The organism is Streptomyces toyocaensis, from assembly GCF_000725125.1.
GTDB lineage: Bacteria > Actinomycetota > Actinomycetes > Streptomycetales > Streptomycetaceae > Streptomyces > Streptomyces toyocaensis.
In genome coordinates this window covers 57,672-115,342 of record NZ_JFCB01000004.1, presented here as the reverse complement: position 1 = coordinate 115,342, position 57,671 = coordinate 57,672, and the positions used below count along the sequence as shown (strand labels likewise).

The following is a 57,671-nucleotide window of genomic DNA, read 5'->3' as shown; positions in this document are numbered from 1 at the left end:
GGCCGCCGCGCGGCGGTGCCGAGCTGGGACGAGATCGTGTTCGGGACCCGGCGGAAGAAACAGGAGTAAGCCGTCCGAGCGGTCCGCTGACGCGGCCGGTGGACGGTGATGCGACGCCCGGGGGCGCCCGCCACACGGCGGACGCCCCCTCGCGGGTTCCCGCTCCCGGCCTACTGCGGGTGCGGGCCCACCGCGACCGGCCGCTCCGGGTCAGACGACCACTCCGACCAGGACCCGACGTACAGCGCCGCGGGGATGCCCGCGACGGCCAGTGCCAGCACCTCGTGCGCGCCGGAGACACCCGAGCCGCAGTAGACGCCGACCGGCGCCCTCTCCGACACGCCGAGGCCCTTGAAGCGGGCGCTCAGTTCCCCGGCCGGCAGGAAACGTCCGTCGGGGCCGACGTTCTCCGTGGTCGGCGCCGAGACCGCGCCCGGGATGTGCCCGCCGACCGGGTCGATCGGTTCCACCTCGCCGCGGTACCGCTCCCCCGCCCGGGCGTCCAGCAGCACCCCCGCACGCGCGAGCGCCGCCGCGCCGTCGGCGTCGAGCAGCCCGGCCTCGCCGGCCGTCGGCACGAAGTCTCCCGCCTCCGGCCGCGGCACCGCGGTCTCCAACGGCCCTTCCCACGAAGGCAACCCGCCGTCGAGGACCCGCACGTCAGGGTGACCCGTCCAGCGCAGCAGCCACCACGCGCGGGCGGCCCCCCAGCCCATTCCTCCGTCGTACACGACGACCGGCGTCGCCGCGGACACGCCCGCCCGCCGCATCGCGGCGCCGAACACCGCGAGGTCGGGCAGCGGATGGCGGCCCCGCGTGCCCGGTGCGGAGGCCAGTTCCTCGTCCAGGTCGACGAAGACGGCACCGGGAAGGTGGCCGGCCAGGTACGCGGCCCGGCCGTCGAACGGCGGCTCACCGGCGGCCCGGGACGTGCTGAGCTGCCAGCGGACGTCGAGCAGCACCGGCGGATTCGCGCCCGCCAGCTCGGTCGCGAGTTCGGATGCGGAGATGATGGCGTTCATGGTCACCATCCTCGCGCACGAGGTGGCCGAGTCGGCCGGCTGCGGCTACTCTGCTCGGCCGGGCAGGACCGGTCACGAGGCGTACGGGACCGGGCACATACGGTGCCGGCAGCGGCGCGGGAACGATCCGCCGAGCGGACGGTACACGCCCCCGCGAGACGACCACGGCCCGCGAGCAAGCGGCCGGGAAGAGAGTGACGATGACCGACGCAGGGGGGAGCACCCGTCCGAACGGCGAGGCGCCCGAACGGCACACACCCGGCACACCCTGCTGGGTGAGTCTGATGGTGCACCGCCTTGACCCGATCCAGGAGTTCTACGGGGCGCTGTTCGGCTGGGAGTTCCGTCCCGGCCCCGGGCAACTGGGCCCCTACGTGAGCGCCTTACGGGAGGGGTATCCGGTGGCCGGCATCGGTGTGCTCCCCCCGGACCGCCACCTCCCCATCGCCTGGACCCCCTACTTCGCCTCCGACGACGTGAACGCGACGGCCGCCGCGGTGCGTTCGTGCGGCGGCACGGTCGGGGTGGGCCCGCTCGACGCCGGCGGCGCCGGACGTCTGGCGATCGGCTCCGACCCGGGCGGCGCCGTCTTCGGCATCTGGCAGCCGGCCGCACACACCGGCCGCGCCGTCACCGGCGCACCCGGCACACCCGCCTGGTACGAGCTGACCACCTACGAGTCGACCCACGTGGCCAAGTTCTACGAGACCGTGTTCGGTCACGACGAGGAGCGCACGGTCTCCGCCGACCACGACCACGTCACCCTCCACCTGGCCGGCCGCCCCGTCGCCGCCGTCCACGGCCTGGGCCACGCCCTCCCCCGGGACCGGGGCCCGCACTGGACGACGTTCTTCGCCGTCGTCGCCGCCGACGAGGCGGTGAGCCGGGTCGAACGCCTGGGCGGCCGGCTGCTCGAACCGCCGCACGACGGCGACCAGGGCCGCGTCGCCGTGGTGGCGGACCCGGAGGGCGCGCGGTTCGCGGTGGTGGAGGTCGCGGGGTGAGGCGGGGCGCCCGGGTCGGGGCGCTTCACCGGGGGTGCGTACAGTACCCCCGGTCGTCGAGGGGAGAAGAGGTTGGACGCGGTCGAGTTCCCTCTGAGCGCCCGGGTGCGGGCGGCCAGGCGACGGCTCGTGGCGACGAGCGTGGCGGGCGCCGTGGTCGCGGGAGGCGCTGTGGCGTCCGTGGCCGCCGACGCCGCCGACTGGGTGCCGGTGCCGCGGGCGGTGCAGGCGGGTCTGGTGCTGGTGACGCTGTTCGTGCTGCCCGTCGCATGGGTGGGAGTGCACGCCGTGTGGGCGCTGCGCGGGCGGGCCGAGCTGTTCGCGGTCGCCGGCGAGCACCCACGGCGGCGTCCGACCGACAGGCAGTTGGCGGACCACCTGCGCGACGAGCATCCGCTCACGCCCCTGTGGTGGATGGTTTCCGTGCTCGGCGGTCTCGGCACGCTCTGCCTCGGGTTCGCTCTCCCGTTCGCCGTGGCGGACGGCGCCGTACTCGCCGGTGTGCTCCTCGGGGCCGGGCTCGCGGTGTCCCTGGTCGCCCTGGCCGTGTCCGTGCCCGGGATCCGCCGCTCCGGGCGCCGGGGCGCGGAGGACCGCAGGCGGCGTACCGAGCTGTGGATCCTGCCCACCGCCGTCGAGCACCGGCTCTCGGTCCCTCTCCTCGGTACCGGCGACGGAGGGCACCTCGGTGCCTGAGACACATGGCCCCGGGCCGGAATAGCCGTGGGTAGGAACGGTGTTGCGCCGTCATGACGATGAACGTGCCGCGGCCCGAGGTGCTGCGCTACACCGCCTTCTCCAGCTCCCCCGACGGCGGGAACCCCGCCGGCGTCGTGCTGGACGCCACCGGGCTCGACGACGACGGGATGCTGGCCGTCGCCGCCGAGCTCGGGTACTCGGAGTCCGCGTTCCTGACCGCGCCCCCGGAGGGACTCGGCGGCCGGGAGGGGCGGGCGTACCGCATCCGGTACTTCAGTCCCAGGGCCGAGGTGCCGTTCTGCGGGCACGCCACCGTCGCGACCGCCGTCGCGCTGGCCGAGCGGATCGGCCCCGGGGAACTGGTGTTCGCGACACGGGCCGGCACCGTGCCGGTGGAGGTGACCGAGGAGGGCGGGACGGTCCGGGCCACGCTCACCAGTGTCGAGCCCCGCATCGAGGAGATCGCCGAGGCCGACCTCGCGGAGGCGCTCGCCGCGCTCGGCTGGCCGGCCGCCGACCTCGATCCGGCCTTCCCCCCGCGGATCGCTTTCGCCGGCGCCCGCCACCTCGTGCTCGCGGCGGCGACGCGCGCCCGCCTCGCCGACCTGGCGTACGACTTCGCGCGTCTGGAAACGCTGATGCACCGACTGGACCTGACCACGGTCCAGTTGGTGTGGCGGGAGTCGGCCACCGTCTTCCACGTCCGTGACCCCTTCCCCGTCGGCGGCGTGGTCGAGGACCCGGCGACCGGCGCGGCGGCCGCCGCGTTCGGTGCGTACGTCCGTGAAGTCGGCCTGGTCCCCGAGGACGCCGTCCTCACCCTGCACCAGGGCGAGGACCTGGGCCGCCCCGGCGAACTCACGGTGACACTGCGCGCGGGCGACCCGCGCGTCCGGGTCGGCGGCGCGGGCGCCCGCATCGGCTGACCGCGCCCGTCAGGAGGACGACACCGGCAGGACGTCCGGGGACAGTGCCGCCGCTCGGGCCGTCGCGGCCGTCATGCGGCGGCGGTGGTGGCGGCGGCACAGGACCTCGTAGCCGATCTCGTCCGCGGAGCCCGTGACGTCGCCGACGACCACCTGGGCGCCCTCGACGACCATGACCCCGCCGACCGTGCGGGCGTTGTGCGTGGCGCGGGCACCGCACCAGCACAGCGCCTCGACCTGGAGCACCTCGACGCGGTCGGCGAGTTCGACCAGGCGCTGGGAGCCGGGGAAGAGCTTGGAGCGGAAGTCGGTGGTGATCCCGAAGGCGTAGACGTCGAGTTCCAGGTCGTCCACCACGCGCGCGAGCTGGTCGATCTGCTCCGGTGCGAGGAACTGCGCCTCGTCCGCGATCACGTAGTCGGCCCGGCGTCCCTGCGACAGGTGGTCGACGAGGTACGCGTACAGGTCCGCGCCGTCACCGACCTCCACCGCGTCCGTGACGAGACCGAGGCGGGAGGACAGCTTGCCCTCGCCGGCCCGGTCGTTGCGGGTGAAGATCATGCCGACCAGGCCGCGCGCCGAGCGGTTGTGCTCGATCTGGAGAGCCAGTGTCGACTTCCCGCAGTCCATCGTTCCGGAGAAGAACACCAGCTCGGGCATGGGAGGTCAAGCACCTTTCGGCAAGGGTGTGCGTGCGGGGACTCAGGAGCGTACTTCGAGCAGGGGGACGAGCTGCTCGGCAGGGGTCATCGACCCGTGGTTGCCGACCATCGCCGACTCCCTGGGCTCCCGCTCCGAGGCGATCAGCAGGACGTCGTCCCGCGCGGCGGCGACCACGTCGCCGATGCGGTGGTACACGCGGTCGTCGATCGCGGGGCCGAACCAGCCGGCGTTGATCGCCTCGTCGCGCGAGGCCACCCAGAACTGCTCGCCGAGCACCTCGCGCCAGCAGGTCAGTACGTCGTTCGCCGCGCCGGGGACCGCGTACACGTGCCGGGCGCGGCCCTCCCCGCCGAGGAGAGCGACGCCCGCCTTCAGCTCCCAGTCCTCGTCGACGTCGATGCGGTGCTGCTCGTCGAAGGGGACGTCGATCATCCCGTGGTCGGCGGTGACGTACAGGGCACTGCGCGGCGGCAGCTGCTCGGCGAGGCGCTGCACGAGCCGGTCGACGTGGGCGAGCTGACCGCGCCAGGTGTCGGAGTCGACGCCGAAGCGGTGGCCCGCGCCGTCGACCTCGGCGTAGTACGTGTAGACGAGGGCGCGGTCGGCGCCGGCCAGCTGTGCGGCGGCGAGGTCCATGCGGTCCTCGCCGGAGAGCCTGCCGTGGAAGGCGCCGCCGCTGAGCGCGACCTTGGTCAGCGGGGTGTTCGCGAAGGTCGGTGAGGACACCTGGGCGGCGTGCACGCCCGCGCGGTGGGCGAGCTCGAAGACGGTGGGGTACGGCTGCCACGCGGCGGGCGGGGTCCAGGGCTGCCAGCGAAGCTGGTTCATCAGCTCGCCGGTGTCCGGGTCGCGCACGGTGTAGCCGGGCAGGCCGTGGGCGCCGGGCGGCAGGCCGGTGCCGACGGAGGCGAGGGAGGTCGCGGTGGTCGCCGGGTAGCCCGCGGTGATCGGGCGGCCGGTGCCGCCGCGCGAGCTGCCGAGCAGCGACGTCATGAAGGGGGCGTCCTCCGGGTGCGCGCGCAGTTGCTCCCAGCCGAGGCCGTCGATCAGGAATACGCAGTTCCGGTCGGCGGGGGTCAGCTCGCCGATGCCGGCGGTCATGCCGGGAACGCCCAGGCCTGCGGCGAGCGTGGGCAGCAGGTCGGCGAGCGACCCGGTGCCGTACTCGGGCACGGGGGCGGAGTCGAGGGAGAGCGGTTCCGGATGGTCCCAGACCGCGGAATCGAGGGGGGCGGGCGCGGAGCGCCCTCGGTCATGGGAGGCGGGGGGAGACGGGTGGGCCATCAGCGGGTGGGGTCCGCGGTCGCCTCGGACAGGGCCTGCGCGAAGGTGAGCGCCTGGCGCACCGTCTCCGGCCCGTCACCGGCCTCGCTGACGCGCAGGCTCAGGTCGTCGGCCGTCGAGCTGCCCGTGTAGCCGTGGTCGGCCTCGCAGTTGGGGTCGCCGCAGGCGGCCGGCTCCAGGTCGATGCGGGAGACGGCGCCCCAGCCGATGGTGAGCACGATCTCGCGCGGCAGCGTGCCGGGGGTGTACGACTCCGGGTTGGCGACCACGCGGCTGACCACGATCGACGAGATCCGGCTCAGCTTGACCGACTCCGTGGAGGTGGTGGCGTAGGGCGTCGGGGAGGTGGTGTCCGCGGCCTGCTCGTCGGTGTGGCTGACGATGAAGCGGTTGCCGGTGAGCACGAGCACGGTGACGTGCCGCCGCACCTCGTTCTGGTCGAACGTCGTCTCCTGGTGGACCAGGTACGACCGGATGGGCTCGCCGCCCACGGCGGCCTCCACCGCCTCGGCCACGAGGGCCGGGTAGTAGCCGCTGCGCTCGATCGCCGCCCGCAGCCCCTGGGTCGTCGTACTGGTCTTGGCCATGACGCCCATCCTACGGGGGACCACTGACTGCGAGGCACCGCTCACCGCGGTCCGCTCTCCCCGGCGGGCTCAGTACGCCGGGAGGGTGCGCGGACCGAGGTCGTCACGGGCGGGCGGCGGGGCCAGGCGTACCGAGGCGCCGAGGACGCTCACGCCGTGAGGGGCGACGACGACCGGCTCCAGGGTGACCGCGACGACCTCCGGATGATCGTGGACCAGCCGCGAGACCCTCAGCATCAGCTCCTCCAGCGCGGGGGTGTCGACCGGTGCCGAACCCCGCCAGCCGAACAGGAGCGGGGCCGTCCGGATCGATCGCACCAGAGAGGTCGCGTCCCGGTCGGTGACCGGGATCAGCCGGTGCGCCATGTCCCCGAGCAGTTGTGAGGGAGGCCCGGCGAGACCGAAGGACAGCACCGCTCCGGCGGCGGGGTCGATGACCGCGCGGACGAGGGTGTCGACGCCGCGCGGTGCCATGCGCTGCACCACGGGGCGCAGCTCGGCCGGGGCACCGAACAGCTCCGTCAACTCGGCGTACGCCCGGCGGAGCTGGTCCTCGTCGGCCAGGTCCAGACGGACGCCGCCCAGGTCGGCGCGGTGCCTGAGGTGCGGGGCGGTCGCCTTGAGGGCCACGGGGTAGCCGAGGCTGCGCGCCGCCCCGGCCGCGGCGTCGGGGGTGGGTGCGGGCAGGGCGCGGTGCACCTGGATGCCGTACGTGCCCAGCAGGTCACAGGTCTCCTCACCGGCGAGGGTGAGGCCCTGTCCGCGTGTGAGCAGTCCGTCGATGAGCGCGGCGGCGCCCCTGACGTCGATGTCGTCGTACTCGGGCACCTTGCCGGGCTCGGCGGCCTCCCGCCGCCACTGGGCGTACGCGACGGCCTGGGCGAGGGCCCGGACGGCACGCTCGGAAGCGGGGTAGGCGGGGATGAGGTGGGCCCCCTCGGGAGGTACGACGGGAGCCGCGGGGCCGCCCGCGGCAGCCGACGACGGTGCGGCGCCGGACGGCCGGGATGCCGTGCCCCGCGGTGCGCCCGTTTCCCGCGGCGCGCTGTCCGGCCGTGCGTCCGGTGCACGCGCGGGCGCGTTGTCCAGCCGTACGTCCGGTTCCTGCACCGTCCCGTCCACCGCCGTCCGGGACTCCGCTCCCGCGTGTCCCCGCGGTGCGTCGCGCTCCCCCGCCGGGCCGTTGCCCGTCCGCGGCGCGGGGGCGCCCGCCGGCTGGGGTGCCGTACTGGTCGCCGCCGACAGGGCCTCCGCGAGGCCGCCGAGTTCGACGTGGACCACGAGGACCGGCTTGGCCGGAGCGGCGGCGGCGGCCGAGCGCAGCGCCTGGGCCAGGGCCGCGTCACCGACCGACCCCTCCCCCACCGCCGGTATCGCGGTCACGACGACCGCGTCGCTGGTGTCGTCGGCCAGCGCATGGGCGAGCGCGGCGTGGAAGTCCGCCGCCGACGCCGCCGTGGTGAGGTCCAGCGGGGGGTGCGGACGGAGCCCCTCGGCCAGGCAGGCCTCATAGGTGAGCAGGCCCAGGGACTCGGAGTTGCCGAGGATCGCCACGCGGGGCCCGGCCGGCAGGGGCTGGCGGGCGAGCAGCAGGCCCGCGTCGACCAGTTCGGTGATGGTGTCCACGCGGATCACCCCGGCCTGGCGCAGCAGCGCGGACACGGTTTCGTGGGGCAGCCGGGTCGCCCGGACGGCGTGCCCCCGGGGCCCCGCGCCGTGGCGGGCGCCCTGGACCACGACGAGCGGCTTGGCCGCCGCGGTCCGGCGGGCGAGGCGGGTGAACTTGCGGGGGTTGCCGATGGACTCCAGGTACATCAGGGCGACGTCGGTGTCGGGATCCTCGTACCAGTACTGGAGGACGTCGTTGCCCGAGACGTCGGCCCGGTTGCCCGACGAGACGAAGGTGGACACGCCGGTGACGCCGGTGACGCCGCCGCCGCGCCGGTGCAGGCGCGACAGCAGGGCGACGCCGATCGCGCCGGACTGGGCGAACAGGCCGATCCGTCCCGGCCGGGGAGGCTCGGGGGCGAGCGAGGCGTTCAGCCGTACGTCCGGGGACGTGTTGATGACGCCGAACGCGTTCGGGCCGATGATCCGCATGCCGTACGAGCGCGCCTGCCGTACGAGGGCACGCTGGCGCTCGCGGCCGTCGGGCCCGGACTCGGCGTAACCGGCCGAGACCACGACGAGCCCCTGCACGCCGTGCTCGCCGCACTCGGCGACGATCTCGGGGACATGCTCGGCGGGCACCGCGACGACCGCCAGGTCGACGGGGCCGTCGACGGCCCGGACGGACCGGTACGCGGCGACCCCGTCGAGCTCCTTCCGGTCCTCCGCGAAGGCCTTGTTCACCGCGTAGAGCCGCCCGGTGAAGCCGGCGTCCCTGATGTTGTCGAGGATGCTGCGCCCCACACCGCCGGGTGCGCGCCCGGCGCCGACGACGGCGACCGAGCCGGGGGCGAGCAGCCGCTGCACCGAGCGCGCCTCGGCGCGCTGTTCGCGCGCGTACTGCACGGCCATGGAGCGGTCGGTGGGCTCGAGATCGAACTCCAGGCGTACGACGCCGTCCTCGAAGCTGCGCTTCTGGGTGTACCCGGCGTCGGTGAACACTTTGATCATCTTGGTGTTGGCGGGCAGCACCTCGGCGGCGAACCGGCGGATGCCGCGCTCCCGGGCGACGGCACCGATGTGTTCGAGCAGCGCGGAGGCGACGCCCCGGCCCTGGTGGGCGTCCTGCACGAGGAAGGCGACCTCGGCCTCGTCGGCCGGTGAAGCCGCGGGCGTTCCGTCGGGACCGATCCGGTCGTAGCGTACGGTGGCGATGAACTCGCCGCCGACCGTGGCCGCGAGTCCCACCCGGTCCACGAAGTCGTGGTGTGTGAAGCGGTGGACGTCCTTCGCGGACAGGCGGGGGTAGGGCGCGAAGAAGCGGTAGTACTTCGACTCGTCCGACACCTGCTCGTAGAAGCTGACCAGGCGCTCGGCGTCATCGACGGTGATGGGGCGGATGCGCGCGGTGCCACCGTCGCGCAGCACCACGTCGGCCTCCCAGTGGGCGGGATACTCGTGCCTGTCCGACGCGATCTGCATGAGCCCCAGAGTACGGCTCGCGTACGGCAACGGCGCGAGGCAGTGTGTGGTGGACGGCAGCCGGACCGAGGCCGCGGTCCGGCTGTCACCGGGAGCGGGCACGCATGCCGCTCCCGGCACGCTTCACGATGTGGGAAACTGGTCTAGACAACCCTGAACACCGAAGGGCAGCAACACATGGCTGAGCGCCGCGTCAACGTCGGCTGGGCCGAGGGTCTCCACGCCCGCCCCGCCTCCATCTTCGTCCGAGCCGCCACGGCCGCAGGCGTCCCGGTGACGATCGCCAGGGCCGGGGGCGACCCCGTCAACGCGGCCTCCATGCTCGCCGTCCTGGGCCTGGGCGCCCAGGGCGGCGAGGAGATCGTCCTCGCCTCCGACGCCGAGGGGGCCGACGCCGCCCTGGACCGGCTGGCGAAGCTGGTCTCCGAGGGGCTCGAGGAGCTTCCCGAGACCGTCTGAAAGGAAACAGAAGGCGCGGGGCGCTGAATCAACAGACGCCTCCACAATCTCCGAAAGGCCCGTCCGGACCACCGGGCGGGCCTTTCCCTTTTCCCGCTCCGCCCTTTTCAGGGCAGCAGAAAAGACCCCGAGTTGTGCACCTCTTTTGTATACGTCACCCGTGTTAAGGGCGCAGACTCGGCATGTTTACGGGATGTTGCGCGTTCCTCACACGGCCCGCGCGGCCGGCGCGCCCGGCGGCGCCGGAGCCGAAACGCAGCCGGTGCCCGGCGCTCGCACGCTCGGCGTGCAGCGCCGCGACGGCCCGCGCCCGGTCGCCGTCGCCGCGCGCCACCGCGTCCACGATCACGCCGTGCTCCGACCAGTGCTCGACCGGGTCGGGCGGTCCCTCGGTGACGTACATCCAGGCGATCTTGTGCCGCAGCTGGGTCAGCGTCACCCTCAGCGCCGGACTGCCACAGGCCTGGGCGAGCGTCTCGTGGAACCAGCCGCTCAGGGAGCGCAGGTCGTCGCTGTTGCCCTGGCGGGCGCGCTCCTGGCCCAGCCGGACCAGGCCGCGCAGCACCTTCAGGTGGGCGTCGGTACGGCGCTGGGCCGCGCGGAAGGCACCGAGCGGTTCGAGGAGCACGCGCATCTCCAGCAGGTCGGCGGCCTCCTGCTCGGACGGTTCGGCGACGCACGCGCCAGCGTGCCGCCGCGTCACCACGAAGCCCTCGGCCTCCAGCGTGCGCAGCGCCTCGCGGACGGGCACGCGGGAGACTCCGTAACGGCGGGCGAGGAGTTCCTCGGTGAGCCGGCTGCCGCGCTCGTGGACACCCGCGACGATGTCGTCCCGGATCGCCGTGCACACCGAGTGCGCGGGAATACGCATGACCGACCTCCGGCTTAATCCCCGTGAAACGCCGACGATTGACGTCCGTTCCGTGACTCTATTGCAATCGACGGCAATTTCCGACGGCGGGCCGGAATCCATGCATATTTTTTGGACGAGCGGCGCCCCCGGAACGCCGAAAGCCCCGGCTCGGGAGCCGGGGCTTCGTCTGGCGCGGGTGCGCGCGTCTCAGAGGCTGACGCCGTGCGCGCGGAGGTAGGCGACGGGGTCGAGGTCGGAGCCGTAGTCGGCGCCCGTGCGGGCCTCGAAGTGCAGGTGCGCGCCGGTGACGTTGCCGGTGGCGCCGGAGAGGCCGATCCGCTGGCCCGCGGTGACCTGCTGCCCCACCGAGACGGCGATGGACGACAGGTGCCCGTACTGGGTGTACGTGCCGTCGTTCATCCTGATGACGACCTGGTTGCCGTACGCGCCGCCCCAGCCGGCCTCGACGACGGTGCCGATGCCGACCGACTGGACGGGGGTGCCGCTCGCGGCGTGGAAGTCGACACCGGTGTGGCTGCCGGACGACCAGACGGCGCCGCCGCTCTTGTAACCGGTCGAGACGTACGAGCCGGGGATCGGCGAGACGAAGGTGTTGAGGCGCTCGCGCTCGGCCTCACGCGCGGCGCGTTCCTTCTCCGCGCGGGCCTTCTCGGCCTCCTCCGCCGCCTTCTCCCGCGCCGCCTCCTCGGCGGCCTTCCGCGCGGCGGCCTCGGCCGCCTCGCGTGCGGCCTCGTGCTGGGCGGCCGCCTGGGCGTCGATCCGGTCGGCGACCGCGTCGCCCAGGGTGACCACGGGGGTGAGGCCGGTCTGCGCGGTGGCGGGCCCGGCGGCGAGCGCGGGAGCCGCGAGGGAGCCGACGACGCCGGTGCCGGCGAGGGCCGCGACGCCCGCCGCGCGGGCGGTGCCGCGCTGCACGCGGCTGGGACGGCGGTGCTTCCCGGTGGCGCGGGTGAACGCCATGTACAGGTTGGTCCTTTCCTTCCCTCTCGCCTACCGGGTTAGCTGACGGGTTCGGAGCAGGAAGGTCTCCTACGGACCCCCTCGCGACACGCGCGGGCGTCCGATTCACCCCAGGGACTGGATGGGTCCCCGGCTCCCCTGGCTCGCGCCGTACGGGGACTCGGCGATGGCTGTCCGCTGCCGCGGGTGCGGCGCACTGCCCGACGAACAGCCCGGATGAAGCTAAGCGGGACCGCCCGCAATCCCCAAACGAATCGCGCGTTTTGTAGCGCATCCCACAGGGCAGACAGGCAACCTCCGCCCCAATTCGGGCATAAGCGGGCCCTGGTGACGTTCGTGTCGCCAGGGCCCGTGCGCGTGTGCCCGCCGGCGTCGCGCTACTCGGCCGTCACGACGGTGACTTCGCCGATCCCGAGGGCCTCGACCGGTGCCTTGATCTGCGCCGCGTCACCGACCAGGACGGTCACCAGACGGTCGACCGGGAAGGCGCTCACCACCGCCGCGGTGGCCTCCACGGTGCCGGTCGCGGCCAACTGCCGGTAGAGGTCGGCCTGGTAGTGGTCCGGCAGGTGCTGCTCCACCTGGTCGGCCAGGGTGCTCGCGACGGCCGCGGCGGTCTCGTACTTGAGCGGCGCCACGCCCACCAGGTTCTGCACGGCGACGTCGCGTTCGGCGTCGGTGAGCCCTTCCGCGGCGAGCGTGCGCAGCACCTTCCACAGGTCGTCCAGGGCGGGGCCGGTGTGGGGCGTGTCGACGGAGCCGCTGATGGCCAGCATCGCCGCGCCCGAGCCGTCCGGGGCGGACCTGAGGACCTGCCCGAACGACCGCACGCCGTAGGTGTAGCCCTTCTCCTCGCGCAGGACGCGGTCCAGGCGGGAGGTGAGGGTGCCGCCCAGGCAGTACGTGCCGAGCACCTGCGCGGGCCAGACACGGTCGTGCCGGTCGGGGCCGACCCGCCCGATCAGCAGCTGCGTCTGGACGGCGCCGGGGCGGTCCACGATCACGACCCGGCCGGTGTCGTCGGCGACCACCGGCGGAGCCGGCCGCGGCCGGCCCGGGGAGCCGGTCCAGGCGCCCAGGGTGTCGCCGAGCAGCGCGTCCAGGTCGACACCGGTGAGGTCGCCGACGACGACCACGGTCGCCGTGGCGGGGCGGACGTGCTTCTCGTAGAAGGCGCGCACCGCCGGGGAGTCGATGCCGGCGACCGTCTCCTCGGTGCCCTGGCGCGGCCGCGACATGCGCGAACTCGCAGGGAAGAGCTCCTTGGACAGTTCCTTGGCCGCGCGGCGCGAGGGGTTGGCCAGCTCGTGCGGGATCTCGTCCAGGCGGTTGCGGACGAGGCGCTCGACCTCGCTGTCGGCGAACGCCGGTGCCCTGAGGGCGTCGGCGATCAGCCCGAGCCCCTTGGGCAGCCGCGAGGCCGGCACCTCCAGGCTGAGGCGGACACCGGGGTGGTCGGCGTGGGCGTCCAGGGTGGCGCCGCAGCGTTCCAGTTCGGCGGCGAACTCCTCGGCGGAGTGCTTGTCGGTGCCCTCGGAGAAGGCGCGCGCCATGATCGTGGCGACACCGTCGAGTCCCTCCGGCTCGGCTTCCAGGGGTGCGTCGAGGAGCACCTCGACGGCGACGACCTGCTGGCCGGGGCGGTGGCAGCGCAGGACGGTCAGGCCGTTGTCGAGGGCACCGCGCTCGGGGGCCGGGAAGGCCCAGGGCTTGGCCTCGCCCGCCTGCGGCCGGGGGTGGAAGTCCATCGTGGCGAGCTCGGTCACTTCGCCGCCTCCTCGTTGTTCTCGTCGCTGCCGGCGGCTGCGGCGGCTTCCTCGGTGTCCTCGGTGTCCGGGGCGACGGGCTCGTAGACGAGCACCGCGCGGTTGTCGGGGCGCAGGCGGCTCTTGGCGACCTCCTGCACCTCCTCCGCCGTCACCTCGAGGACGCGCTGGACGGCGGTCAGGGCGAGCTGCGGGTCACCGAACAGGACGGCGTACCGGCAGAGTTCGTCGGCGCGGCCCGCGACCGTGCCGAGCCGGTCGAGCCACTCGCGCTCCAGCTGGGCCTGGGCGCGTTCCATCTCCTCGGCCGTGGGGCCCCGCTCGGCGAACCGGGCCAGTTCCTCGTCGATGGCGGCCTCGATGACCGGCACCTCCACGTCTCCGGACGTCTTCACGTCCAGCCAGCCCAGGGAGGGGGCTCCGGCGAGCCGCAGCAGGCCGAACCCGGCGGCCACGGCCGTGCGGTCGCGGCGCACCAGCCGGTTGTAGAGCCGCGAGGACTCGCCGCCGCCGAGGATCGTGAGCGCCAGGTCCACGGCGTCGCACGCACGCGTGCCGTCCTCCGGCAGCCGGTAGGCGGCCATCAGCGCACGGGCGGGGACCTCCTCCTCCACGATCTCGCGCAGCTGCTCGCCGATGACGTCGGGCAGGGCGCCGTCGCGCGGTGCGGGCTTGCCGTCGTGGGACGGGATGGAGCCGAAGTACTTCTCGATCCAGGCGAGCGTCCGCTCCGGGTCGATGTCGCCGACGACCGAGAGCACGGCGTTGTTCGGCGCGTAGTACGTGCGGAAGAACTGGCGCGCGTCCTCCAGGGTGGCCGCGTCCAGGTCCGCCATCGAGCCGATGGGCGTGTGGTGGTACGGGTGGCCCTCCGGGTAGGAGAGGGCGGTGAGCTTCTCGAAGGCGGTGCCGTAGGGGACGTTGTCGTAGCGCTGGCGGCGCTCGTTCTTGACGACGTCCCGCTGGTTCTCCATGGACTCCTCGTCCAGGGCGGTCAGCAGGGAGCCCATGCGGTCGGCCTCCAGCCAGAGCGCGAGTTCCAGCTGGTGGGCGGGCATGGTCTCGAAGTAGTTGGTGCGCTCGAAGCTGGTGGTGCCGTTGAGGGAGCCGCCGGCGCCCTGGACCAGCTCGAAGTGACCGTTGCCCTTCACCTGGGCGGAGCCCTGGAACATCAGGTGCTCGAAGAGGTGAGCCAGACCGGTGCGTCCCTTGACTTCGTGACGTGAGCCGACGTCGTACCAGAGGCACACCGCGGCGACCGGGGTCAGGTGGTCCTCGGAGAGCACCACGCGCAGGCCGTTGGCCAGGCGGTGCTCGGTCGCTGTCAGGCCGCCGGAGCCTGCCTGGGCTGTGGCCGTGTGACCCATGGGCATGTACGTCCCTTCACTGCGGAGACGGTCGTCTGAAACCGCCGTTTCTGCCGGTCCTGCCACTGTATGCAAGCGTGCGGACGGCGGGCGAAGTTCCCGCCCGGGGGCGGCTACGCCGAGAGCGAGAACCCGCTGGGGCGGGTGGTACCGGTGTGGTGGACGTGCCCGGACGCGGACGCCGTGACCACGGGCGCCGTGACCGCGTGCGGCACGGGCCGCTCGCGCGGCGTACCCTGCTCGCGCCGCCGCACCCGCCGAACCGACCGGTCGGAGCCGGGTCCTGGTCCCGCCTGTCAGTGCAACAGTCCACAATGGTCCGCGTCAGATCCCGTCCCACGCTTCAGCAAGGAGCCGGCAGCGATGGCCCGCCGCAGCACGAAGACCCCGCCGCCCGACGACTCGTACGAGGAGAAGATCCTCGACATCGACGTCGTCGACGAGATGCAGGGCTCCTTCCTCGAGTACGCGTACTCGGTCATCTACTCCCGCGCCCTGCCGGACGCGCGCGACGGGCTGAAGCCGGTGCACCGCCGCATCGTCTACCAGATGAACGAGATGGGCCTGCGGCCCGAGCGCGGCTACGTGAAGTGCGCCCGCGTCGTCGGTGAGGTGATGGGCAAGCTGCACCCCCACGGCGACGCGTCGATCTACGACGCCCTGGTGCGCATGGCCCAGTCGTTCTCGATGCGTGTCCCCCTGGTCGACGGCCACGGCAACTTCGGCTCGCTGGGCAACGACGACCCGCCCGCCGCCATGCGGTACACCGAGTGCCGGATGGCCGAGGCCACCAGCCTGATGACCGAGTCCATCGACGAGGACACGGTCGACTTCGCGCCCAACTACGACGGTCAGGAGCAGGAGCCGGTCGCCCTGCCCGCCGCCTTCCCGAACCTCCTGGTGAACGGTGCGTCGGGCATCGCCGTCGGTATGGCCACCAACATGCCGCCGCACAACCTGCGCGAGGTCGTCGCGGCCGCGCGCCATCTGATCAGGTACCCGAACGCCGACCTCGACGCCCTGATGAAGCACGTCCCGGGCCCCGACCTGCCCACCGGCGGCCGGATCGTCGGCCTCTCCGGCATCCGCGACGCGTACGAGACGGGCCGCGGCACGTTCAAGATCCGTGCGACGGTCACGGTGGAGGACGTGACGGCGCGCCGCAAGGGCCTGGTCGTCACCGAGCTGCCCTTCACGGTCGGCCCCGAGAAGGTGATCGCCAAGATCAAGGACCTGGTCGGCTCGAAGAAGGTCCAGGGCATCGCCGACGTCAAGGACCTCACCGACCGTGCGCACGGGCTGCGCCTGGTCATCGAGATCAAGAACGGCTTCGTGCCGGAAGCGGTACTGGAGCAGCTGTACAAGCTGACGCCGATGGAGGAGTCCTTCGGCATCAACAACGTGGCCCTGGTGGACGGCCAGCCGCTCACCCTCGGCCTCAAGGAGCTCCTCGAGGTCTACCTCGACCACCGGTTCAACGTCGTGCGCCGGCGTTCGGAGTTCCGCCGCGGCAAGAAGCGTGACCGTCTGCACCTGGTCGAGGGCCTGCTCACGGCGCTGGTGGACATCGACGAGGTCATCCGCCTCATCCGCTCCAGCGAGAACTCGGCGCAGGCCAAGCAGCGCCTGGTGGAGCGCTTCTCCCTCAGCGACGTCCAGACCCAGTACATCCTGGACACGCCGCTGCGCCGCCTCACCAAGTACGACCGCATCGAGCTGGAGGCCGAGAAGGAGCGGCTGAACGCGGAGATCGAGGAGCTGACCCGGATCCTCGACTCGGACGCGGAGCTGCGCAAGCTGGTGTCCGCGGAACTGGCCGCCGTGGCGAAGAAGTTCGGCAACGACCGTCGTACGCTCCTGCTGGAGTCGGCCGGTGCGTCCGCCGCCGCCGTACCGCTGCAGGTGGCGGACGACCCGTGCCGTGTCCTGCTGTCGTCCACGGGTCTGCTGGCCCGCACGGCGAACGACGAGCCGTTCGGCGACACCTCCCGCGCCAAGCGGGTCAAGCACGACGTGATCGTCTCGTCGGTACCGGCGACGGCCCGCGGCGAGATCGGCGTCGTCACCTCGTCCGGCCGCCTGCTCCGGCTGAACGTCGTGGACCTGCCGCAGCTGCCCGAGGAGATGCCGACGCCGAACCTCTCGGGCGGCGCCCCCCTGGCCGAGTTCGTGTCCCTGGAGGACGACGAGCAGGTGGTGTGCCTGACCACGCTCGACGAGGCGTCGCCCGGCCTGGCGATCGGCACGGAACAGGGCGTCGTCAAGCGCGTGGTGCCCGACTACCCCTCCAACAGGGAGGAGCTGGAGGTCATCACGCTCAAGGAGGGCGACCGGATCGTCGGCGCGGTGGAACTGCGTACGGGCGAGGAGGACCTGGTCTTCATCAGCGACGACGCCCAGTTGCTGCGCTATCCGGCGGCGCAGGTCCGCCCGCAGGGCCGCCCGGCGGGTGGTATGGCGGGCATCAAGCTCGCCGAGGGCGCGAAGGTCATCAGCTTCACCGCGGTCGATCCGGCGGTGGACGCGGTGGTGTTCACGGTCGCGGGCTCGCGCGGCACGCTGGACGACTCCGTCCAGACGACGGCCAAGCTCACCCCGTTCGACCAGTACCCGCGCAAGGGCCGGGCCACCGGCGGCGTGCGCTGCCAGCGGTTCCTGAAGGGCGAGGACTGCCTGTCGCTGGCCTGGGCGGGCCCGGTGCCGGCGCGTGCCGCCCAGAAGAACGGCACCGCGGTGGCGCTCCCGGACCCCGACCCGCGCCGCGACGGCTCGGGGGTGTCCCTGCAGAAGACGGTGTCGGTGGTGGCGGGTCCGGTGTCCTGAGAGCACTCGGCCGGGCGGGCCCGGTGTCCTGAGAGCACTCGGCCGGGCGGGTCCGGTGTCCTGAGAGCACTCGGCCGGGCGGGCCCGGTGTCCTGAGGGCGCTCGGGCCGGCCTAGGCCGCCGGGTCCTCCGCCGTCCGGCGGACATAGCGCAGAACGCCCCACATGCCCTGCTCGTCGGCGTGTGGGACGTCGTCGCCCAGGCACGCCTCCAGCTCCGTGTGGAGGGCGGCGGTGTCGATGTCCGCCCCGATGAGGACGAGCTGCGTGAGCCGCTCCGCCCCGGCCGGCCAGGGCTCGGGGTGGAACCGCAGGAAGCGCCCCACGGCATGCACGGCATACCGGTTGCCGGTGTCGTACGGCCCGAAGTCGACGTAGCCCTTGATCCGGTACAGCCCCGCGGGCCGGCTGTCCAGGAACCGGATCAGCCGCCGGGGATCCAGCGGACGCCCGCGGACGAAGGAGAGGCTGTCGTACCCGGCGTGCAGATGCCCGTCGTGCCCGCGGTCGTCACGGTGCAGGTCGTCGAACGACAACTGCCCGACGCGCTCCTCGCTCGGCCGGCAGTCGAAGAGGAACTCGGGGTCGACACGGCCGTGCGTGGCGGGCACCACGGCGGCGCGGTCGACGAGGGACCGGACGAGTCCCGTCACCCGCGCGGCGTCCGGCACCCGGTCGACCTTGTTGACGACCACCAGGTCGGCGAGTGCGAGGTGCCGGTCGATCTCGGGGTGCCTGGCCCGGGTGTCGTCGAACTCGGCTGCGTCCACGACCTCGACGAGTCCGCCGTAGACGATGTCCGGGTGCTCACTGGCGAGCACCATGCGCACGAGTTCCTGCGGTTCGGCCAGGCCGCTGGCCTCGATGACGATGACGTCGATCCCGGCGGACGGCCGGGCGAGCCGCTCCAGGTACTCGTCGAGTTCGCTGCTGTCGACGGCACAGCACAGACACCCGTTGCCGAGCGACACGGTCGAGTCCCCAAGGGCTCCGGCCACGGCCATGGCGTCGATCTCGACGGCCCCGAAGTCGTTGACGACGGCCCCGATACGACTGCCACCGCTGCGGTGGAGGAGATGGTTGAGCAGGGTGGTCTTCCCCGAACCCAGAAACCCGGCCAGAACGACCACCGGAACGTGCCGACCGCTGTTCCGCTCCACGACGCGCCCTCTCCCACTCGTGTACGCCGCCATGCGCCCCGGCGTACCTCCGACGACTCCACCGGCGCCCCAGGATACGAGCGACTCCGACCGGCGCGAAGTGCACGATTCCTACCAGCGTGTGCGGGGCAGACGTTGGGCATGGCGCCGGTGTGTGCGACCCTCCTTTCCTCCGTGCGCCTTCCTCTCCGCCTTCCCGCCGATCAGAGCCGCTCGGCACCCTGGAAGGCGGCAAGCGCCGCCCACCGCTCGCCGGTCCCTCCCACCACCCACGCCACCCGACGACCGGCGGACGGCGGCCCGATCGGGGGTAATTGACATGGCCACAAGGAATGCCGCAGCAGGAAGGTTTCTTCCCCTTGCCGCGGCGGGGATGGGTTTTCTCGCGGGCGCCGTCACCGCGCTGGCGGCCCATCAGCGCAGCGGCTGCGCACTCGGCGAGCGACTCGAACGCCTGGAGCGCGCTGCGGGCGACGCCCAGCGCACGGCGGCTCTCGCCCACCAGCACCGGCTGCACTGGGAACTGCTGAGCAAGGCTATGGACGATGAGAACTCCGCGTTGATGGAGGTGCTCGACGCGTACGATCCGACGGTTCCTCCGAAGAAACAAAGGCAATTCCTCTACGCGAACGCGATGTACACCAGCATGGTGTTCAACTACCGCATCGGCAACCTCAGTCGGGAGCAATTCTACGGGTCGGTGCGCGGCATGTTCCAGAATCCGATCTGCCGTGAATACTGGCACGCGACGGAGCACCACAGGTCGACCCTCGACAGCGCGAGCGAGGAAGCGCGGCTCGGATTCCTCGTCGACCGCCTCCTGCGGCAGCTCGAGGAGTCGGACAGCGACGAATGGTGGGTGGTCGGCGAACTGCCGCCCGACGGGCCACCCCCCGGCACCATGCCTCCCGAGGCCTGAGGTGCCTGCCGGCACGCGCCGGCGGGCGGGACGCCCGCACTTTTTCGGGTCAAATATCGGCAAAGCCGTGGCAGGCGTGCGCGAAGGAGACTCTCCCGTCCGGGCGCGCGGCAGGTCGCGCACCCACACGCCACCTCCGGAACCTCCGACCTCGTTGCCAGGACCCGCAGAAAACGCTAAAAATAGTCCGCACCTGACGCGTAGTCACACGTTCGTTCCTGGTGCAGCAGCTGTGCTGCACCACCAGATCCGGTCCAGGCACTGTTTCCAAGGGGTGCAGCCTGGAAACCGGAAGGACAGCACGTGAGTCACATTGTCCGTCGGATCGGGCCCTCTCCACGGGCCCGAGGATGTCAGACCGGTCAGAATTGCCCGGACATCTTCGAACTCTCCGACGGTAATTTCGCCGTTATCGGCACCGAGGCCACCACACGCCTCGATCCCGAACTTCCCCCGGACGCGGCGCGAGCCGACTACGAAAACATCGTCGTGATCAGCCGCGAGACACTGATCCGGGCCAAGGCGGACATCCCAGACGCCTGACGACCGGGAAAGGCCTGCGTCCGCCACGAACGGGCGCAGGCCCTTCCGGCCGGACGGAGCGGACACGGATGGGTCAGCGAGCCACCTGGAGGCAAGTCAGGTTAGGCTCACCTCTGTGAGTACGTGCTCAGCTCTCTCCCGCGAGCTCGACGAGCCGGTCGCCGGGACCGCGGCCACCGCGAGGACCTGGCTGCTGCTGGAGCAGCCCGGGCCGTGGGGTGCCAAGGCGCTCACGTCGAGTCACCTCGATCCCGCGCTGGGCCGGACCCTGGAGTCCGCCGCGCAGGGCACCGGGGTGCGGATCGCGCTCATTCGCCGCCCCGGGCGTCACGCGGACCGCCGGGTGCCCGCCACCCGCCGGATGTACGTGGCCCACACCGTTCCGGGAAACGTGTGGCTGCACACCGCCACCGTCACGGACCCCGAACGGCTGCTCGATCTCGACTTCGCCGCGCTCGGCCGCGGCGAACCCGAAAGCTTCGCGGCGACGCTCGGCGGCGTGCCCCACCAGGGCGACCCGCTGGCCCTCGTCTGCACCAACGGCAAGCGGGACCGCTGCTGCGCGCTGCTCGGGCGGCCCCTGGCGGCCGAGCTCGCCGCCTCGGAGGTCGAGGGCGTCTGGGAGGTCACCCACCTCGGCGGTCACCGCTTCTCGCCCACGGTGCTCGTCCTGCCGTACGGCTACGCGTACGGCAGGGCCGAGGCGCATGCCGTCAAAGGCGTGCTGCAGGGCGCGCGGGAGGGCCGGATCGTGGTCGAGGGGTGCCGGGGCGCCTCCGCCTGGGAGCGGCCAGGCCAGGCGGCCGAGCTGGCCGTCCGGCGCGCGGTGGGCGAGTACGCCGCGGAGGCGCTGAGCGTCGTACGGACGGACGGCGCAGGGCCCCGCTGGGAAGTGACCGTCGCCCACGCGGACGGGCGGCGCTGGCTGGTGGAGGTCGCCCAGGGGGCGTCCCTGCCACCCCGTCCGGAGAGCTGCGGATCGGTCCTGGGCTCGCCCGCGCGGATGGACGTGGTGGACGTCCGCGAGGTGACCGTGGCGGCGCTGGCGAGCTGACCGCCGCGGCAGGCGAGCTGACCGGCGGGACACGGCAGGGGTGCCCGGGAGATCCCCGCCACACCCCCGCGGCAGCCGGCACCCCGCCACGTACCGTCTTGGGCATGAGTTCCGTTCCCCCCGCACGCCGTCTGCGCCTCGGCCTGCCGCGGCGGGTGTTCTCGCAGGTCCTGCTGATGCAGCTGGCGATCGCCGCGGGGGTCGCGGTGCTCGCCACCGGCCTGTTCCTCGCACCGCTCGGCGACCAGCTGGACGACCAGGCGATGCGCCGGGCGCTCGCGATCGCGCAGACCACCGCCCAGCAGCAGCGGATCGCGGACGACCTGCGGAGCACGGCACCGACGCCGGACGGACCGGTGCAACGGGAGGCGGAACGCATCCGGACGGCCACCGGCGCCGAGTACGTCGTGGTGCTGGACGAGCGGGGCGTGCGCTGGTCGCACACCGACCCGCGACGGATCGGGGGTCTGGTGTCGACCGACCCCGGCGAGGCGCTCGCCGGGCACGAGGTCATGGAGATCGACGAGGGCACCCTGGGCCGCTCCGCGCGGGGCAAGGTGCCACTGCGGGACGACGAGGGCGAGATCGTCGGCGCGGTCTCGGTCGGCATCGCCTACGACAGCGTCCGTGCGCGGCTGATCCACGCAATCCCGGGCCTGTTCGCCTACGCCGGCGGTGCCCTGGCCGTGGGCGCGTTCGCGGCCTGGCTCATCTCCCGGCGGGTGCAGCGGCAGACCCGCGACCTGGCCTTCTCCGACATCGCGGCCCTGCTCGCGGAGCGCGAGGCCATGCTGCACGGCATCCGGGAGGGGGTCGTCGCCCTGGACCGCGGCGGCCGCGTCCGCCTGCTGAACGACGAGGCGCAGCGCCTGCTGGGGATCGGCGAGGAGGCCGTCGGCCGCTCCCCCGACGAGGCGCTCGGCGCGGGACGCACCTCCGACGTGCTGGCCGGCCGGGTGACCGGCACCGACCTGCTCACCGTCCGCGGCCGGCGGGTCCTGGTCGCCAACCGCATGCCGACCGACGACGGCGGCGCCGTGGCCACCCTGCGCGACCGCACGGAGGTGGACCGGCTCGGCCGGGAGCTGGACTCCACCCGCGGGCTGATCGACGCGCTGCGCGCCCAGGACCACGAGCACGCCAACCGCATGCACACGCTGCTCGGCCTGCTGGAGCTGGAGATGTACGACGACGCCCTGGAGTTCGTGGGCGAGGTCGTCGGCGACCACCGGGCCACGTCGGAGCAGGTCACCGAGAAGATCCACGACCCGCTTCTCGCCGCCCTGCTGGTGGGCAAGGCGACGGTCGCGGCGGAGCGCCAGGTGGCCCTCCGGATCTCGGACCGGACCCGGCTGCCGGACCGGCTCGTCGACCCCCGGGGACTCGTCACCGTCGTCGGCAACCTGGTGGACAACGCCCTGGACGCCGCCGCCGGGACGCCGCACGCACGCGTGGAGGTCGAACTGCGCGCCGAGGGGCGTACGGCGGTCCTTATGGTGCGGGACACGGGGCCCGGGGTCCCATCCGACCGGCGCGAGGTGATCTTCGCCGAGGGCTGGTCGACCAAGGAGCCCCCGGCCCACCGTGAACGGGGCATCGGACTGTCCTTGGTGCGCAGGCTCGCCGAGCGGCAGGGCGGCAGGGCGAGCGTGGGGGAGGCGCGGGGCGGAGGCGCGGAGTTCACCGTGGTCCTGCCCGAGGCCCTGACCGAACCGGGCGCGGGACCCGCGCTCACCGGGGCCCCCGCCCCGCGGACCGCCGAGGAGGAGTCACGATGATCGAGGTCCTGGTGGTGGACGACGACGTGCGGGTCGCGCGGGTCAACGCCGCCTACGTGGACAAGGTGCCGGGCTTCCGTGTCGCCGGCACGGCACACGGCGCGGCCGGGGCACTCGCCGCCCTGGCGGCAGTGCCCCGGCCGGACCTCGTCCTCCTGGACCACTACCTGCCCGACGGGACGGGGCTCGAGGTCGTCCGGGAGATGCGCCGGCTCGGCCACCAGACCGACGTGATCATGGTGACGGCGGCCCGTGACGTGTCCACCGTGCAGGCGGCGATGCGCCAGGGCGCGCTGCAGTACCTGGTCAAGCCGTTCGCCTTCGCCGGGCTGCGGGCCAAACTGGAGGCGTACGCGGAACTGCGCCGTACCCTCGACGGCGGCGGCGAGGCGGAGCAGGCGGAGGTGGACCGCATCTTCGGCGCGCTGTCGGCGCCGGCCGAACCCTCGCTGCCCAAGGGGCACTCCCCCACCACCGCGGAACTGGTCCGGCAGTCCCTGATGAACGCCGAGGGCCCGCTGTCGGCCCAGGAGATCGCCCGGCGCACCGGGGTGAGCCGCCAGACCGCCCAGCGCTATCTGAAGCTCCTGGAGCGCACCGGACGGGCCACGCTGACCCTCAGGTACGGCGACGCGGGCCGCCCGGAACACCGTTACGTGTGGGCGACCCGCGCCTGAGGACACGGCCCATGGGGGCGGGGGAAAGAACCGTGCCTTCCTTCCTTACGGATGCCGGCGCCGTACGTCTCCGCCGGCGCCCCGACCGTCCCTAGACCGCCCCCGCGCCCGTCAGTGAACGCACCTCGGTCTCCGCGTGCCGGGCCTCGTCGGGGACCTCGGCCGACGTGACCGTGCCGAGCCAGCCGGCGAGGAAGCCCAGCGGGATGGAGACCAGCCCAGGATTCTGCAGCGGGAAAAGCTGGAAGTCGGCGCCGGGGAAGAGCGCGTCGGGGCCGCCCGACACCACGGGGGACAGCAGGACCAGCGCCACGGCCGGGACCAGCCCTCCGTACACGGACCACACCGCTCCGCGCGTGGTGAAGCGGCGCCAGAACAGCGAGTAGAGCAGCACGGGGAGGTTCGCGGACGCGGCCACGGCGAAGGCGAGGCCCACGAGGAACGCGACGTTGAGGTCACGGGCCAGCAGGCCGAGGGCGATCGCGAGCAGGCCGATGCCGACCGCGGCGACCCGGGCCACGGCCACCTCGCTGCGCGGTGTGCCGCGCCGGCGTCGCAGGGAGGCGTACAGATCGTGCGCGACGGACGCCGAGGAGGCCAGCGTGATCCCGGCGACCACGGCGAGGATCGTGGCGAAGGCGACCGCGGCGACGATCGCGAACAGCACCGTCCCGCCCGTGGTGCCGGCGCCGCCGCCCAGGTCGAGGGCGAGCAGGGGCACCGCCGTGTTCCCCGACGCGTGCGAGGCGCGCACGGCGTCCGGTCCGATGACGGCGGCGGCCCCGAAGCCGAGCACGATCGTCATCAGGTAGAAGCCGCCGATGAGCCCGATCGCCCAGACCACCGAGCGCCGCGCCGCCCGCGCGGTGGGGACCGTGTAGAAGCGGGACAGGATGTGCGGCAGCCCAGCCGTGCCGAGGACCAGGGCGAGCCCGAGGCTGATGATGTCCAGCCGCGCGGTCCAGTCCCCGCCGTAGGCCAGCCCGGGCGCCAGGAACGCGTCCCCGTGCCCGCTGCGCCCGGCCGCGGTGTGCAGCAGCCGGTTGATGTCGCCGTGGAACCGCAACAGGACCAGGACGGTCAGCGCGACGGTGCCGCCGAGCAGCAGGACCGCCTTGACGATCTGGATCCACGTGGTGGCACGCATCCCGCCCAGCGACACGTAGATCACCATGAGGACGCCGACGCCGACGACGGTCCACGCCTGCGCGGCCTCGCCGGTGCCGCCGAGCAGCAGCGCGACCAGGCTGCCCGCGCCCACCATCTGCGCCACGAGGTACAGAACGGACACGGTGACCGAGGAGGTTCCCGCCGCGATGCGCACGGGCCGTTCCCGCATGCGTGCCGCGACCACGTCGGCGAGCGTGAACCGCCCGCAGTTGCGCACCAGTTCGGCGACCAGGAACAGGACCACCAGCCAGGCCACCAGGAAGCCCACCGAGTAGAGCATCCCGTCGTAGCCGACGAGCGCGATGAGTCCGGAGATGCCGAGGAAGGAGGCGGCCGACATGTAGTCGCCCGCGATGGCAAAACCATTCTCCATCGGTGAGAAGAGCCGGCCACCCGCGTAGAACTCCTCGGCCGAACCCTGCCGGTGGCGGCTCACCCAGGTGGTGATGCCCAGTGTGACGGCGACGAACACACTGAACAGCAGCAGGGCCGAGGTCTGGTGATCGTCCGTCACGAGGCACCGCCTCTGCCCCGCGCCAGCTCCTGGGTGTCCCAGCGCAGCTGAAGCGCCGCCCGGTCCCTGCGCAAGCGCGCGTGACGCACATAGGCCCAGGTGAGCACGAAGGTGGTGAGGAACTGGCCGAGTCCGGCGAGCATGCCCAGGTTCACGGCGCCCGCGACGGGCCGTGCCATCAGCCCCGGCGCGGTCGTCGCGGTCACGACGTACGCCAGGTACCAGGCGAAGAAGATCACGACCCCTGGGACGACGAACCGCCGGTACCGGCCGCGCACCTCCTGGAAGGCCGCGCTGCGCTGTATCTCGAGGTACACGTCGGCGGCCGCCGCGGTGTCCTGTTCGCATCGTGCCGAGGGCGCTCCCGCCGCTCGGGGCGACTCGCCCCAGCCCGAGGCCAGGGCGTCGTACCAGGGATCGTCGTAGCTCACGTCCCCCGCATTGCTTGGCTGCATGCCCAAGGATGGACAGAACGGGAAGATCCCCGACTCTTCTTCCCGTTCCTGTTCACCCCATCAGGTGACTGGACCGTGCACGGCCCGCGTGCGACGGCTACGCGTCGATGCGGGACCGGTCCAGTGTCGCCGCGGAGCTGGAGATGAACTCCTTGCGCGGGGCGACGTCGTTGCCCATGAGGAGGTCGAAGACCTGCTCCGCGGCCTCCAGGTCGGTGAGGTTGATCCGGCGCAGGGTGCGGTGGCGCGGGTCCATGGTGGTCTCGGCCAGCTGGTCGGCGTCCATCTCGCCGAGGCCCTTGTAGCGCTGGATCGAGTCCTTGTACCTCACGCCCTTGCTCTGGAACTCCATGAGCTTGTCGCGCAGCTCCCGGTCCGAGTACGTGTACACGTACTTGTCCTGGCCCTTCTTGGGCTGGATCAGCTCGATGCGGTGCAGCGGCGGCACGGCGGCGAACACCCGGCCGGCCTCGACCATGGGCCGCATGTAGCGGTGGAAGAGGGTCAGCAGCAGCGTGCGGATGTGGGAGCCGTCGACATCGGCGTCGGTCATCATGATGATCTTGCCGTAGCGAGCGGTGTCGATGTCGAAGGTCCGCCCCGACCCGGCCCCTATGACCTGGATGATCGCGCCGCACTCGGCGTTCTTCAGCATGTCCGTCACGGACGACTTCTGAACGTTGAGGATCTTCCCGCGGATCGGCAGCAGGGCCTGGAACTCGGAGTTCCGGGCGAGCTTGGCGGTGCCGAGCGCGGAGTCGCCCTCCACGATGAACAGCTCGCTGCGGTCGACGTCGTCGCTGCGGCAGTCGGCGAGCTTGGCGGGCAGCGAGGAGGACTCCAGCGCCGTCTTGCGGCGCTGGGCGTCCTTGTGCTGGCGGGCCGCGATGCGGGTGCGGGCCGCGGCGACGGCCTTCTCCATGACGACGCGGGCCTGCTGTGCGGCGTCACGCTTGGTGGAGGTCAGGAACGCCTTGAGCTCCCTGGAGATCACGGTGTTCACGATGCGGCGGGCCGCCGAGGTGCCGAGGACCTCCTTGGTCTGCCCCTCGAACTGGGGCTCGGCCAGGCGGACCGTGACCACCGCGGTGAGGCCCTCGAGGGCGTCGTCCTTGACGATGTCGTCCTCGGCCACGCGCAGCATCTTCTTCGCGCGCAGCACCTCGTTCATCGTCTTGGCGACGGCCTGTTCGAAGCCGGCGACGTGGGTGCCGCCCTTGGGCGTGGCGATGATGTTGACGAACGACCTGAGCGTGGTGTCGTAGCCGGTCCCCCAGCGCATCGCGACGTCGACGCCGAGTTCGCGCGTGACCTCGGTGGGCGTCATCTGGCCGTGCTCGTCGAGGACGGGGACGGTCTCCTTGAAAGTGCCCTGCCCGGTGAAGCGGAGGGTGTCGCAGACCGGCCTGTCGGTGGCCAGGAACTCACAGAACTCGCTGATGCCTCCGTCGAAGCGGAAGGATTCCTCGCCCTTGCTGCCGCCCTCGCCGAGCCCGTACTCGTCACGGACGACGATGGTCAGGCCGGGCACGAGGAACGCGGTCTGCCGGGCGCGCTGGTGCAGCGTCTCGAGGGCGAGCTTGGCGTCCTTGAGGAAGATCTGGCGGTCGGCCCAGTAGCGGACGCGGGTGCCGCTGCGGGTCTTGGGGATCTTCTTGGTCCTGCGCAGTCCGCTTCCGGCCTCGAACTTCGCGTCCGGGCCCAGGGCCGCGAAGGCGCCGGGCACACCGCGCCGGAAACTGATCGCGTGGGTGTGCCCGCCGCGGTCGACCTCGACGTCGAGCCGCGCGGAGAGGGCGTTGACGACGGAGGCGCCGACGCCGTGCAGACCGCCGGAGGCGGCGTACGAGCCGCCGCCGAACTTCCCGCCGGCGTGCAGCTTGGTCATGACGACCTCGACACCGGAGAGGCCGGTCTTGGGCTCGACGTCGACCGGGATGCCCCGGCCGTTGTCCCGGACCTCCACCGAGCCGTCGTCGTGGAGGAGCACCTCGATGTGGTCGCAGTAGCCCCCGAGGGCCTCGTCGACGGAGTTGTCGATGATTTCCCAGAGGCAGTGCATCAGTCCACGGCTGTCGGTGGATCCGATGTACATACCGGGGCGCTTCCGCACGGCCTCGAGCCCCTCGAGGACGAGCAGGTGCCGCGCGGTGTAGTTGGACCCGTCCCGGTCTGCTCCTGCCAGCAGCGCTGTGGACGGCACGGACGTCTCGGCGGTCACGCGGTTCGCTCCTCGCTGAATTTCAGATGGGGCCCTCATGGGTAAGGGCGCGGCGTCAGTCACCGGTGAGAGGGTACCGAGGCCTGGTAGAGCCGTTGTAACGCCACCCTCGTCCCTGCCCACCCTAGTCGAGTGTCGTATGCGTGTTCGATCCCTCGATGGAGTGAAGCACACATCACGTTCCCTTCCAGGCATGAACCATTTAGGCTCCGGGCACGTCCTCATGAACAACCGGCAACCCAGCCGGGAGGGCCGACCACCGATACGAACGCGAATCCGTACGACACAGAGACACGCACTACGGCACATTCGCCGCCAACCGGCAACAGCCACCCACTTCGGAAGAATTTTTTCGAAGAGAAGCCACGAGCGGGAACGTTTTGGGGCTGGTTGGATGTTGACCCTGGTACGACAGCTCGTCGAGCTAGAGAAGAGGCGACGTGACTACTGTTCTGACCCCCGCGAGCCCGCTGACGGCCGCCGATCGCTGCGACCGCTGCGGCGCCCAGGCATACCTGCGCGTCGTCCTGCTGAGCGGCGGAGAACTGCTCTTCTGCGCCCACCACGGGCGCAAGTTCGAGCCGGAACTCAAGAAGATCGCCGCCGAGATACAGGACGAGACGGAGCGACTCACCGCTCCCGCGCCCGCCCCCGAAGAAGAGCGCTGACGCCTCGCGTCCGACGACGAGCAGCCCGGCACAGGCCGGCGGACGGGCGACCGCCTCCTCCGCGGAGGCGGTCGCCCGTCTTCTCGTACTCACTTCCGCCTGAAATCCGCCCAGGGCCCCGCAGGCGCCCTGCTGGGTTCCCTCAGGCCTGGGACCACCCGAGCGTCCGCAGGACGTCGGAGATCCGCGTGTAGACCCCTGGACTGCCCGCCCAGCCGCAGCCGGCCCCCCAGGAGACGAGACCTATCAGCCGTCCCTGGGCCACCAGCGGCCCGCCGCTGTCCCCCTGGCAGGCGTCGCGCCCTCCTGCCACCTCCCCCGCGCACAGCATCGTCCGGGCGCGGTAGGTGCCCTCGGAACCGCCCGGATACGCGCGCTCGCAGAGCGCGTCCGGCTGCACCCGCACACGGGCGGCGTGCAGGCTGCCGGCGTAGGAGCCGGACCCCGTGGTGTCCCCCCAGCCGTAGACCGTGGCGGCGGTGCCCGCCCGGTAGGCGGCGTCTCCCGCCGCGGCCATGCCTATGACCGCGCCCGCGGGCAGCGGCTCGGCCAGACTGAGCACGGCGAAGTCGCCGGAGTTGGTGGCACCGTCGTAGCCCGGGTTCACGAAGGTCTCGCGCACGGCGATCTCCTGGCCACGGTCCGAGAGCAGTTCCGTGCGCCCCGCGATCACCCTCAGGTCGGGCACCCGCTCCGGCGAGGCCCCCAGCACCTCCTTGTCCATGCAGTGGGCAGCGGTGAGCACGGTGGTCCGGCCGACCGCCACACCCCCGCAGAACTGTCCCGCTCGCGTACCTCCGAACCGGTCACGGCTGGACAGCGCCACCGTCCACGGACTCTGCGAGACCTCGACGGGGAAGCCGCCGACGACGACGCTGTCGGCGGCCGCCGGAACGGTCGTGGCCAGCGGTATGACGCTCACCGCGGCCGCGAGGGCCAGCGGCCGGGCCAGGGCCCGGGCAAGACGACGTCGCATGCACACTCCTCACACTGGGGTGCTCCTGAAGCACCCAGAGTGATCGACCTCGTCCGGGCCCGCACCCGCGCGGCAGCGCGAAGGCCCGGTTCCCGAGGACGGGAACCGGGCCTTCGCGGACGCGGCGCACGACCGCGTCGTGGCCGGGCGGCCTAGTCGAGGTAGTCGCGCAGCACCTGGGAGCGCGACGGGTGACGCAGCTTCGACATCGTCTTGGACTCGATCTGGCGGATGCGCTCGCGCGTCACGCCGTAGACCTTGCCGATCTCGTCGAGGGTCTTCGGCTGACCGTCGGTGAGACCGAAGCGCATGGAGACGACGCCCGCCTCGCGCTCGGACAGGGTGTCCAGGACGGAGTGCAGCTGCTCCTGCAGGAGCGTGAAGCTGACGGCGTCGGCCGGCACGACGGCCTCGGAGTCCTCGATGAGGTCACCGAACTCGCTGTCGCCGTCCTCGCCCAGCGGGGTGTGCAGGGAGATGGGCTCGCGGCCGTACTTCTGGACCTCGATGACCTTCTCCGGGGTCATGTCGAGCTCCTTGGCCAGCTCCTCCGGGGTGGGCTCGCGGCCCAGGTCCTGGAGCATCTGGCGCTGCACGCGCGCGAGCTTGTTGATGACCTCGACCATGTGCACCGGGATACGGATGGTGCGGGCCTGGTCGGCCATCGCGCGGGTGATGGCCTGGCGGATCCACCAGGTGGCATACGTCGAGAACTTGTAGCCCTTGGTGTAGTCGAACTTCTCCACCGCGCGGATCAGACCGAGGTTGCCCTCCTGGATGAGGTCCAGGAAGAGCATGCCACGGCCGGTGTAGCGCTTGGCCAGGGAGACCACCAGACGGAGGTTGGCCTCCAGCAGGTGGTTCTTGGCGCGGCGCCCGTCCTCGGCGATGATCTCCAGCTCGCGCTTGAGCTTCGGGGCCAGCTTGTCGGCGTTCGCCAGCTTGTCCTCGGCGAACAGACCCGCCTCGATGCGCTTGGCGAGCTCGACCTCCTGCTCGGCGTTGAGCAGGGGGACCTTGCCGATCTGCTTGAGGTAGTCCTTGACCGGGTCGGCGGTGGCGCCGGCGGCGGCGACCTGCTGGGCCGGCGCGTCGTCCTCGTCCTCGTCGGAGAGCACGAAACCGGCGCTTTCCGCGCCCTCCGGCTCGTCCGCCTTGGTCTCCTCGAGGACCTCCTCGTCGACCAGCTCGGCGTCGTCCTTCTTGCCCGCGGTCTTCTTGGCGGTCGCCTTCTTGGCCGTGGCCTTCTTCGCGGTCGCCTTCTTGGCGGTGGTCTTCTTGGCAGCCGCGTTCCTGGCGGGTGCCTCCTCCTCGACGGCGGGGTCGGTGGCGGGCGCCGCCGGCGTGGCGGAAGCGGTGGCCTTCCGGGCGGTCGCCGTCTTGGCCGCGACCGTCTTGGTCGCGGTGCGCTTGGCGGGACTCTTCGCTGCGACGCTCTTTCGGGTGCGCTTGGGCTCTGCGGCACTGACCATCAGCGTCACACCCTCTTCCTCGAGGATCTGGTTGAGGCTGCGCAGTACGTTCTTCCACTGAGTGGCCGGAATCTGGTCAGCTTCGAAGGCCCGACGCACGTCGTCGCCGGCGATCTGCCCCTCAGCCTTTCCCCGCTCAATGAGCGCCATGACAGAGACGGACTCGGCGATCTCCGGCGGGAGCGTACGGGATGTGCTGGCCGACACGAACAACCTCTCGGAACGTTGGAAAACGGCTTCCGGCCCCGTCCACAGGGGACAGGAGCCGACCGCCGGCCTGGGGATGGGCCGACGGTGCGGGCGGGGGCCGGGGAAGATGCACAGCGCCATGCTCGGCGTCCGTATTCCCTCCGCGGCTGTCACCTCTTAGGTCATCGCGTTCTCCTCGGGAGCGTTACGCCCAATTCGCGTGGCCCGAGTCACACCCCGTAAGCGAACAGAAGCGGTCGTAGGGGTAAAAATCTGGTCACCCGGGGGCGAGGAGGTCGTCTCCCCGGGGATTCTTCTACCCTCTTTGCCGCGTCGGACCCCGCGGGATCGTGGACGATCCCGCGGGGTCCGACGGGGGGACGGTCACCGGTGGGACGCTGCCACAGGAGGGGGATGGCATGCCGCACCGTGCCGTCCGCGGAACGCGGTCAGTGCTCGCGCGGCGCGGGCACCACGCGTTCCACCTCGGGATGGACCGTGAGGAGTTGCCGCATGGCGGCCTCGGCCGCCGCGCCGTCGCCGCCGGCGAGGGCGTCGACGATCCGGGCGTGGTGGGTCAGCGAGTGCTCGTTCGGCCGCTCACAGCCGGTGACCGGGCCGCCCGAGACCTGCAGCGCGGCGGACACGATCCCCGAGAGGTGCTCCAGCATCCGGTTGCCCGCCACCTGGATGAGCAGGGAGTGGAACTCGGAGTCCGCCCGCGCGAACGTCAGCGCGTCACCCTGCCCCAGGGCGTGGCCCATGATCTCCACCATGTCGGACAGGCGCTGCTGGACGTCCTCCCGGCCGTGGCCGGCCGCCAGGCGGGCGGCGAGCGGCTCGATCGTCCAGCGCAGCTCGCTGAGCTCGCGGCGCTGGTCGTCCCGTTGCGGCCCGAAGGCCCGCCACTCGATGATGTCCGGATCGAGGAGGTTCCAGTCGCTGACGGGGCGCACGCGCGTGCCCACGTTCGGCCGGGCACTGACCAGGCCCTTGGCCTCCAGGACACGGAGCGACTCGCGGACGACGGTGCGGGAGACCTCGAAGCGCTGGCCGATCTCCTCCGGGACCAGCGGACGGTCGGCGCCCAGGTCCCCGGAGACGATCATCTGTCCCAACTGCTGGACGAGCTGGCCGTGCAGTCCGCGCCCACGGCTGCTCGCGGCACGCCGGCTCACGCGGCCCAGCTCGGGATCCGTGCCGTCCCAGGCAGGGGCGCCGACACGGTCTGCGGCGGGCGTCTCCGCATAGGGGTAGCGGTCGAGTTCGCCCGGGTTCGCGAGGCCGGAGTCTGCGGAGCGGGCGGCGGTCATCATGGTGTGCGCAAGGGTACTCACGCATCCTTTGTCGGCGTCGCCGCCAACTCCCTTGAGGTCTTTGGTGAAAAGCACACGAAAGGGTGATCGCTCACCCCGTCGCAATTGACGCCTTATCGGAAAGAAGTGTGCATACAACGGGGAGTTGTGGGCACGGGTGGGCCGATGTGTTCACGGACGGTCATCATCGGACCCTGCTCCGCAGACCGGTGAGCAGGTACGCGCAGAGCAGCGCCCCCAGCGACAACGCCAGCGCCCCGCCCACGGGTTGGGCGAGCAGGCGCAGCACCACGTCCAGGTGGTGCTCGCCACCGAAGGGCCACCGGAGCGGCAGTCTCCCCGCGAAGGGCTCCGGGGTGCGCACGGACGGCCCCTCCACCGCCTTCCGCACGAGCGGTACGACGAGGAGGGGCACGGCGACGACCGCGGCCAGCCCGGCGGTCGTGGACCGGAAGACGCCCGCGGCGAGGACGCCGGCGCAGGCGCATCCCGCCACCAGTCCGAGCCAGGCCGCACTCAGCGGGAGCCAGTCGGCGGGAACCCGGACGACCTCCCGGCCGTAGACGAGGTAGAGCAACTCGGCATCGCATCCGACGGTCAGGACGGCCAGGACCAGTGCGGTGGCCGAGGCGACGAGGAGTTTGGCGGTGAGCAGCCCCAACCGCCGGGGCACCGTGCCACGGTCCGCCGCCAGCGCGGGGTGGCGGAACTCGTCACCGAAGGCCAGCGCGCCGAGCAGTCCCGCTCCCAGCGCCGCGGGCGGCAGCGGCAACTCCTCGGGCCAGGCGGCCAGCAGACGCGGCTGCGGGGTGTGCCCCACACGTGCCAGCAGTACGGCGGTGAGCGCGGACACGACGAGCACCGCGGCCCCGACGAGGAACCCCGTCGCGACGCCCGTGGCGCGGCGGATCTCGTAGCGGACGGGGCGCAGGGGCCTGGGCGCGGGGCGGACGGAGATGGGCGGTGGCAGATCGGCCCCGGCGGTGGAGGCGCGGTCGGCGCCGGGCGTCCGGCCGGCCCGGCGTGAGCGCCGTACGGGCTGCGGCGGGGCACCCCCGGCGTCGGCCGCCTCCGGCCTGTTCCCGTCATGCTGCACGAGCGCGAGGGACGCCTCGGCGGCCGGAGCACCAGGGCGGCGGGCCGGGGCGGCACGGCGCGAGGTGCCCACCGTGGATCCCGGTGTGCCCGCGGCCCCTTCGTCCGTCCCGGCGCCGGGCCCCATGTCCCCTACCTCGTCAGCGAGTTGGTGGACGACGATGCCGTTGCGGAACGCCGTCTCGCCGATGTCCGCGCAGGTACTGCCGTAGACGCAGAGGCGGTTGCCGGCCTCCCGCACGACTTCCACGGACCGCTGTGCGGATCGGGCCTCCTGCGCGAGCAGCGCGGAGAGGCGGGCGGCGTGCGGACTGCGGACGGCCACCCGTGGGCGCAGCCGGGTGCGCGAGAAGTCCGCGACGTCCTGGTCGGCGACGAGCCTTCCGCGCTCCAGCGTGACGACGTGGTCCGCGATCCGCGCCGCCTCCTTCGCCTCCGCGGTGGCCCACAGAACCGTGCCGCCCTGGGCCGCGTGCGCCCGGAGCATGCCGTGCAGCCAGTCCTTGTCCGCGGCGGAGAGCCCCCGAGCGGGGTCGTCGAGCACGAGTGTGTGCGGGTCCGGCAGCAGCGCGCAGGCCAGGCCCAGCCGGCGATCCATGGCGCGCGACAGCGTGGCGAGGCGTTCGTCGCGCAGACCCACGAGCCCGACCGCTTCGAGAACTTCGTCCGCACGGCGGCCCGGCACGCCGGAGGCGGCGCACAGCATGCGCAGGTGCCCACGGACGGAGCGGGCGGGGTGGCCCGGTACGTCGCCCAGCAATACGCCGACCTCGCGGGCGGGATGAGGGATGCGATGCAAAGGCCGGCCTCTGAAGTGGGTCACGCCACGGCCGCGTTGGAGTTCGAGCATCAGCCCGAGGGCCGTCGTCTTGCCGGCGCCCGGTGCGCCGAGCAACGCGGTGACGCGGCCCGCGTGCGCCTCGAACGAGACGTCGTCGACGGCGGGCGGCAGCTCTTTGCGGGGGTGGCTGGTCAGTCCGATGGCCTGGATCACGCGATGCAACATAGCGCGCCAAAACGGGTTTTTCGGGCACCGCACGGCCTACTGCCGCAAGGTACGGTCGGCCTGTCGGGTCCGCCGGCCGGTCCGGCGCCCGCGCCTCAGACCTCGGGGCGCAGCATCGGGGGGTTGAGCAGGGTGGCTCCGCCGGCCCGGAAGAGCTGGGCCGGGCGGCCGCCCTGCCGGGTGGTCGTGCCTCCGGTGGGGACCAGGAAGCCCGGCGTACCCGTCACCTTGCGGTGGAAGTTGCGCGGGTCGAGTGCCACGCCCCAGACCGCCTCGTAGACCCGGCGCAGCTCACCGACGGTGAACTCGGACGGACAGAAGGCCGTCGCCAGCGACGAGTATTCGATCTTGGAGCGGGCGCGCTCCACCCCGTCCGAGAGGATCTGCGCGTGATCGAAGGCGAGCGGTGCCACCGGCTCGCCCTCCCTGCCGTAACCGCCCTGCTGGAGCAGTTCCTCGACGGGCGCCCAGCGCGCGTTGCTGGCGTCGCCGCCGGCCCGGGGAGCCGGCAGGTCGGGGGCGAGCGCGAGGTGGGCGACGCTGACGACACGCATGCGGGGATCACGCTTGGGATCACCGTAGGTGGCGAGCTGTTCCAGGTGGGCGCCGTTGTCCTGGGCGGGGACGGCCGGGTCGTGCACCCGCAGTCCCGTTTCCTCGGCCAGTTCCCGTGCCGCGGCCTGTGCCAGGTCCTCGTCGGCCCGGACGAAGCCACCGGGGAGCGCCCAGCGCCCCTGGAACGGCGGCTCACCCCTGCGTACCGCCAACGCACACAGAGCATGGCGGCGCACGGTCAGCACGACCAGGTCCACGGTGACGGCGAAGGGTGGAAAGGCTGACGGGTCGTAGGGCATGCGGCGATCATAGTCGTCTGCCTGACGATAAACACCTCCTTCGCCGGTCGTATCGGTGGCTGATCCACTTCGGTCCGGTGCCTGCGCCGCCGAACTCCTCGCGTGATCCGGCGACGCCCGTCGCCCCAGGTCACACCCCGGCTGCGCCCCTCGGCCGTCTCCGCGGCACGACAGGACCGGGCCGGCCGAGCCGCCCGGCGAAGGGCGCGCCCGCCGCCTGGGTCCTCACTCGTCACGGCCGCCGCCCGGACGACCGGTCCGCCCGCCCGGACCCTCGCCCCCGGCGCGAGGATCCCGGGAACCCGACGGCAGGTGGTCGCCTCCCCCCGGCACACCGCGCCGACCCCCGGGGCCCGGACCCGTCGCACCGGGAAGCGCGGCGCCGGAACGCGTCCCACGCGTTCCCCCGCCACCGGTTCCGGTGCCGTGACGTGTGCTCCTCGCCGACGCCGGCGGATACGGCAGCCGCCCTCCCGGCCGGCTTCCCTCCGCGCGCACCCCTCGAGGAGAACCGCTGCCGCTCCCGGCCGCGCGGTGGCGTCGGCGGCGGGGCAAGGGGGGCGCCACCGGCCTGGGCAGCGCCGGACCGGTGCACGAGGGTTCGCCGCGGCCCCCCTTCGGCGGTTCCGTGGCCAAGGCCGGCGCGTCGCCGGACTCCGCGTGTCCGCGGTCGTCGCGTTCCGCCCGCAGGCAGCGGCGGACCGACTCGGGGTCGAGGCCCTCGTTGCACGCCTGATGCAGCAGACGGGCGAAGAGGTAGTCGGGGTCGGCGGCCAGGGCCAGGGCAAGGGCTTCCCGTGCTTCCAGCTCGTCACCGGTGGACCAGGCGACCCACCCGGCGAGAGTGAGGGGCGCCGCGGCGTGTTCGCCGTACGGTCCGACACAGCGGCGCGCCAGGGCCCGCCACAGGCGGAGGGCCGGGCCCGCGTCGTCGCCCTCCATCCACTCGGCGGCGCGGTCGCGGGTCGTGCGGTCCTGCAGACCGAGGATCAGGGCGGCTGCCTCGTCGCACTCGAGCAGGTCGTCGTCACGCAGATCAGCCGGGAGCATGCCGGACGCGGGCGCGGCGCCCGCGAGGCGGCCCATGATCCGCTCCGCCAGCCCCAGTGTCTCCCCGGCGACCTCATGACGGCCGTCCGCGTCGAGCATCCTCGGGACCAGGGTCACGCCGGCGGTGTCGAGGGCCCGCTCCTGTTCGCGGGCGGCGGGGCTCTGCCATGGGAGCAGCCTTGCCCGCAGTTCGCCCAGGCTGCCGCGGATCTGGAGCCCGGCGTAGGTGGCGGCGGCGGCCAGCACCGAGGTGCCGGGCAGGCCCAGCGGTGTCCCCTCGGCCGGGCAGCAGCCCCGGTCGTCGCAGCAGTACGACCAGAAGCGGCCGCCCGAGACGCACAGGGCCTCCACGACAGGGATGTCCAGGGCGCCGCACTCCAGACGCAGGGCGTGGGCCAGCGGCCCCAGGCGTTCCTTGACCTGCCGGCCGGTCTCGCCCTCGCCCGGCTCGTGGCAGAGGAAGACGACCATCTGCTCGGGCCGGGCGCCCCTGCGCTCGCTGCCCGTCACCAGGCCGTGCGCCAGTTGCCGGGCGGCGGCGGGCCAGTCGTCCGCGCCGGCGGGGATGCCGAGACGGGCACGGCCGCCGAACCGGCCGCGTCCGTCCTTCTCGTGCAGGGCGACCAGCACGATGCTGTCCTCGGGACGGTAGCCGAGGAGGTAGGGCAGGGCGTCGGCGAGCTCGGCCGGGGAACGCAGGGTGATCTGCTGCCCGTCGCCGTGGCTGTCGTACGCGGTGCAGGCGATGCCCTCCGGGCTCGTGGGCCGGTCACGCTGCGGCGGTCCGGCGTACTCACGCCCGTCGTCTCCCGCAATGCCATGGTTTTCGGGGGATCCCGTGGTCTCGCTGTGGTTCGTCATGCCGAGACGATCTCGCAGATCGCGACATTCCGGTTCTTCCTGTGGATAAGTCAAATCAGGGACATGTCATTCGGCCGGAGGACCCGGGCGTCCCACTCCCCGCCCGCCCCCGCGGCCGACCGGATGTCGGTGCCGTCCTGTTGTATGGGACCCATGGAGCACACGAGCAACACGGACCTCCGGACGGCCGCGGACGCGGTCCTCGCCCGTCTCGTCGGCGATGCCTCGGGCGAGGCCCGGCTGCGCGAGGACCAGTGGCGGGCGATCGAGGCACTGGTCGCCGACAAGCGCCGGGCCCTGGTCGTCCAGCGCACGGGGTGGGGCAAGTCCGCCGTCTACTTCGTGGCCACGTCGCTGCTGCGGGCGCAGGGCAGCGGCCCCACCGTGATCGTCTCCCCGCTCCTGGCGCTCATGCGCAACCAGGTGGAGGCGGCGGCCAGAGCCGGCATCCACGCCCGGACCATCAACTCCTCCAACAGCGAGGAGTGGGACGCCATCCAGGCGGAGATCACCGCAGGGGACGTGGACGTGCTGCTGGTGAGCCCGGAGCGGCTGAACAACCCGGACTTCCGCGACCAGGTCCTGCCCAGGCTCTCCGCCGCGACCGGACTCCTCGTGGTCGACGAGGCGCACTGCATCTCCGACTGGGGACACGACTTCCGTCCGGACTACCGACGGCTGCGCACCATGCTCGCCGACCTCCCGGACGGGGTACCCGTACTCGCCACCACCGCCACCGCCAACGCCCGCGTCACCGCCGACGTCGCGGAACAGCTGGGCACGGGGGGTTCGTCGGACGCGCTGGTGCTGCGGGGCCCGCTGGACCGGGAGAGTCTCAGCCTGAGCGTGCTGCGCCTGCCCGATGCCGCGCACCGGATGGCCTGGCTCGCCGATCACCTGGACGAGCTGCCGGGCTCGGGGATCGTCTACACGCTGACCGTGGCCGCCGCCGAGGAGGTCACCGCCTTCCTGAGGCAGCGCGGGCACACCGTCGCCTCCTACACCGGCAGGACGGAGAACGCCGAGCGGCAGCAGGCCGAGGAGGACCTGCTCGCCAACAAGGTGAAGGCCCTGGTCGCCACCTCCGCCCTCGGTATGGGGTTCGACAAGCCCGACCTGGGCTTCGTGGTGCATCTCGGCTCCCCGTCCTCCCCCATCTCCTACTACCAGCAGGTCGGCCGCGCCGGGCGCGGTGTCCGGCATGCCGAGGTGCTGCTCCTGCCGGGCAAGGAGGACGAGGCGATCTGGGAGTACTTCGCGTCGCTCGCCTTCCCCTCCGAGGATCTGGTGCGCCGCACGCTCGACGTCCTCGCACACGCGGAACGGCCCCTGTCGCTGCCGGCCCTCGAGCCGCTGGTGGAGCTGCGCCGCTCCCGGCTGGAGACCATGCTCAAGGTGCTCGACGTGGACGGCGCGGTGAAGCGCGTCAAGGGCGGCTGGATCGCGACCGGGCAGCCGTGGACGTACGACGCCGAGCGGTACGCGTGGGTGGCGCGGCAGCGCAAGGCCGAACAACAGGCGATGCGCGAGTACGCGGCGAGCACGGAGTGCCGGATGGAGTTCCTGCAGCGCCAGTTGGACGACGAGGGCGCCAAGCCCTGCGGGCGCTGCGACAACTGCGCGGGCGCCCGGTACACCGCCGAGGCCTCCGCCACCGCGCTCGAGGCGGCCCGCGTGGATCTCGGCCGGGCGGGTGTGGAGGTGGAGCCCCGGCGGATGTGGCCCACCGGACTCCCCGCGATCGGCATGGACCTCAAGGGCCGGATCCCGGCGGGCGAACAGGCGGCGCAGGGCAGGGCGCTGGGGCGGCTGTCGGACATCGGCTGGGGCAACCGGCTGCGCCCGATGTTCGCGCCGCAGGCGCCCGACGGGCCGGTGCCGGACGATGTCGCCAAGGCCGTGGTGGGCGTGCTGGCCGACTGGGCCAAAGGCCCCGGCGGGTGGGCTCCGGGGGCGGCGGACGCGCAGGCCCGGCCGGTGGGTGTGGTGACCCTCGCCTCCCGCAGCAGACCCCGGCTGATCCACTCACTGGGAGCACGGATCGCGGAGGTCGGCCGGCTGCCGCTGCTCGGGGAGGTGAGCTACACGGGTGAGGCGCACCCCGCGTCCCGGAGCAACAGCGCCCAGCGCCTCAAGGCGCTCGACGGGGCGCTCGCCGTTCCCGCCGACCTCGCCGCCGCGCTCGCACAGGCCCGGGGCCCCGTTCTGCTCGTGGACGACTACACGGAGACGGGCTGGACACTCGCGGTCGCTGCGCGTCTGCTGCGGCGGGCCGGTGCACAGGGTGTGCTTCCGCTGGTGCTGGCCGTACAGGGCTGACGGTTCGGCGCACCCGAAGGGTGGGGATATTAACCGTGGATCACCCGATACCGGTCCGCTGCCCCAATTGCTCGTTGCCGCATCCAAGTTCGACAGGAAGAATTGAAGTCCGCACCCGCACGGTTCGTCCGCCGATCAGGTAGGGCTCTGTTGCGTGGGCGCTCCCCCGAATCCGACCCCGCCCGCAGTCTGGGCGTAGCCGAAGGGAGGACCGTGACCTTCGGATTCGCTCCGTCCTCGGCGGCATCGCTGTCGACGTCCGCCGCTTCCGCCACCCGTGTGCTCGAGCCCGCGGAGTGGGCCGCCGCGGGAATCCCGCTGCTGCGCAGTCCGCGTGAGGTGGTCAGCGGACTGCACGCCCGGCATCACCCCGGCCCGGCGACCGCGGTCGTCGCCGTGCTCGATCCCGAGGAACGGGTGTGCGCCAGCGCCTCGTTCACCCGCCGCGCCGCCTCGGCGGACGGCTGGATGTTCCGCAACGTGCTGCTGGCCCAGTTGCGCCGGGTCATCCCGCACGACCTGCGGCGCCGCACACCGGTGCGCACCGCCGTGCTGCTCTACTGCCGTGACGGCGACGCCCGTTGGACGGAGGAGGACGGCGCGTGGATGTGGGGGCTGCGGGACGCGTGCACCCTGCACGGGCTGCGCTGCGGTGCGTACATCACGCTGACCCGTGACGGTTGGCAGGTCCTCGGCGAGGGGCGCGGGGGCCGCCACCCCAGCGCCGGCTCGGCACCGGAGCCCTTCGCCCTGTCCGAGGCACCGCCGCGGATTCCGCCTACCGGCGGTGCCGCCTCGGAGGTGCTGCGCCGCGCGGCGGCCCGCTGAGCTCGCGGGGACGCCCGGCGGAGGCCCGGACCGCAGGGGCCGTCGGCCGGTCACGGAACGGCGCGGTGCGGACGCACGGCGCCCGTCCCGGCCGGACGGCGGCGTGCATCGCACGTCCCGCGTACCGGGCATGCCGACGCGCCGGCCGTACGGATGCCGCGCACGCGGCCTCCGCGTCCCCCGGGGTCCGGCCGGACCCCGTACCGCCGGCTCAGACAGCCGCGCCTAGCAACGAGTTGATGCGCTGCGGGTCGCCGCAGACGATCAGCAGGGCGCCGGCCCGGGCGTGAGCCGCCGACAGGGCGGAGACGGCCGCCGACTCCGGGCCGCCGTTGACGGCGACCACGACCACGGGCCGTGCCCCGGCACGGTCCGCGACCCGGGCGTCCGCGTAGAAGACGTCGTCCCCGGCGTCGTGCTGGGCCCAGTAGGAGGCCTCGCCGAAGGACAGTTCGTGGGTGGCCCACGGGTGCGGCTCGCCGGTGGTGACCACCAGCACGTCGCCGGGGGCGCGGCCCGAGTCCAGCAGCAGGTCCACGGCCTCCTCGGCGGCGTCGAGCGCCCCCTGGGCCGAGGCCGGGATCAGCTGGATCTGCGGGGTGGCCGCAGTGGGGGCGGGCCGCTCCGTGGGGGCGGGCCGCTCCGCAAGAGCGGGCTCGGCCGCGGGAGTCGCGTCGCGCGACGCACGCTGCACCGGCGGCGCGGGCCGCGGCGGGCCGGGACGACCGGGACGCGACGAAGCCGGGGGGCGGGGACCGGGTACGGGACGGGGGGTCGGCGCGGTGCGGGGACCCTGGGCACTCTCGTGAATCTGAGGCTCCTCGGGAAGGAGAGGCATGAGCTGATTTTTATCAAACGTCGGTACGGCACGCGCCGCCGGGTGGCACATGCGTGCGAGCGGTTCGTCAGAAGTCGAAGCCGAGCTGACCCTCGATCTCCGGAACGCGCCCGTCCGTCCAGGTGCGGACCTTCTTGAGGTGCCGCCACTGGGGCAGCGCATCAAGATACGCCCACGACAACCGGTGGTACGGGGTGGGCCCCCGGACCTCCAATGCGGCCTTGTGCACGGGCGACGGATACCCGGCGTTGTCCGCGAAACCGAAGTCTGCATGGTCGATGCCCAGTTCGGCCATCATTTTGTCGCGCTGAACCTTGGCGATCACCGAGGCCGCCGCGACCGCCACGCACGACTGGTCGCCCTTGATGACGGTACGGACCTGCCAGGGCGATCCGAGGTAGTTGTGCTTGCCGTCCAGGATCACCGCGTCGGGCCGCACCGGGAGCGCGTCCAGCGCGCGTACCGCCGCCAGGCGCAGCGCGGCGGTCATCCCCAGGTCGTCTATCTCCTCGGGGGACGCGTGCCCGAGGGCGTACGACGTCACCCAGGTCCGCAGCGTCTCGGCGAGTTCGGTGCGCCGCTTGACGGTGAGGAGCTTGGAGTCGGTGAGGCCCTGCGGAGGCCGGCGCAGGCCGGTGATCGCCGCGCAGACGGTGACGGGGCCGGCCCACGCGCCGCGCCCCACCTCGTCGACACCTGCGACGGTCTTGGCCCCGGTCGTGGCACGCAGGGAGCGCTCGACGGTGTGAGTGGGTGGTTCGTACGGCATGGCGCCCTTAGCGTACGCCGCCCCGCGCGGCCCGCGACACCCCGGTTCCCCGAGCGGCGCCGGCGCCCGTCCGGCACCCGCTCAGGAGCCGCTCCGCCGCAGCAGCGGGACCATCAACCGGTCGATCATCTCCTCCAGCTCGACGTCCGTCCATTCGCTGCCGCACACTTTCGAGCGGTACATCATCATGGCCGGAACCGTGTCGAAGACATAGCCGTTCGCCGCGTCGGGGCGCACCTCTCCGCGCTCGATGCCGCGCTCGATCACCTCGCGGAGCATCTTTATGGTGGGTCCCACGACACCGTCGATGATGACGGCGTGGAAACGCTCGGCCTGCACGGTGTCGCACTCGTGAATGACCGAGCGCAACGCGGATCCCGACCGGGAGAACATCGCGTCGCGCGCTCGCATGCACAGGTCCAGCAGGTCGTCGCGCACGCTTCCGCGGTCCGGTACCGCGTCGAAGTTCGGGAGCCCGGCCCGCAGGGCGTCCGCGACGAGGTCCTCCTTGGACGGCCAGCGCCGGTAGACGGCGGCTTTTCCGGTCTGGGCGCCCGCGGCAACGCCCTCCATCGTCAGGCCGTTCCAGCCGACCGTGCTGAGCTGTTCCAGGGCGGCATCGAGGATCGCGCGTTCCAGTACGGCGCCGCGGCGACGGGAAGCGGCCGCCTGAGCGGGGGCGGCCGCCCTGCTCGAAGTTTCCATCCGACTCTCTCCAACGAGCAGACGAAGCGGGCATTTCGGGGATTCGGCACCACCGCGCGGCGACTGAGGGGGACGCGCCGGGCGGCGATGCATTCAGTGAACGCTTGCGTTCACTGTCGGGGACTCCTACGGTGGACGCAACAGTGAACGCGAGCGTTCACTGAAGCCTTCGTGTGGGGGACCCATAGTGACAACCTCTCCGTTGATCCATGACCACAAGCCAGGAGCGGCCCGCCGGGACGGGCGCCCCGGCATCGCACTCACCGTCATCGCGGCCTGCCAGCTCATGGTGGTGCTCGACGCGACGATTGTGAACATCGCGCTGCCGCACATCCAGAACGCTCTCCGGTTCAGCACCACCGATCTCACCTGGGTGGTCAGCGCCTACACCCTGACCTTCGGCGGCCTGCTGCTGCTCGGCGGTCGCGCGGGCGACATCCTCGGCCGCCGCCGTGTCTTCATGACCGGCATCCTGCTGTTCACCTTCGCCTCGTTGCTCGGCGGATTCGCCCAGGAACCGTGGCAGCTGCTGGCGGCGCGCGTACTGCAGGGTGTGGGCGGCGCGATCGCCTCGCCCACCTCGCTCGCGCTCATCACCACCACGTTCCCGGAAGGGCCCGAGCGCAACCGTGCCTTCGGTGTCTTCGCCGCGGTCTCCGCGGGCGGCGGGGCCATCGGCCTGCTCGCGGGCGGCATGCTCACCGAGTGGCTCGACTGGCGGTGGGTGCTCTTCGTGAACGTACCGATCGGCGTGCTGATCGTCGTCCTCACGCCCTTGTACATCAACGAGTCCGAGCGGCACACCGGCCGCTTCGACATCGCGGGCGCGGTGACCTCGACGGCCGGCATGGCCTCCCTCGTCTACGGTTTCATCCGCGCCGCGGAGGAAGGCTGGCGGGACAGTGTGACCGTCGGCTCCTTCACGGCCGCCGTCGTCCTGCTGGTGGCCTTCGCGCTGATCGAGTCCCGGGCCAAGGAACCGATCACCCCGCTGCGGATGTTCGCCGACCGCAATCGCTCGGGCACCTATGTGATCATGCTCAGCCTCGCCGCGGCGATGTTCGGCATGTTCTTCTACATCGTCCTCTTCGTGCAGAACGTGCTCGGCTACAGCCCGATCGAGGCCGGCCTCGCCTTCCTGCCGGTGACGGTCGTGATCGCGCTCGGAGCCGGTGTGTCCCAGCGGTTCCTCCCGGTCTTCGGCCCCAAGCCGTTCATGCTCGCCGGTTCGGCGCTCGCCGCGACCGGTCTTGCCTGGCAGACGCTGATCAGCTCCGACAGCTCCTACGTCGGCGGCATCCTCGGCCCGATGCTGATCTTCGGCTTCGGTATGGGCCTGAACTTCGTGACGCTGACCCTCACCGCGGTCTCCGGGGTGGCCCAGCACGAGGCCGGCGCGGCCTCCGGACTCCTCAACGCGACCCAGCAGGTGGGCGGGTCGGTGGGCCTGGCCCTGCTGACGACCGTCTTCTCCACGGCCAGCAGGGACGAGGCGGAGAAGCAGGTCCCGGGCTTCCTCGCCGAGGGAAAGGCGGAACAGAAGGCGGAGTTCGCCCGGACTCAGCAACTGCCCGCACCCTGGGGACACGAAGTGCTCACGGAGGGAATCTCCACGGCCTTCGTCCCGGCCGCCGCGATGGCCGTGCTCGCCGTGGCCACCGCGTGGTTCGTCATACGGGTCCGCACGAGCGACCTGCAGGCACTGTCCGGCTCGGCCGGACCCGGCATGGGCTGAGCGGGGAACACCTCCCCAGGGGCCCGGCGGCTCTCCGGCCGACGCCACGGCAGTCGGCCGGGAAGCGCCGGGCCGGCCCGCGAACCACACCACGACGAACCACACCACGACGGCCCCCGGGGTGAGCAGCACGGCCGGCCCCACGTCCCTGGTCGCCACCTCCGCCTCCTCTCCTCCGGTCCGTCGTCGCCCGGCAGACGCACCCGCGCGTGTCGGGCTCCACGTCCCACAGATGGATGCCCCGACAACGAGCGACCGGTCACGGAGAGTTCCCGAGGCACACGGAGAGTTCGGAAGAGTGAGGGCGCCGGACTCAGGTCGAGGTGCGCAGCCACTCCGGCAGCGGCTCGACCCGGTCGGCCCACTCGGCGGGCGGCGCCCCGGCCTTGCCGGCGGCGACCACGCCGCCCACGATCGCGCAGGTGGTGTCCACGTCACCGCCCACCTGCGCGGTCGTCCAGAAGGCCCGCTCGTAGTCCCCGAGCGCCCGGGCCGCCGACCAGAGCGCGAAGGGCACGGTGTCGTGCGCCGTCGTACGCCGCCCGCACCCGAGCACGGCAGCGACGGTCGCCGCGTCGTCGTAGTCGAGCATGTCCCGGGCCCTGCGCAGTCCCGCGCCGACCGCGCTCCTGGCGGGCACCAGACCGACGACCCCGTCGAGCAGCGCCTCGGCGCCGGGGTGTCCGCCGGGGGCCGCGACCAGCGCGGCGGCCGCGGCGACGGCCATGGCTCCCACGACGGCCTCACGGTGCTGATGGGTGGGGTAGGAGGAGATCTCGGCCTGGTGGGTGGCCTGCTCCGGGTCGTCCGCGTACCAGGCGCCCAGCGGCGCGATGCGCATCGCGGCTCCGTTGCCCCACGACCCCTGGCCGTTGAAGAGCGCGGCGGAGAGCTCGCGCCAGTCGCCGCCCTCGCGGACCAGCCGCAGCAGCCGCCCGACCGCGGGACCGTACCCCCGGTCGAAGTCCTGGTGCTCGGCGAAGGACCGCGCGAGGGCGTCCTGGTCGATCCGGTGGTGCGCGGCCAGCACGGCGACGACCGAACACGCCATCTCGGTGTCGTCGGTCCACTGCCACGGGCCCGGGGGCAGTTCGCCGCGCTTGAGCAGCGGGTAGTTCACCGGCACGAAGAACTGGGAGCCGAGCGCGTCGCCCACGGACAGTCCGCGCAGGCTGGCCAGGGCGCGCTCCAGGCGCCCGGCGGGGGAGGAATCAGCGGTCATCGCCCTGCCACTCTATCCGGTGCCCCTCTGTCCACCCGGTGATCCCGTAGGGTTCCGGTTCCCGCCAGCGGTCGAAGGGCCGGTCGAGGGTGTACTTGCCGTTCTCCCCCAGAACGAGCACCCGCATCTCGGCGTTCCCCGGATTCGACAGCGACTCGAACTCCGCCACGGTCCAGTGGAACCACCGCATGCAGAACAGCCGCATGGCCAGACCGTGGGTGACGATGAGGACGTTCGGCGGATGGTCGGAAGCCTCGAAGCTGCGGAACAGACTCTCCAGGAAGCCGCCGACCCGGTCGTAGACGTCGGCACCGGACTCGCCCTGGGCGAAGCGGTAGAAGAAGTGACCGTACGCGTCCCGGTAGGCCTTCTGCAGGCGCACGTCCTCGCGGTCCTGCCAGTTGCCCCAGTCCTGCTCGCGCAGCCTGGGCTCCTCGCGCACGCGTATCAGCCCGGGGTCGAGCCCGAAGGCGCTCAGCGTCTGGTGCGTCCGGCGGTACGGGGAGACGTAGACGCTGACCCGCTCGTCGCCGAACAGGTCCCGCAGCCGCTTCCCCGTCTCCTCCGCCTGCCGCCTGCCTCGCTCGGTCAGGGACAGGGCGTGATCGGGTTCGCGCTCGTAGACGGAGTCATCGGCGTTGCCCATTGACTCGCCGTGCCGGACAAGGACGATGCGCCGTGGTCGTGCCATGCCAAGACCCTAGATCGAATGACGTCCCGACGGGGAATCGTGCGGGCCCCGTACGGCGTGCGTCACACAGGTCCTCCACCGCGCGACGCACCGGAACACCTGCTCCCGGACCGGAGGATCAAACCGTCCAGGCCGCCTCCATGTCGACGATGTCCCCCGCCAGGGCCGCGACGTCGGCCTCCGTCTGCGCCCGCAGGGCGAGCCGCTCCACGCGCTCCGTGCGGTACTTGCCGTGCTCGGCGGCCGAGCGCCACATCGACAGCACCAGGAACTCGTTCCCTGGTGCCTCGCCGAAGAGACCCCGGACCATGCCGGGCGAGCCGGCCATCGCCGGGTTCCAGACCTTCTCCTGCATCAGGACGAAATGCTCCGCCCGCTCCTCGTGGACCCGGCACAGGGCGACCCTGAGCAGATCGGCGTCGGTGAAGCGCGGTTCGAACCCGGTCTTCACGTCGAAGCGGTGGTCGAAGAGTCTGACCTGGGCGTCCTTGAAGGTGCCCGACTGTGCCGAGGCGAGCCGGTCGTGGGAGCGCGCCATGAACGAGTCGTAGAAGGCGCGGCTCTCCCAGAAGGAGAAGATGTGCGCCACGTCCGGCCGGCCCCGGCTCCATCCCCCTCCCTGCGCGCGAAACCCCGGCTCCCCCAGAAGCCCCGCCCACTTCCGCTGCCCCCGCTCGAACCCGCGGCGGTCCACCACGGTGCAGCGAATCCACTTGACCAGCACCGCGCCATCGTAAGGCCAGGGAGCGTGGCACCGGTCACCCTCGGAGGGACTGCTTGCCGGTCCCCGCCGCCCGGCGCGTGGCAGGATGGGCAACCTGCCGCAGACGTCCGGCAGTTGGATGCGCCGGCGGACGGTCACGAGGAAGGGGAAGACTGGTGAACGGCCTCAACAAGGGCATCCGCAAGGTCGAGATCGCGCTGAGGTGGGACCCGAGTCCGTCGGGAGGGCCCTCCACCGACCTCGATCTCGTCGCCGCCCCCTATCCGGCGAGCGACCCGCACGGCGACCCCGCCTATGTGGTGCACTTCGACAGTCGCTCCCCCGACGGCACGATCACGCTCAACCGGGACAGCAAGGACGGCCTGGGCTTCGGTTGGGACGAGGTCATGACGCTGGAACTGGACCGGCTCGACGAGCGGTACGCGCGCGTGGTGGTCGGTGTGGTCGTCCAGCAGCACCAGGCACCGCGGACCTTCTCCGGGGTGGCCAACGCGGGTCTGCGCATCCGCGAGGGATACACCGTCCTGGCCGAGGACGACTTCGGCGGTGTCCCCGGGGCCACGGCCGCGACGGTCGCGGAGTTCGTCCGGGAGGGATCGGGCCCCTGGGAGTTCCGTCCCGGCGTCCAGGGGTTCGAGGGCGACCCGGCGGCCTTCTCGCGCGCGATGGGGGCCCCGCGCCGGGCGTGACCCGGCGCGCCCGGGCTGCGCGCCCCAGGGGAACACCGAGGGCGGTGGTGCCGGAAACCCGGCACCACCGCCCTGGCGTGTTCACTCACTCCGGGACAGCGCCCGGTCGCGTCAGCTGCAGCCGCTCGTCGAGCCGCAGCCCTCGCAGATGTAGCAGGATCCTGCCCGCTGCATCTTCGTACCGCAGGAGAAGCACAGCGGGGCGTCGGCCTGGATGCCCAGCTGCATCTCGACCAGTTCCGCGCTGGTGTGGGCCTGCTTCGGTGCGGGCACCGCCGCCTCGGCCTCGGCCTTCGGCATGGCGACCGCCTTCAGCTCTTGGGCACGCGGCGCCGACTGGGCCAGGCCCTCGACGTCGACCTCGTCGTCGGACGGCTCGTACGAACCGGTCTCCAGGTGACGCTGACGCTCCTCGGCGGAGTGGATGCCGAGCGCGGAGCGCGTCTCGAAGGGCAGGAAGTCCAGCGCCAGGCGGCGGAAGATGTAGTCGACGATCGACTGCGCCATCCGCACGTCCGGGTCGTCCGTCATCCCGGCCGGCTCGAAGCGCATGTTGGTGAACTTCGAGACGTACGTCTCCAGCGGGACGCCGTACTGCAGGCCCACCGAGACGGCGATGGAGAAGGCGTCCATCATGCCCGCGAGCGTCGAGCCCTGCTTGGACATCTTCAGGAAGACCTCGCCGAGACCGTCGTCCGGGTAGGAGTTGGCGGTCATGTAGCCCTCGGCGCCGCCGACCGTGAAGGAGGTGGTGATGCCGGGACGGCCCTTCGGAAGGCGCTTGCGGACCGGTCGGTACTCGACCACCTTCTCGACCGCGGCGCGGATCGTCTCCTCGGCCTTCTCCGTGACCTCGGTCTTCTCCTTCTCCTTGGTCTTCGCGGAGAGCGGCTGTCCGACCTTGCAGTTGTCGCGGTAGATGGCGAGCGCCTTCACGCCCAGCTTCCAGGCCTCGAAGTAGATCTCCTCGACCTCCTCGACGGTCGCCGTCTCCGGCATGTTGACCGTCTTGGAGATGGCACCGGAGATCCAGGGCTGGATCGCGGCCATCATGCGGACGTGGCCCATCGGGGAGATGGCGCGCTCGCCCATGGCGCAGTCGAAGACCTCGTAGTGCTCCTGCTTGAGGCCGGGGGCGTCGATCACATTGCCGTGGTCGGCGATGTGGGCGACGATCGCCTCGATCTGCTCCTCCTGGTAGCCCAGGCGGCGCAGGGCCTGCGGGACGGTGCCGTTGACGATCTGCATCGAGCCGCCGCCGACCAGCTTCTTGAACTTCACCAGCGCCAGGTCGGGCTCGACACCGGTGGTGTCGCAGGACATCGCCAGACCGATGGTGCCGGTCGGGGCGAGTACGGAGGCCTGGGAGTTGCGGAAGCCGTTCTTCTCACCGATGCGCAGGACGTCCTGCCAGGCCTCGGTGGCGGCGGCCCAGACCGGGCTGTCCAGGTCGTCCATGCGCACGGCGGTGCCGTTGGCGTCGGCGTGCTGCTTCATGACGCGCTTGTGGGCGTCGGCGTTGCGGGCGTAGCCGTCGTACGGGCCGACGACCGCGGCGAGTTCGGCGGAGCGGCGGTAAGCCGTGCCCGTCATCAGCGAGGTGATCGAGCCGGCGAGGGCTCGGCCACCCTCGGAGTCGTAGGCGTGGCCGGTCGCCATCAGCAGGGCGCCGAGGTTGGCGTAGCCGATGCCGAGCTGGCGGAACGCGCGCGTGTTCTCGCCGATCTTCTGGGTGGGGAAGTCCGCGAAGCAGATCGAGATGTCCATCGCGGTGATGACCAGCTCGACGACCTTCTGGAAGCGCTCGGCCTCGAAGGACTGGTTGCCCTGGCCGTCGTCCTTGAGGAACTTCATCAGGTTCAGCGAGGCCAGGTTGCAGGACGTGTTGTCCAGGTGCATGTACTCGCTGCACGGGTTCGACGCGGTGATCCGGCCGGACTCGGGGCAGGTGTGCCAGTTGTTGATGACGCCGTCGTACTGGATGCCGGGGTCCGCGCAGGCCCACGCGGCCTCGGCGATCTTGCGGAAGAGCGCCTTGGCGTCGACCTCCTCGATGACCTCACCGGTCATCCTGGCACGCAGGCCGAACTTGCCGCCCTGCTCGACCGCCTGCATGAACTCGTCGTTGACGCGGACCGAGTTGTTGGCGTTCTGGTACTGGACGGAGGCGATGTCGTCGCCGCCCAGGTCCATGTCGAAGCCCGCGTCGCGCAGGACGCGGATCTTCTCCTCCTCCTTGACCTTGGTCTCGACGAAGTCCTCGATGTCCGGGTGGTCCACGTCGAGGACGACCATCTTGGCGGCGCGGCGGGTGGCGCCACCGGACTTGATCGTTCCGGCGGAGGCGTCGGCGCCGCGCATGAAGGAGACCGGTCCCGAGGCGTTGCCGCCGGAGGAGAGCAGTTCCTTGGAGGAGCGGATGCGGGAGAGGTTCAGGCCGGCTCCGGAGCCGCCCTTGAAGATCATGCCCTCTTCCTTGTACCAGTCGAGGATCGACTCCATGGAGTCGTCGACGGACAGGATGAAGCAGGCGGAGACCTGCTGGGGCTGGGGCGTGCCCACGTTGAACCACACGGGACTGTTGAAGCTGAAGATCTGGTGCAGGAGGGCGTACGCCAGCTCGTGCTCGAAGATCTCGGCGTCGGCGGGCGAGGCGAAGTACTTGTGGTCCTCACCGGCCTTCCGGTAGGTCTTCACGATGCGGTCGATCAGCTGCTTGAGGCCGGTCTCGCGCTGCGGGGTGCCGACGGCACCGCGGAAGTACTTGCTGGTGACGATGTTGACCGCGTTCACCGACCAGAAGTCGGGGAACTCGACGCCGCGCTGCTCGAAGTTGACCGAGCCGTCGCGCCAGTTCGTCATGACGACGTCACGGCGCTCCCAGGCCACCTCGTCGTAGGGGTGGACTCCAGGGGTGGTGTGGATGCGCTCGACACGCAGTCCCCTGCCGGTCTTGTTGCCCTTGGCTCGGGAACTCCGTGCCGGACCGCTCGCCGTCTCTGTCATGCCGCCTCCCTGTACGGGCGAAAACGCCCTGAAGTGCCCCGATGTTCCCGTGGCACGGTGTTCTGTCTGATGCTGCGGGCACCCACTCACCTGCCCGCAACAGGTCTTCTCATCGCCGCCGCCCGGCCGGAACCCCGTACCTGGCGTCCGGGGCCGGACCGCCGGTCAGTCGGCGGCGGGAGCGGGTTCGGGGACCTGGACGGCCCCGTCGGGCCCGCTGTCGTCTTCCTGGCTCCCCGGGACGGCTCCGTCGCCGTCCCCGTCGCCCCCGTCGTCCGCCGCGGGCCGCTGCGCCCCCCGGAGTTCCCCGATCGCGGCCTCGAAGTCCTCGAGCGAGTCGAACGCCCGGTAGACGGACGCGAACCGCAGGTAGGCGACGAGGTCGAGCTCCTGCAACGGGCCGAGTATGGCCAGTCCCACGTCGTGGGTGGTGAGCTCGGCACTCCCGGTGGCCCGTACCGCCTCCTCGACCCGCTGGCCGAGCTGGGCGAGGGCGTCCTCGGTGACGGGCCGCCCCTGACAGGCTTTGCGCACCCCGTTGATGATCTTGGTACGGCTGAAAGGCTCGGTGACTCCGGACCGCTTGACCACCATGAGCGAACACGTCTCCACGGTCGTGAAACGACGGGAGCAGTCCGGGCACTGGCGACGCCGGCGGATCGACGTGCCGTCGTCGGTCGTACGGCTGTCGACGACACGGCTGTCGGGGTGCCTGCAGAAGGGGCAGTGCATGAACTCCCAACCCTCCTCACAGCAGACTCAATGACCTCGCTGGGCCTCACGGGCCTCACGAAGCAGCACCAGCATAGGCGATCGCAGAGGGCGCCGAGACCGGGGGGACCACAACTTCTGGGCTGCTGCCGCAATCCAACCACTAGATGTGGGGATTGGCTCATACATTCACGCCCTGCACGCGTGTCGCGCGGACACACGGGCGGCGGGCCGCGCGACAGGGAGATGCCGTGCCCGCGAAGGGGAGGAGGCGTGCGACTCCCGCACCGGGGGTGGCCGCTTCCGGTACTTCGGGGCGCCCGATGGCAGACTGGGGGCCGCACCGCCGGAGGTCATCACCTCGGCGGTGAAGAGTACAACAAATGGCCTGTTTGTCCGGCAGGAAGCGCGGCGACCAATACACCTCGGTGAGGGATTGCGTACGGCAATTCGCATTTTTTCACTCGAACGTGTGTTTGGCGCAACCTTTCGAAAGCAACTACCGTTGTGCTGCAGGGAGACCATCGAGAGGGGCCGACGTGACCACCACCGCAGACAGTGCCGCCATCACTGCCCAGGACCGCTCCCAGGGCCGACTCGAGGCGGTGCACGCGATGAACGAAGCCACGAATCCCGAGGGGCCCAAGCGGTCCCTCCCGGGCCGACCTCCCGGCATCCGGGCGGACAGCTCCGGTCTCACCGACCGCCAGCGCCGGGTGATCGAGGTCATCAGGGACTCGGTGCAGCGACGGGGGTACCCGCCGTCGATGCGTGAGATCGGCCAGGCGGTCGGCCTCTCCAGCACCTCCTCGGTGGCACACCAGCTCATGGCGCTCGAGCGCAAGGGCTTCCTGCGCCGCGACCCGCACCGCCCGCGGGCGTACGAGGTGCGCGGCTCCGACCAGGCCGCCTCCGTGCAGCCCACGGACACCGCCGGGAAGCCGGCCGCGTCCTACGTCCCGCTGGTCGGCCGCATCGCGGCCGGTGGCCCGATCCTCGCCGAGGAGTCCGTCGAGGACGTCTTCCCGCTCCCCCGGCAGCTCGTCGGTGACGGAGAGCTGTTCGTGCTGAAGGTCGTGGGTGACTCCATGATCGAGGCGGCGATCTGTGACGGCGACTGGGTCACGGTCCGCCGCCAGCCGGTCGCCGAGAACGGTGACATCGTGGCGGCCATGCTCGACGGCGAGGCGACCGTCAAGCGCTTCAAGCGCGAGGACGGCCACGTGTGGCTGCTCCCGCACAACGCCGCCTACGAGCCGATCCCCGGCGACGACGCGACCATTCTGGGCAAGGTGGTGGCCGTTCTGCGCCGCGTCTGAGCACAGCGCGGGGCCGGCCCCGACCGCCGCCCCGCCCCCTGACCGGGCCCCGGAACCCCTGCGCCGGTTCCGGGGTCCTGTGCTGTCCGGATCCACGGGTGACGGATGCGCTCGAAACGGTGGCGTACCGTGGCACGCCACCGGGATCACTGCCCCCCGGTCTGCTCCGACGGGCCGGCTTCCCTCTCGGCCTCGGCCCGCCCGGCCGCCGCGTCGATGGCGGCCAGCGACTTTCTGACCTGGTTGCGATCCGTCGTGTACCAGAAATCGGGCAGCGACGCCTTCAGATAGCTCCCGTAGCGAGCGGTGGCCAGCCGCTGGTCCAGTACGGCCACCACTCCCCGGTCGCCCGAGGCCCGGACCAGGCGGCCGGCGCCTTGCGCCATGAGCAGCGCGGCATGGGTGGCGGCGACCGCCATGAACCCGTTGCCGCCGGCCTCCTCCACGGCCTTCTGACGGGCGCTCATCAAGGGGTCGTCCGGGCGCGGGAAGGGAATCTTGTCCATGACCACCAGCTGGCAGCTCGGGCCCGGCACGTCGACGCCCTGCCAGAGCGACAGCGTGCCGAAGAGGCAGGTCTTCGGGTCGGCCGCGAAGTTCTTGATCAGCTCGCCGAGCGTCTCCTCGCCCTGCAGGAGGATCGGATACTCCGGAATGCGCGACCGCAGCTCCTCGGCGGCGAGCTGCGCGGCCCGCATGGAGGAGAACAGGCCCAGGGTGCGGCCGCCCGCCGCCTGGATCAGCTCGGTGAGTTCGTCCAGCATGTCCGCGCGGTCCCCGTCACGAGCCGGGCGCGCCAGGTGCTTCGCGACGTACAGGATGCCCTGCCTGGGGTAGTCGAACGGCGAGCCGACGTCCACGCCCTTCCACCGCGGGAGGTCGTCGCCCTCGGCCCCCTCGGCACCGAGTCCCAGCGAGGCGCCCACGCCGTTGAAGTCGCCCCCCAGCTTCAGCGTCGCGGACGTCAGCACGACGGACCGGTCGGTGAACAGCTTCTCGCGCAGCAGGCCCGAGACGGACATGGGCGCCACGCGCAGGGACGCGCCGAAGCGGTCGTGCCGCTCGTACCACACGACGTCCCATTCGGAACCGTTCGTGATCCGCTCCGCCACGTCGTGCACGCCCTCCACGGAGGCCAGTGCCTGTTTGCGGACGGCGTCCTCGTCCTGGACGGACTTGTCGCGGGTGCTCCCGATCGCGGAGATGACCGTCCTGCAGGCGTCACGCAGCGCCATGAGCGCGTAGCCGAGGTCCTCCGGGATCTCCTCCAGCCGGCCCGGAAGGGCCAGCTCCATCAGCCGCTCGAACCCCTCGGCGGCGGTCTGGAGCTGGTCCGCCGCCTTCTCGTTGACCAGCTTCGCGGCGCGCCGCACCGCGCGGTTGACCTGCCCGGGGGTCAGCTCCCCGGTGGCGACACCGGTGACCCGGGAGACCAGCTCGTGGGCCTCGTCGACGATGAGCACCTCGTGCTGCGGGAGCACAGGCGCACCCTCGATGGCGTCGATCGCGAGCAGGGCGTGGTTGGTGACGACCACCTCGGCCAGTTTCGCGCGCTCACGGGAACTCTCGGCGAAGCACTCGGCGCCGTAGGCGCACTTCGTGGCGCCCAGGCACTCCCGCGACGACACGGACACCTGGGACCAGGCGCGGTCGGACACACCCGGGGTGAGATCGTCCCGGTCGCCGGTCTCCGTCTCGTCCGACCAGTCGCGCAGGCGCAGCAGGTCCTGGCCCAGTCTGCTGGTGGGGGCCGCTGCCTCGAACTGGTCGAACAGTCCCTCCTCCTCGTCCTGCGGAACGCCCTCGTGGAGCCGGTGCAGACACAGGTAGTTGGAGCGGCCCTTGAGCATCGCGAACTCGGGACGCCGGCGCAGCAGCGGGTGCAGCGACTCCACCGTGCGCGGCAGGTCCCGCTCCACGAGCTGGCGCTGCAGGGCCAGGGTCGCCGTCGCCACCACCACCCGCTCCCCGTGCGCGAGGGCGGGCACCAGGTAGCCCAGTGACTTTCCGGTGCCGGTGCCGGCCTGGACCAGCAGGTGGGAGCCGTCGTCGATCGCCTCGGCGACGGCTTCGGCCATGGCCACCTGGCCGGGGCGCTCCGTGCCGCCGACGGCAGTGACGGCAGCGTGCAGGAGTTCGGGGAGTGAGGGCTTCGTCATAGCGCGACCACCCTACGACCCGGCACTGACATTCGTGCGATCACCGCGAGGGCTGGGGACGCGATCAAGACGAGGCTCCTCGGTCGGGGGAGGGGACGTACGGGCGGCCCGACGAGACGCGGAGTCCGGTGTCGTGGGGCCGGGACGGAGGGCCGCTGGGCCGCTCGGCACCGGGCGGCTCCACCCCCGGCCCGGAAGCACGGGGCTCGAGTGGTCGGCCGGTGCGGACATCGTGTGCATGGCTGGTCCTCGTGGCGTGCGGGGTGGGCCGGAGCGGCCCGGGCGGTCCGGGGACACGGCGTCCGGGGGACTCCGCGCGCGGACAGCGGCCCCACCGCTACCAACCCCGGGCCGCTCACCGGGTTACGGGTCGCCCCGGCATCCGCGAGCGCCCGGGCCCGCCGCGCACGCACCGCACACCGGCCGCAAATCGGCAGATGTCCGGACGATGCACCAGGTCAGACGGCTTGTAGCCGAACCGTTGCCGTTCCGTCGGACGCCCCCCACGGCGAACGCATAGTGTGTGGTGCCGTTCCCGAAGGCCGTGGGAGCTCCCGTGAACTCCCCACGAGTCCGGGGGCGAAGACGGCCACAGCGCCAAGTACGTTCATTTCAGGGGGAGTCACATCATGCGATCCATACGGCCGTCGTCCACTGCTCGCCGAGGGGGGAGGGCACGGCGCGGAACCTCCCCCGTTCTGGCCTCCGTGGCACTCGCCTCCGCGCTCGCGCTCACCGCCACCGCCTGTGGCTCGGGGGGTACCGACGTGAGCGCGGACGCCTCCGCGTCCGCCGCCGCGGAAGACGGCAAGCTCACGATCCCGGACGACATCAGGGACCGGCTCAAGGAACACGGGATCGACATCGACAAGTGGAAGAACGGCGCCTGGAAGAACTGGGACAAGGACGACTGGCTGCGTGAGGCGCAGGACTTCGTCAATCCGATCATCGAGGACCTGTGGGACCCGGACCGCATGCGGGACGCCGAGGAGCCGGACCAGGGCGTCGTCGAGAGCGACATCTCCGGTGACCAGGGCGTGACCGACCCGACGCCGCAACCGGTGCGGGCGGCGGCTGTCCCGCCGTCGTACCACGCCAACGCCCCGACGGCCGGCAAGGTCTTGTTCGACTCCCCCGAGGGGACGATGGTCTGCTCGGCGACCGTGGTGCAGGACCCGGCCAACCCGGGCAAGTCCAACATGGTGTGGACCGCGGGCCACTGCGTGCACGCCGGCAAGAAGGGCGGCTGGTACCGCAACATCGCCTTCGTGCCCTCCTACAACGACTCCGGCAAGTCGGCGCAGGAACTCGAGAGCGCCACGAAGGAGGAGATCGCTCCGCACGGTGTCTGGTGGGGCGACTGGGTGCAGACCTCGGACCAGTGGATCGAGCAGGGCGGCGCCACGGGCGGTGACGGCGCCTCGTACGACTTCGCGGTCCTCCACGTGACGCCCGAGAAGGGCGGCGACGGCAAGTCGCTTGAGGAGACGGTCGGGTCGGCGCTTCCGGTGGACTTCGGCGCTCCCGCCGTGTCGGAGATCGAGAAGATGACGGCGATCGGTTACCCGGCCGCTCCGCCGTACGACGGTCAGTCGCTGTACCGCTGCGCGGACAAGCCCGGCCGGCTGTCGATCAGCACGTCCGACCCGACGATGTACCGCATCGGGTGCAGCATGACCGCCGGTTCGTCCGGCGGCGGCTGGATCGCGGCAGGTGCGGACGGGAAGCCCGCGCTGGTGTCCAACACCTCCATCGGCCCGGTGACGTCGGGCTGGCTGGCCGGCCCGCGGCTGGGTGACGAGGCCAAGGGCGTGTACGACGCGGTCAGCGAGAAGTTCGCCGGTCGGTGACCGGCCCGTCCGGACCGGGTACCGCCGCGCACCCGGACCGGACGGCGGCGCCCTGTGCGCCGCCCCCGCAACGGCGGGACGTTCTCGCGCGGCACGACATTCATTCGGTACAACGGGGGTCAACACACCATGCGTTCCACACGTATGTCCGCCGCACGCGCGCGAGGACGTCGTCGCACCGTCCTCGCCGCCACCGGGCTGGTCGCCGCCCTGGCGCTCACCGCCACCGCGTGCGGTGGTTCCGGTGAGGACGAGGCGAGCCACAAGCCCGACGCCGCCGCGTCCCGGGCCGCCGACGGCAACGGAGGCGGCAAGGTCACGCTCCCGTCCGACCTGGCGGACCGGCTCGAGGAGCACGGGATCGACGTGGACAAGTGGAAGGACGGCGGCTGGAAGGACTGGGACCGGGACAAGTGGCTCAGTGAGGCGCAGGACTTCGTCAACCCGGTGATCGAGGGCCTGTGGGAGCCGGAGCGGATGCGCTCCGCCGAGGAGGCCGACAAGACCGTCACCACCAAGGACGCCTCGGCCGCCCAGGGGCTCAGCGAACCGGAGCCCGTCCCGGTCCGGGCGGAGGCCGAGAAGACGCCGTACCACGACAACGC

At 72.0% G+C, this 57,671-nt stretch carries 47 protein-coding genes and 1 riboswitch (2 of these 48 cut by a window edge); of the genes, 19 read left to right on the top strand and 28 right to left on the bottom strand.

Annotated features, from left to right (window positions below; genetic code table 11):
• Positions 1-69, top strand: the end of a protein-coding gene (gene sepH / locus BU52_RS07305; protein WP_037930363.1) for a septation protein SepH. Its footprint begins 981 nt before the window's first position; the window shows 69 of its 1,050 coding nt (coding positions 982-1,050); its start codon lies off the left edge, out of view; it ends in the stop codon at positions 67-69.
• A gap of 101 nt (positions 70-170) precedes the next feature.
• Here sepH and BU52_RS07300 read toward each other — a convergent pair whose 3' ends face one another.
• A complete protein-coding gene (locus BU52_RS07300; protein WP_037930048.1) occupies positions 171-1,022 on the bottom strand; it encodes a sulfurtransferase in 852 nt (283 codons plus the stop codon).
• Positions 1,023-1,222: 200 nt separating this feature from the next.
• Between BU52_RS07300 and BU52_RS07295 the strand changes: the two genes are divergently transcribed.
• The 3 genes from BU52_RS07295 (at position 1,223) to BU52_RS07285 (ending at position 3,651) form a co-directional block, all read left to right on the top strand.
• Complete coding sequence (locus BU52_RS07295) at positions 1,223-2,026, top strand: VOC family protein (protein WP_037930046.1); 804 nt, start codon at positions 1,223-1,225, stop codon at positions 2,024-2,026.
• Positions 2,027-2,098: 72 nt separating this feature from the next.
• On the top strand, positions 2,099-2,722 hold the full coding sequence (locus BU52_RS07290) for a hypothetical protein (protein WP_037930044.1): 624 nt from the start codon (positions 2,099-2,101) through the stop codon (positions 2,720-2,722).
• A 53-nt stretch (positions 2,723-2,775) separates the two neighbouring features.
• A complete protein-coding gene (locus BU52_RS07285; protein ID WP_037930042.1) occupies positions 2,776-3,651 on the top strand; it encodes a PhzF family phenazine biosynthesis isomerase in 876 nt (291 codons plus the stop codon).
• A 9-nt stretch (positions 3,652-3,660) separates the two neighbouring features.
• Here the strand turns inward: BU52_RS07285 and BU52_RS07280 are convergent, their stop codons facing one another.
• From BU52_RS07280 to BU52_RS07265, 4 genes are all read right to left on the bottom strand, one after another.
• A complete protein-coding gene (locus BU52_RS07280) occupies positions 3,661-4,311 on the bottom strand; it encodes a thymidine kinase (RefSeq protein ID WP_037930040.1) in 651 nt (216 codons plus the stop codon).
• A gap of 42 nt (positions 4,312-4,353) precedes the next feature.
• Positions 4,354-5,598 carry an alkaline phosphatase family protein gene (locus BU52_RS07275; RefSeq protein WP_037930038.1) on the bottom strand — a complete coding sequence of 415 codons (1,245 nt, stop codon included), beginning with the start codon at positions 5,596-5,598 and terminating at the stop codon, positions 4,354-4,356.
• The gene (locus tag BU52_RS07270) at positions 5,598-6,185 is read right to left on the bottom strand and encodes a DUF5998 family protein (protein WP_037930036.1); all 588 of its coding nucleotides are present in this window, start codon (positions 6,183-6,185) and stop codon (positions 5,598-5,600) included. The genes BU52_RS07275 and BU52_RS07270 overlap by 1 nt, the downstream gene beginning before the upstream one ends.
• A gap of 69 nt (positions 6,186-6,254) precedes the next feature.
• Positions 6,255-9,275 (bottom strand): bifunctional acetate--CoA ligase family protein/GNAT family N-acetyltransferase, encoded by a 3,021-nt coding sequence (locus BU52_RS07265; RefSeq protein ID WP_037930360.1) that lies wholly within the window; start codon positions 9,273-9,275, stop codon positions 6,255-6,257.
• Positions 9,276-9,452: 177 nt separating this feature from the next.
• Here BU52_RS07265 and BU52_RS07260 point away from each other — a divergent pair, with 177 nt between their 5' ends.
• Positions 9,453-9,734 carry an HPr family phosphocarrier protein gene (locus tag BU52_RS07260; RefSeq protein WP_037930033.1) on the top strand — a complete coding sequence of 94 codons (282 nt, stop codon included), beginning with the start codon at positions 9,453-9,455 and terminating at the stop codon, positions 9,732-9,734.
• A 163-nt stretch (positions 9,735-9,897) separates the two neighbouring features.
• Here the strand turns inward: BU52_RS07260 and BU52_RS07255 are convergent, their stop codons facing one another.
• From BU52_RS07255 to BU52_RS07240, 4 genes are all read right to left on the bottom strand, one after another.
• Entirely contained in the window at positions 9,898-10,605 is a 708-nt protein-coding gene (locus BU52_RS07255) for a GntR family transcriptional regulator (protein ID WP_037930030.1), read from the bottom strand.
• 189 nt (positions 10,606-10,794) lie between these two features.
• Complete coding sequence (locus tag BU52_RS07250) at positions 10,795-11,568, bottom strand: M23 family metallopeptidase (protein WP_037930027.1); 774 nt, start codon at positions 11,566-11,568, stop codon at positions 10,795-10,797.
• Between the two features lie 12 nt (positions 11,569-11,580).
• A riboswitch (cyclic di-AMP (ydaO/yuaA leader) is annotated at positions 11,581-11,744 on the bottom strand.
• Between the two features lie 201 nt (positions 11,745-11,945).
• Positions 11,946-13,334 (bottom strand): M16 family metallopeptidase, encoded by a 1,389-nt coding sequence (locus BU52_RS07245; protein ID WP_037930025.1) that lies wholly within the window; start codon positions 13,332-13,334, stop codon positions 11,946-11,948.
• Positions 13,331-14,707: a M16 family metallopeptidase gene (locus tag BU52_RS07240; RefSeq protein ID WP_037930023.1), complete on the bottom strand. Its 1,377-nt coding sequence runs from the start codon at positions 14,705-14,707 to the stop codon at positions 13,331-13,333. Before BU52_RS07240 ends, BU52_RS07245 begins: the two co-directional genes overlap by 4 nt.
• A gap of 357 nt (positions 14,708-15,064) precedes the next feature.
• Here BU52_RS07240 and BU52_RS07235 point away from each other — a divergent pair, with 357 nt between their 5' ends.
• Entirely contained in the window at positions 15,065-17,524 is a 2,460-nt protein-coding gene (locus BU52_RS07235; protein ID WP_037930020.1) for a DNA gyrase/topoisomerase IV subunit A, read from the top strand.
• Between the two features lie 112 nt (positions 17,525-17,636).
• Here the strand turns inward: BU52_RS07235 and BU52_RS07230 are convergent, their stop codons facing one another.
• Positions 17,637-18,683 (bottom strand): CobW family GTP-binding protein, encoded by a 1,047-nt coding sequence (locus BU52_RS07230; RefSeq protein ID WP_407702030.1) that lies wholly within the window; start codon positions 18,681-18,683, stop codon positions 17,637-17,639.
• Between the two features lie 319 nt (positions 18,684-19,002).
• On the opposite strand from BU52_RS07230, the gene BU52_RS07225 reads away from it, so the two are divergent.
• The 5 genes from BU52_RS07225 (at position 19,003) to BU52_RS07210 (ending at position 23,654) form a co-directional block, all read left to right on the top strand.
• Complete coding sequence (locus BU52_RS07225; RefSeq protein WP_037930014.1) at positions 19,003-19,602, top strand: DUF6082 family protein; 600 nt, start codon at positions 19,003-19,005, stop codon at positions 19,600-19,602.
• Positions 19,603-19,905: 303 nt separating this feature from the next.
• A complete protein-coding gene (locus tag BU52_RS33305) occupies positions 19,906-20,145 on the top strand; it encodes a hypothetical protein (RefSeq protein WP_235216275.1) in 240 nt (79 codons plus the stop codon).
• Positions 20,146-20,260: 115 nt separating this feature from the next.
• Positions 20,261-21,199 carry a sucrase ferredoxin gene (locus BU52_RS07220; protein ID WP_037930012.1) on the top strand — a complete coding sequence of 313 codons (939 nt, stop codon included), beginning with the start codon at positions 20,261-20,263 and terminating at the stop codon, positions 21,197-21,199.
• Between the two features lie 104 nt (positions 21,200-21,303).
• On the top strand, positions 21,304-22,977 hold the full coding sequence (locus BU52_RS07215; protein WP_037930010.1) for an ATP-binding protein: 1,674 nt from the start codon (positions 21,304-21,306) through the stop codon (positions 22,975-22,977).
• A complete protein-coding gene (locus BU52_RS07210; protein ID WP_037930007.1) occupies positions 22,974-23,654 on the top strand; it encodes a response regulator in 681 nt (226 codons plus the stop codon). Before BU52_RS07215 ends, BU52_RS07210 begins: the two co-directional genes overlap by 4 nt.
• 91 nt (positions 23,655-23,745) lie before the next feature.
• Here the strand turns inward: BU52_RS07210 and BU52_RS07205 are convergent, their stop codons facing one another.
• The 3 genes from BU52_RS07205 to BU52_RS07195 all read right to left on the bottom strand — a co-directional run bounded on the left by BU52_RS07205 (position 23,746) and on the right by BU52_RS07195 (position 28,014).
• Positions 23,746-25,338, bottom strand: coding sequence for a solute symporter family protein (locus tag BU52_RS07205; RefSeq protein ID WP_037930005.1), 1,593 nt, complete (start codon positions 25,336-25,338; stop codon positions 23,746-23,748).
• The gene (locus tag BU52_RS07200) at positions 25,335-25,793 is read right to left on the bottom strand and encodes a DUF485 domain-containing protein (RefSeq protein WP_037930002.1); all 459 of its coding nucleotides are present in this window, start codon (positions 25,791-25,793) and stop codon (positions 25,335-25,337) included. The genes BU52_RS07205 and BU52_RS07200 overlap by 4 nt, the downstream gene beginning before the upstream one ends.
• A 97-nt stretch (positions 25,794-25,890) precedes the next feature.
• Positions 25,891-28,014 (bottom strand): DNA gyrase/topoisomerase IV subunit B, encoded by a 2,124-nt coding sequence (locus BU52_RS07195; RefSeq protein ID WP_037929998.1) that lies wholly within the window; start codon positions 28,012-28,014, stop codon positions 25,891-25,893.
• Between the two features lie 440 nt (positions 28,015-28,454).
• On the opposite strand from BU52_RS07195, the gene BU52_RS07190 reads away from it, so the two are divergent.
• Positions 28,455-28,682 carry a DUF7455 domain-containing protein gene (locus BU52_RS07190; RefSeq protein ID WP_037929995.1) on the top strand — a complete coding sequence of 76 codons (228 nt, stop codon included), beginning with the start codon at positions 28,455-28,457 and terminating at the stop codon, positions 28,680-28,682.
• Between the two features lie 142 nt (positions 28,683-28,824).
• On the opposite strand, the gene BU52_RS07185 is transcribed toward BU52_RS07190, so the two are convergent.
• From BU52_RS07185 to BU52_RS07160, 6 genes are all read right to left on the bottom strand, one after another.
• Positions 28,825-29,658, bottom strand: a complete 834-nt coding sequence (locus tag BU52_RS07185; protein ID WP_037929992.1) for a S1 family peptidase — start codon at positions 29,656-29,658, stop codon at positions 28,825-28,827.
• Between the two features lie 152 nt (positions 29,659-29,810).
• A complete protein-coding gene (locus BU52_RS07180; RefSeq protein ID WP_037930357.1) occupies positions 29,811-31,337 on the bottom strand; it encodes an RNA polymerase sigma factor in 1,527 nt (508 codons plus the stop codon).
• A 431-nt stretch (positions 31,338-31,768) separates the two neighbouring features.
• Positions 31,769-32,656: a FadR/GntR family transcriptional regulator gene (locus BU52_RS07175; RefSeq protein ID WP_037929989.1), complete on the bottom strand. Its 888-nt coding sequence runs from the start codon at positions 32,654-32,656 to the stop codon at positions 31,769-31,771.
• A gap of 163 nt (positions 32,657-32,819) precedes the next feature.
• The gene (locus BU52_RS07170; RefSeq protein WP_037929986.1) at positions 32,820-34,724 is read right to left on the bottom strand and encodes an ABC transporter ATP-binding protein; all 1,905 of its coding nucleotides are present in this window, start codon (positions 34,722-34,724) and stop codon (positions 32,820-32,822) included.
• Positions 34,725-34,831: 107 nt separating this feature from the next.
• Complete coding sequence (locus tag BU52_RS07165; RefSeq protein ID WP_037929982.1) at positions 34,832-35,590, bottom strand: NUDIX hydrolase; 759 nt, start codon at positions 35,588-35,590, stop codon at positions 34,832-34,834.
• Positions 35,591-35,815: 225 nt separating this feature from the next.
• Positions 35,816-37,501, bottom strand: a complete 1,686-nt coding sequence (locus tag BU52_RS07160) for a DUF4192 domain-containing protein (protein WP_078903142.1) — start codon at positions 37,499-37,501, stop codon at positions 35,816-35,818.
• Between the two features lie 153 nt (positions 37,502-37,654).
• Here BU52_RS07160 and BU52_RS07155 point away from each other — a divergent pair, with 153 nt between their 5' ends.
• Together BU52_RS07155 and BU52_RS07150 are read left to right on the top strand one after the other, a co-directional pair.
• Entirely contained in the window at positions 37,655-39,820 is a 2,166-nt protein-coding gene (locus BU52_RS07155) for a RecQ family ATP-dependent DNA helicase (protein WP_037929979.1), read from the top strand.
• Between the two features lie 213 nt (positions 39,821-40,033).
• The gene (locus BU52_RS07150) at positions 40,034-40,648 is read left to right on the top strand and encodes a hypothetical protein (protein ID WP_037929976.1); all 615 of its coding nucleotides are present in this window, start codon (positions 40,034-40,036) and stop codon (positions 40,646-40,648) included.
• A gap of 211 nt (positions 40,649-40,859) precedes the next feature.
• Here the strand turns inward: BU52_RS07150 and BU52_RS07145 are convergent, their stop codons facing one another.
• From BU52_RS07145 to BU52_RS07135, 3 genes are all read right to left on the bottom strand, one after another.
• The gene (locus BU52_RS07145; protein ID WP_078903141.1) at positions 40,860-41,486 is read right to left on the bottom strand and encodes a hypothetical protein; all 627 of its coding nucleotides are present in this window, start codon (positions 41,484-41,486) and stop codon (positions 40,860-40,862) included.
• 67 nt (positions 41,487-41,553) lie between these two features.
• Positions 41,554-42,255 carry a ribonuclease HII gene (locus tag BU52_RS07140; RefSeq protein WP_037929970.1) on the bottom strand — a complete coding sequence of 234 codons (702 nt, stop codon included), beginning with the start codon at positions 42,253-42,255 and terminating at the stop codon, positions 41,554-41,556.
• An 81-nt stretch (positions 42,256-42,336) separates the two neighbouring features.
• Positions 42,337-42,960, bottom strand: a complete 624-nt coding sequence (locus BU52_RS07135) for a TetR/AcrR family transcriptional regulator (protein ID WP_037929968.1) — start codon at positions 42,958-42,960, stop codon at positions 42,337-42,339.
• A 187-nt stretch (positions 42,961-43,147) separates the two neighbouring features.
• Here BU52_RS07135 and BU52_RS07130 point away from each other — a divergent pair, with 187 nt between their 5' ends.
• Positions 43,148-44,695: an MFS transporter gene (locus BU52_RS07130; RefSeq protein WP_037929964.1), complete on the top strand. Its 1,548-nt coding sequence runs from the start codon at positions 43,148-43,150 to the stop codon at positions 44,693-44,695.
• A 313-nt stretch (positions 44,696-45,008) separates the two neighbouring features.
• Here BU52_RS07130 and BU52_RS07125 read toward each other — a convergent pair whose 3' ends face one another.
• The 3 genes from BU52_RS07125 to BU52_RS07115 form a co-directional block, all read right to left on the bottom strand.
• On the bottom strand, positions 45,009-45,917 hold the full coding sequence (locus BU52_RS07125) for an ADP-ribosylglycohydrolase family protein (RefSeq protein ID WP_037929961.1): 909 nt from the start codon (positions 45,915-45,917) through the stop codon (positions 45,009-45,011).
• The gene (locus tag BU52_RS07120) at positions 45,907-46,608 is read right to left on the bottom strand and encodes a histidine phosphatase family protein (RefSeq protein ID WP_051858005.1); all 702 of its coding nucleotides are present in this window, start codon (positions 46,606-46,608) and stop codon (positions 45,907-45,909) included. Before BU52_RS07120 ends, BU52_RS07125 begins: the two co-directional genes overlap by 11 nt.
• Positions 46,609-46,726: 118 nt before the next feature.
• A complete protein-coding gene (locus BU52_RS07115; protein WP_037929957.1) occupies positions 46,727-47,332 on the bottom strand; it encodes a YdbC family protein in 606 nt (201 codons plus the stop codon).
• Between the two features lie 155 nt (positions 47,333-47,487).
• Between BU52_RS07115 and BU52_RS07110 the strand changes: the two genes are divergently transcribed.
• The gene (locus BU52_RS07110) at positions 47,488-48,021 is read left to right on the top strand and encodes a TerD family protein (protein ID WP_037929954.1); all 534 of its coding nucleotides are present in this window, start codon (positions 47,488-47,490) and stop codon (positions 48,019-48,021) included.
• Positions 48,022-48,132: 111 nt separating this feature from the next.
• On the opposite strand, the gene BU52_RS07105 is transcribed toward BU52_RS07110, so the two are convergent.
• Together BU52_RS07105 and nrdR are read right to left on the bottom strand one after the other, a co-directional pair.
• Positions 48,133-51,027, bottom strand: coding sequence for a vitamin B12-dependent ribonucleotide reductase (locus tag BU52_RS07105; protein ID WP_037929950.1), 2,895 nt, complete (start codon positions 51,025-51,027; stop codon positions 48,133-48,135).
• A 165-nt stretch (positions 51,028-51,192) separates the two neighbouring features.
• Positions 51,193-51,759: a transcriptional regulator NrdR gene (gene nrdR, locus BU52_RS07100; RefSeq protein WP_037929947.1), complete on the bottom strand. Its 567-nt coding sequence runs from the start codon at positions 51,757-51,759 to the stop codon at positions 51,193-51,195.
• Positions 51,760-52,277: 518 nt separating this feature from the next.
• Here nrdR and lexA point away from each other — a divergent pair.
• Positions 52,278-53,057 (top strand): transcriptional repressor LexA, encoded by a 780-nt coding sequence (lexA, locus tag BU52_RS07095; protein ID WP_037929944.1) that lies wholly within the window; start codon positions 52,278-52,280, stop codon positions 53,055-53,057.
• A 146-nt stretch (positions 53,058-53,203) separates the two neighbouring features.
• On the opposite strand, the gene BU52_RS07090 is transcribed toward lexA, so the two are convergent.
• Entirely contained in the window at positions 53,204-55,216 is a 2,013-nt protein-coding gene (locus BU52_RS07090; protein WP_037929941.1) for an ATP-dependent DNA helicase, read from the bottom strand.
• 629 nt (positions 55,217-55,845) lie between these two features.
• Here BU52_RS07090 and BU52_RS07080 point away from each other — a divergent pair.
• Both BU52_RS07080 and BU52_RS07075 read left to right on the top strand, forming a co-directional pair.
• Positions 55,846-57,066 carry a trypsin-like serine peptidase gene (locus BU52_RS07080; protein WP_037929936.1) on the top strand — a complete coding sequence of 407 codons (1,221 nt, stop codon included), beginning with the start codon at positions 55,846-55,848 and terminating at the stop codon, positions 57,064-57,066.
• A 129-nt stretch (positions 57,067-57,195) separates the two neighbouring features.
• On the top strand, positions 57,196-57,671 hold the start of the coding sequence (locus tag BU52_RS07075; RefSeq protein WP_037929933.1) for a trypsin-like serine peptidase. It continues 739 nt past the right edge of the window; 476 of the gene's 1,215 nt are visible here — the first part of the coding sequence; the start codon lies at positions 57,196-57,198; its stop codon lies beyond the right edge, outside the window.

Coding starts and splice junctions, on each gene's coding strand:
- BU52_RS07300 (WP_037930048.1), bottom strand. CDS start 1,022: ATGAACGCCATCATCTCCGCATCCGAACTCGCGACCGAGCTGGCGGGC.
- BU52_RS07295 (WP_037930046.1), top strand. CDS start 1,223: ATGACCGACGCAGGGGGGAGCACCCGTCCGAACGGCGAGGCGCCCGAA.
- BU52_RS07285 (WP_037930042.1), top strand. CDS start 2,776: ATGACGATGAACGTGCCGCGGCCCGAGGTGCTGCGCTACACCGCCTTC.
- BU52_RS07280 (WP_037930040.1), bottom strand. CDS start 4,311: ATGCCCGAGCTGGTGTTCTTCTCCGGAACGATGGACTGCGGGAAGTCG.
- BU52_RS07275 (WP_037930038.1), bottom strand. CDS start 5,598: ATGGCCCACCCGTCTCCCCCCGCCTCCCATGACCGAGGGCGCTCCGCG.
- BU52_RS07270 (WP_037930036.1), bottom strand. CDS start 6,185: ATGGCCAAGACCAGTACGACGACCCAGGGGCTGCGGGCGGCGATCGAG.
- BU52_RS07265 (WP_037930360.1), bottom strand. CDS start 9,275: ATGCAGATCGCGTCGGACAGGCACGAGTATCCCGCCCACTGGGAGGCC.
- BU52_RS07260 (WP_037930033.1), top strand. CDS start 9,453: ATGGCTGAGCGCCGCGTCAACGTCGGCTGGGCCGAGGGTCTCCACGCC.
- BU52_RS07255 (WP_037930030.1), bottom strand. CDS start 10,605: ATGCGTATTCCCGCGCACTCGGTGTGCACGGCGATCCGGGACGACATC.
- BU52_RS07250 (WP_037930027.1), bottom strand. CDS start 11,568: ATGGCGTTCACCCGCGCCACCGGGAAGCACCGCCGTCCCAGCCGCGTG.
- BU52_RS07240 (WP_037930023.1), bottom strand. CDS start 14,707: ATGCCCATGGGTCACACGGCCACAGCCCAGGCAGGCTCCGGCGGCCTG.
- BU52_RS07235 (WP_037930020.1), top strand. CDS start 15,065: ATGGCCCGCCGCAGCACGAAGACCCCGCCGCCCGACGACTCGTACGAG.
- BU52_RS07225 (WP_037930014.1), top strand. CDS start 19,003: ATGGCCACAAGGAATGCCGCAGCAGGAAGGTTTCTTCCCCTTGCCGCG.
- BU52_RS07215 (WP_037930010.1), top strand. CDS start 21,304: ATGAGTTCCGTTCCCCCCGCACGCCGTCTGCGCCTCGGCCTGCCGCGG.
- BU52_RS07210 (WP_037930007.1), top strand. CDS start 22,974: ATGATCGAGGTCCTGGTGGTGGACGACGACGTGCGGGTCGCGCGGGTC.
- BU52_RS07200 (WP_037930002.1), bottom strand. CDS start 25,793: ATGCAGCCAAGCAATGCGGGGGACGTGAGCTACGACGATCCCTGGTAC.
- BU52_RS07185 (WP_037929992.1), bottom strand. CDS start 29,658: ATGCGACGTCGTCTTGCCCGGGCCCTGGCCCGGCCGCTGGCCCTCGCG.
- BU52_RS07165 (WP_037929982.1), bottom strand. CDS start 35,590: ATGCCCTACGACCCGTCAGCCTTTCCACCCTTCGCCGTCACCGTGGAC.
- BU52_RS07160 (WP_078903142.1), bottom strand. CDS start 37,501: ATGACGAACCACAGCGAGACCACGGGATCCCCCGAAAACCATGGCATT.
- BU52_RS07155 (WP_037929979.1), top strand. CDS start 37,655: ATGGAGCACACGAGCAACACGGACCTCCGGACGGCCGCGGACGCGGTC.
- BU52_RS07145 (WP_078903141.1), bottom strand. CDS start 41,486: ATGCCTCTCCTTCCCGAGGAGCCTCAGATTCACGAGAGTGCCCAGGGT.
- BU52_RS07140 (WP_037929970.1), bottom strand. CDS start 42,255: ATGCCGTACGAACCACCCACTCACACCGTCGAGCGCTCCCTGCGTGCC.
- BU52_RS07135 (WP_037929968.1), bottom strand. CDS start 42,960: ATGGAAACTTCGAGCAGGGCGGCCGCCCCCGCTCAGGCGGCCGCTTCC.
- BU52_RS07125 (WP_037929961.1), bottom strand. CDS start 45,917: ATGACCGCTGATTCCTCCCCCGCCGGGCGCCTGGAGCGCGCCCTGGCC.
- BU52_RS07120 (WP_051858005.1), bottom strand. CDS start 46,608: ATGGCACGACCACGGCGCATCGTCCTTGTCCGGCACGGCGAGTCAATG.
- BU52_RS07105 (WP_037929950.1), bottom strand. CDS start 51,027: ATGACAGAGACGGCGAGCGGTCCGGCACGGAGTTCCCGAGCCAAGGGC.
- nrdR (WP_037929947.1), bottom strand. CDS start 51,759: ATGCACTGCCCCTTCTGCAGGCACCCCGACAGCCGTGTCGTCGACAGC.
- BU52_RS07090 (WP_037929941.1), bottom strand. CDS start 55,216: ATGACGAAGCCCTCACTCCCCGAACTCCTGCACGCTGCCGTCACTGCC.
- BU52_RS07080 (WP_037929936.1), top strand. CDS start 55,846: ATGCGATCCATACGGCCGTCGTCCACTGCTCGCCGAGGGGGGAGGGCA.